The 57,671-nt window shown below is 68.0% G+C and carries 49 protein-coding genes and 2 tRNA genes (2 of these 51 cut by a window edge); 22 read left to right on the top strand and 29 right to left on the bottom strand.

Annotated features, from left to right (window positions below; genetic code table 11):
- A protein-coding gene (gene crgA, locus ACZ7M3_RS24210) for a cell division protein CrgA (RefSeq protein ID WP_054236413.1) crosses the window boundary here: on the top strand, nt 1–71 show its 3' end. Its footprint begins 184 nt before the window's first position; the window shows 71 of its 255 coding nt (coding positions 185–255); its start codon lies beyond the left edge, outside the window; the stop codon is at nt 69–71.
- A gap of 264 nt (nt 72–335) precedes the next feature.
- On the opposite strand, the gene ACZ7M3_RS24205 is transcribed toward crgA, so the two are convergent.
- Nucleotides 336–1,247 (bottom strand): rhomboid family intramembrane serine protease, encoded by a 912-nt coding sequence (locus tag ACZ7M3_RS24205; RefSeq protein ID WP_472065656.1) that lies wholly within the window; start codon nt 1,245–1,247, stop codon nt 336–338.
- A gap of 175 nt (nt 1,248–1,422) precedes the next feature.
- Nucleotides 1,423–1,956, bottom strand: a complete 534-nt coding sequence (locus ACZ7M3_RS24200) for a peptidylprolyl isomerase (RefSeq protein WP_472065655.1) — start codon at nt 1,954–1,956, stop codon at nt 1,423–1,425.
- Nucleotides 1,957–2,268: 312 nt separating this feature from the next.
- On the opposite strand from ACZ7M3_RS24200, the gene ACZ7M3_RS24195 reads away from it, so the two are divergent.
- Entirely contained in the window at nt 2,269–2,964 is a 696-nt protein-coding gene (locus ACZ7M3_RS24195) for a DUF5324 family protein (protein WP_472065654.1), read from the top strand.
- Between the two features lie 469 nt (nt 2,965–3,433).
- Here the strand turns inward: ACZ7M3_RS24195 and ACZ7M3_RS24190 are convergent.
- Nucleotides 3,434–3,506, bottom strand: a tRNA-Ala gene (locus ACZ7M3_RS24190).
- 182 nt (nt 3,507–3,688) lie between these two features.
- Between ACZ7M3_RS24190 and ACZ7M3_RS24185 the strand changes: the two genes are divergently transcribed.
- Together ACZ7M3_RS24185 and ACZ7M3_RS24180 are read left to right on the top strand one after the other, a co-directional pair.
- Nucleotides 3,689–4,237, top strand: a complete 549-nt coding sequence (locus ACZ7M3_RS24185; protein ID WP_095853678.1) for a DNA-binding protein — start codon at nt 3,689–3,691, stop codon at nt 4,235–4,237.
- 132 nt (nt 4,238–4,369) lie between these two features.
- A complete protein-coding gene (locus ACZ7M3_RS24180; protein WP_472065653.1) occupies nt 4,370–5,902 on the top strand; it encodes a serine/threonine-protein kinase in 1,533 nt (510 codons plus the stop codon).
- A gap of 38 nt (nt 5,903–5,940) precedes the next feature.
- Here the strand turns inward: ACZ7M3_RS24180 and ACZ7M3_RS24175 are convergent, their stop codons facing one another.
- Nucleotides 5,941–7,284 (bottom strand): hypothetical protein, encoded by a 1,344-nt coding sequence (locus ACZ7M3_RS24175; RefSeq protein ID WP_472065908.1) that lies wholly within the window; start codon nt 7,282–7,284, stop codon nt 5,941–5,943.
- 226 nt (nt 7,285–7,510) lie between these two features.
- Nucleotides 7,511–7,639, bottom strand: a complete 129-nt coding sequence (locus tag ACZ7M3_RS24170) for a DLW-39 family protein (RefSeq protein WP_003999697.1) — start codon at nt 7,637–7,639, stop codon at nt 7,511–7,513.
- Between the two features lie 348 nt (nt 7,640–7,987).
- On the opposite strand from ACZ7M3_RS24170, the gene ACZ7M3_RS24165 reads away from it, so the two are divergent.
- Nucleotides 7,988–8,341 carry a DUF6344 domain-containing protein gene (locus tag ACZ7M3_RS24165; protein WP_472065652.1) on the top strand — a complete coding sequence of 118 codons (354 nt, stop codon included), beginning with the start codon at nt 7,988–7,990 and terminating at the stop codon, nt 8,339–8,341.
- A 380-nt stretch (nt 8,342–8,721) separates the two neighbouring features.
- Here the strand turns inward: ACZ7M3_RS24165 and ACZ7M3_RS24160 are convergent.
- The 9 genes from ACZ7M3_RS24160 to dnaA form a co-directional block, all read right to left on the bottom strand.
- A tRNA-Ile gene (locus ACZ7M3_RS24160) sits at nt 8,722–8,798 on the bottom strand.
- Nucleotides 8,799–8,910: 112 nt separating this feature from the next.
- On the bottom strand, nt 8,911–9,714 hold the full coding sequence (locus tag ACZ7M3_RS24155) for a DUF3566 domain-containing protein (protein ID WP_472065651.1): 804 nt from the start codon (nt 9,712–9,714) through the stop codon (nt 8,911–8,913).
- Nucleotides 9,715–9,732: 18 nt separating this feature from the next.
- Nucleotides 9,733–12,327: a DNA gyrase subunit A gene (gene gyrA, locus ACZ7M3_RS24150; RefSeq protein ID WP_472065650.1), complete on the bottom strand. Its 2,595-nt coding sequence runs from the start codon at nt 12,325–12,327 to the stop codon at nt 9,733–9,735.
- A gap of 42 nt (nt 12,328–12,369) precedes the next feature.
- Nucleotides 12,370–14,430, bottom strand: a complete 2,061-nt coding sequence (gene gyrB / locus ACZ7M3_RS24145) for a DNA topoisomerase (ATP-hydrolyzing) subunit B (RefSeq protein ID WP_177324351.1) — start codon at nt 14,428–14,430, stop codon at nt 12,370–12,372.
- A gap of 365 nt (nt 14,431–14,795) precedes the next feature.
- Complete coding sequence (locus ACZ7M3_RS24140; RefSeq protein WP_351309209.1) at nt 14,796–15,383, bottom strand: DciA family protein; 588 nt, start codon at nt 15,381–15,383, stop codon at nt 14,796–14,798.
- Nucleotides 15,380–16,501 carry a DNA replication/repair protein RecF gene (gene recF / locus ACZ7M3_RS24135; RefSeq protein ID WP_355310789.1) on the bottom strand — a complete coding sequence of 374 codons (1,122 nt, stop codon included), beginning with the start codon at nt 16,499–16,501 and terminating at the stop codon, nt 15,380–15,382. The genes ACZ7M3_RS24140 and recF overlap by 4 nt, the downstream gene beginning before the upstream one ends.
- A 63-nt stretch (nt 16,502–16,564) precedes the next feature.
- Complete coding sequence (gene gnd, locus ACZ7M3_RS24130; RefSeq protein WP_067376663.1) at nt 16,565–17,440, bottom strand: phosphogluconate dehydrogenase (NAD(+)-dependent, decarboxylating); 876 nt, start codon at nt 17,438–17,440, stop codon at nt 16,565–16,567.
- A gap of 179 nt (nt 17,441–17,619) precedes the next feature.
- Complete coding sequence (dnaN, locus tag ACZ7M3_RS24125) at nt 17,620–18,750, bottom strand: DNA polymerase III subunit beta (protein WP_472065649.1); 1,131 nt, start codon at nt 18,748–18,750, stop codon at nt 17,620–17,622.
- Nucleotides 18,751–19,834: 1,084 nt separating this feature from the next.
- Entirely contained in the window at nt 19,835–21,916 is a 2,082-nt protein-coding gene (gene dnaA / locus ACZ7M3_RS24120; RefSeq protein WP_355310790.1) for a chromosomal replication initiator protein DnaA, read from the bottom strand.
- A 399-nt stretch (nt 21,917–22,315) separates the two neighbouring features.
- Between dnaA and rpmH the strand changes: the two genes are divergently transcribed.
- From rpmH to ACZ7M3_RS24075, 9 genes are all read left to right on the top strand, one after another.
- The gene (gene rpmH / locus ACZ7M3_RS24115) at nt 22,316–22,453 is read left to right on the top strand and encodes a 50S ribosomal protein L34 (protein ID WP_006381191.1); all 138 of its coding nucleotides are present in this window, start codon (nt 22,316–22,318) and stop codon (nt 22,451–22,453) included.
- 20 nt (nt 22,454–22,473) lie between these two features.
- On the top strand, nt 22,474–22,845 hold the full coding sequence (gene rnpA / locus ACZ7M3_RS24110) for a ribonuclease P protein component (RefSeq protein WP_075031495.1): 372 nt from the start codon (nt 22,474–22,476) through the stop codon (nt 22,843–22,845).
- Nucleotides 22,842–23,207, top strand: coding sequence for a membrane protein insertion efficiency factor YidD (gene yidD, locus ACZ7M3_RS24105; protein WP_054236429.1), 366 nt, complete (start codon nt 22,842–22,844; stop codon nt 23,205–23,207). Before rnpA ends, yidD begins: the two co-directional genes overlap by 4 nt.
- Before the next feature lie 3 nt (nt 23,208–23,210).
- The gene (yidC, locus tag ACZ7M3_RS24100; RefSeq protein ID WP_472065648.1) at nt 23,211–24,503 is read left to right on the top strand and encodes a membrane protein insertase YidC; all 1,293 of its coding nucleotides are present in this window, start codon (nt 23,211–23,213) and stop codon (nt 24,501–24,503) included.
- Nucleotides 24,504–24,518: 15 nt separating this feature from the next.
- Nucleotides 24,519–25,028: a Jag family protein gene (locus tag ACZ7M3_RS24095; RefSeq protein WP_060901646.1), complete on the top strand. Its 510-nt coding sequence runs from the start codon at nt 24,519–24,521 to the stop codon at nt 25,026–25,028.
- A 147-nt stretch (nt 25,029–25,175) separates the two neighbouring features.
- The gene (gene rsmG / locus ACZ7M3_RS24090; protein WP_472065647.1) at nt 25,176–25,892 is read left to right on the top strand and encodes a 16S rRNA (guanine(527)-N(7))-methyltransferase RsmG; all 717 of its coding nucleotides are present in this window, start codon (nt 25,176–25,178) and stop codon (nt 25,890–25,892) included.
- A 339-nt stretch (nt 25,893–26,231) separates the two neighbouring features.
- Nucleotides 26,232–27,305 carry a ParA family protein gene (locus ACZ7M3_RS24085; RefSeq protein ID WP_075031515.1) on the top strand — a complete coding sequence of 358 codons (1,074 nt, stop codon included), beginning with the start codon at nt 26,232–26,234 and terminating at the stop codon, nt 27,303–27,305.
- Nucleotides 27,302–28,396, top strand: a complete 1,095-nt coding sequence (locus ACZ7M3_RS24080) for a ParB/RepB/Spo0J family partition protein (RefSeq protein ID WP_355310792.1) — start codon at nt 27,302–27,304, stop codon at nt 28,394–28,396. Before ACZ7M3_RS24085 ends, ACZ7M3_RS24080 begins: the two co-directional genes overlap by 4 nt.
- 319 nt (nt 28,397–28,715) lie before the next feature.
- Nucleotides 28,716–29,333, top strand: coding sequence for a GNAT family N-acetyltransferase (locus ACZ7M3_RS24075; RefSeq protein ID WP_054236435.1), 618 nt, complete (start codon nt 28,716–28,718; stop codon nt 29,331–29,333).
- A gap of 116 nt (nt 29,334–29,449) precedes the next feature.
- Here the strand turns inward: ACZ7M3_RS24075 and trxA are convergent, their stop codons facing one another.
- The 7 genes from trxA to ACZ7M3_RS24040 all read right to left on the bottom strand — a co-directional run bounded on the left by trxA (nt 29,450) and on the right by ACZ7M3_RS24040 (nt 39,307).
- Complete coding sequence (gene trxA, locus ACZ7M3_RS24070; protein WP_472065646.1) at nt 29,450–29,800, bottom strand: thioredoxin; 351 nt, start codon at nt 29,798–29,800, stop codon at nt 29,450–29,452.
- 42 nt (nt 29,801–29,842) lie between these two features.
- Nucleotides 29,843–30,805 carry a thioredoxin-disulfide reductase gene (gene trxB, locus ACZ7M3_RS24065; protein WP_355310793.1) on the bottom strand — a complete coding sequence of 321 codons (963 nt, stop codon included), beginning with the start codon at nt 30,803–30,805 and terminating at the stop codon, nt 29,843–29,845.
- 184 nt (nt 30,806–30,989) lie between these two features.
- Nucleotides 30,990–31,934 carry an anti-sigma factor family protein gene (locus ACZ7M3_RS24060; RefSeq protein ID WP_472065645.1) on the bottom strand — a complete coding sequence of 315 codons (945 nt, stop codon included), beginning with the start codon at nt 31,932–31,934 and terminating at the stop codon, nt 30,990–30,992.
- Nucleotides 31,931–32,662 (bottom strand): RNA polymerase sigma factor SigM, encoded by a 732-nt coding sequence (sigM, locus tag ACZ7M3_RS24055; protein WP_261689403.1) that lies wholly within the window; start codon nt 32,660–32,662, stop codon nt 31,931–31,933. The genes ACZ7M3_RS24060 and sigM overlap by 4 nt, the downstream gene beginning before the upstream one ends.
- A gap of 28 nt (nt 32,663–32,690) precedes the next feature.
- Complete coding sequence (locus tag ACZ7M3_RS24050) at nt 32,691–34,406, bottom strand: protein kinase family protein (protein ID WP_472065644.1); 1,716 nt, start codon at nt 34,404–34,406, stop codon at nt 32,691–32,693.
- Nucleotides 34,407–34,524: 118 nt separating this feature from the next.
- Nucleotides 34,525–36,816, bottom strand: a complete 2,292-nt coding sequence (gene murJ / locus ACZ7M3_RS24045) for a murein biosynthesis integral membrane protein MurJ (RefSeq protein ID WP_472065643.1) — start codon at nt 36,814–36,816, stop codon at nt 34,525–34,527.
- Between the two features lie 46 nt (nt 36,817–36,862).
- Nucleotides 36,863–39,307 carry a DUF6049 family protein gene (locus ACZ7M3_RS24040; RefSeq protein WP_472065642.1) on the bottom strand — a complete coding sequence of 815 codons (2,445 nt, stop codon included), beginning with the start codon at nt 39,305–39,307 and terminating at the stop codon, nt 36,863–36,865.
- A 221-nt stretch (nt 39,308–39,528) separates the two neighbouring features.
- Here ACZ7M3_RS24040 and ACZ7M3_RS24035 point away from each other — a divergent pair, with 221 nt between their 5' ends.
- Nucleotides 39,529–40,995: a CCA tRNA nucleotidyltransferase gene (locus ACZ7M3_RS24035; RefSeq protein ID WP_472065641.1), complete on the top strand. Its 1,467-nt coding sequence runs from the start codon at nt 39,529–39,531 to the stop codon at nt 40,993–40,995.
- A gap of 129 nt (nt 40,996–41,124) precedes the next feature.
- Here ACZ7M3_RS24035 and ACZ7M3_RS24030 read toward each other — a convergent pair whose 3' ends face one another.
- From ACZ7M3_RS24030 to ACZ7M3_RS24015, 4 genes are all read right to left on the bottom strand, one after another.
- A complete protein-coding gene (locus ACZ7M3_RS24030) occupies nt 41,125–41,619 on the bottom strand; it encodes an LppU/SCO3897 family protein (RefSeq protein ID WP_472065640.1) in 495 nt (164 codons plus the stop codon).
- A 112-nt stretch (nt 41,620–41,731) separates the two neighbouring features.
- Nucleotides 41,732–42,994, bottom strand: coding sequence for an MFS transporter (locus ACZ7M3_RS24025; RefSeq protein WP_472065639.1), 1,263 nt, complete (start codon nt 42,992–42,994; stop codon nt 41,732–41,734).
- A gap of 124 nt (nt 42,995–43,118) precedes the next feature.
- Entirely contained in the window at nt 43,119–44,201 is a 1,083-nt protein-coding gene (locus ACZ7M3_RS24020; protein WP_067376714.1) for an inositol-3-phosphate synthase, read from the bottom strand.
- A 44-nt stretch (nt 44,202–44,245) separates the two neighbouring features.
- A complete protein-coding gene (locus ACZ7M3_RS24015; protein WP_095853701.1) occupies nt 44,246–44,977 on the bottom strand; it encodes a PadR family transcriptional regulator in 732 nt (243 codons plus the stop codon).
- A gap of 374 nt (nt 44,978–45,351) precedes the next feature.
- Here ACZ7M3_RS24015 and ACZ7M3_RS24010 point away from each other — a divergent pair, with 374 nt between their 5' ends.
- Complete coding sequence (locus ACZ7M3_RS24010) at nt 45,352–47,967, top strand: transglycosylase domain-containing protein (protein WP_472065638.1); 2,616 nt, start codon at nt 45,352–45,354, stop codon at nt 47,965–47,967.
- A gap of 106 nt (nt 47,968–48,073) precedes the next feature.
- Entirely contained in the window at nt 48,074–49,585 is a 1,512-nt protein-coding gene (locus ACZ7M3_RS24005; protein ID WP_472065637.1) for a glycosyltransferase family 87 protein, read from the top strand.
- Nucleotides 49,586–49,699: 114 nt separating this feature from the next.
- Here ACZ7M3_RS24005 and ACZ7M3_RS24000 read toward each other — a convergent pair whose 3' ends face one another.
- From ACZ7M3_RS24000 to ACZ7M3_RS23990, 3 genes are all read right to left on the bottom strand, one after another.
- A complete protein-coding gene (locus ACZ7M3_RS24000; protein ID WP_054236450.1) occupies nt 49,700–50,731 on the bottom strand; it encodes an alanine racemase in 1,032 nt (343 codons plus the stop codon).
- Between the two features lie 147 nt (nt 50,732–50,878).
- A complete protein-coding gene (gene femX / locus ACZ7M3_RS23995) occupies nt 50,879–52,000 on the bottom strand; it encodes a peptidoglycan bridge formation glycyltransferase FemX (protein WP_060901662.1) in 1,122 nt (373 codons plus the stop codon).
- Between the two features lie 212 nt (nt 52,001–52,212).
- Nucleotides 52,213–52,524: a hypothetical protein gene (locus ACZ7M3_RS23990; RefSeq protein ID WP_472065636.1), complete on the bottom strand. Its 312-nt coding sequence runs from the start codon at nt 52,522–52,524 to the stop codon at nt 52,213–52,215.
- 312 nt (nt 52,525–52,836) lie between these two features.
- On the opposite strand from ACZ7M3_RS23990, the gene rpsF reads away from it, so the two are divergent.
- The 4 genes from rpsF (at nt 52,837) to rplI (ending at nt 54,563) form a co-directional block, all read left to right on the top strand.
- Nucleotides 52,837–53,127: a 30S ribosomal protein S6 gene (gene rpsF / locus ACZ7M3_RS23985; protein WP_005482942.1), complete on the top strand. Its 291-nt coding sequence runs from the start codon at nt 52,837–52,839 to the stop codon at nt 53,125–53,127.
- 77 nt (nt 53,128–53,204) lie between these two features.
- Nucleotides 53,205–53,804, top strand: a complete 600-nt coding sequence (locus tag ACZ7M3_RS23980) for a single-stranded DNA-binding protein (protein ID WP_097225374.1) — start codon at nt 53,205–53,207, stop codon at nt 53,802–53,804.
- Nucleotides 53,805–53,861: 57 nt separating this feature from the next.
- Nucleotides 53,862–54,098 (top strand): 30S ribosomal protein S18, encoded by a 237-nt coding sequence (rpsR, locus tag ACZ7M3_RS23975; protein ID WP_003949403.1) that lies wholly within the window; start codon nt 53,862–53,864, stop codon nt 54,096–54,098.
- Nucleotides 54,099–54,116: 18 nt separating this feature from the next.
- Entirely contained in the window at nt 54,117–54,563 is a 447-nt protein-coding gene (gene rplI / locus ACZ7M3_RS23970; RefSeq protein ID WP_054236454.1) for a 50S ribosomal protein L9, read from the top strand.
- A gap of 245 nt (nt 54,564–54,808) precedes the next feature.
- Here rplI and ACZ7M3_RS23965 read toward each other — a convergent pair whose 3' ends face one another.
- Nucleotides 54,809–56,146, bottom strand: coding sequence for an MATE family efflux transporter (locus tag ACZ7M3_RS23965; RefSeq protein ID WP_472065635.1), 1,338 nt, complete (start codon nt 56,144–56,146; stop codon nt 54,809–54,811).
- 459 nt (nt 56,147–56,605) lie between these two features.
- Between ACZ7M3_RS23965 and dnaB the strand changes: the two genes are divergently transcribed.
- Nucleotides 56,606–57,671, top strand: the 5' portion of a protein-coding gene (dnaB, locus tag ACZ7M3_RS23960; RefSeq protein ID WP_054236456.1) for a replicative DNA helicase. The gene runs 410 nt beyond the window's last position; 1,066 of the gene's 1,476 nt are visible here — the first part of the coding sequence; it begins with the start codon at nt 56,606–56,608; its stop codon lies off the right edge, out of view.

Here is a 57,671-nt window from a genome sequence, read left to right as displayed (position 1 = left end):
GCAACTGGAACATCGTGGTCGGCTTCGGCTTCATCGCGGCGGGATTCGGCGTCTCCACGCAGTGGAAGTAGCTCTGCCCAGGGTTATCCACTGAGTTATCCACAAGAGTTTTCCACAGGTGGAAAACTAAGACGATCTGTGGATAACTCATCCGGGGTTGACGCCGGTGTGACTGACCTACCGGGATCCGCAAACCTGTTCGCCCCCTGTCCGACCTGCGAAAACTCGGGTCAGTGACAGGGGGCACAGCTGTTCCCACACAGCGTGCACAAGATCCGCCACGGTCTGTGGACAACACCGCTCTCCCAGGCTTCTCAGGTGAGCCGAGCGGTACCTCAGGTGAGCTGAGCCGTCCTGACCAGCGTCGCGACGACCACCGCGGCCAGAACCACGGCACACACCCCGTACTGGATCAGGGCCCGTCGCTCGCGCGGGGCGTGGACCATGGCGTAACCGACGACGACACCGCCGACGAGTCCGCCGATGTGGGCCTGCCAGGCGATGTTGCTCCACCCGAAGGTGAAGATCAGGTTGATCACCAGCAGGGCGATCACGGGTCGCATGTCGTAGTTGAGCCGGCGCATCAGGACGGCGGTCGCGCCGAAGAGGCCGAAGATCGCGCCGGAGGCGCCGAGCGAGGCCTCATCAGGGCCGGCGAGGAGGTAGCTGAGTGCGCTGCCCGCGAGGCCCGAGACGAAGTAGAGGGTGAGATAGCGGGCACGGCCGAGGGCCGCTTCCAGGGGGCCGCCGATCCACCACAGGCTGAGCATGTTGAACAGAATGTGGATATAGCTGCCGTGCAGGAACATCGCCGTCAGCATGCGGTACCACTGGCCCTCCGCGACGCCCTCGACCGAGCCGAGCAGCGGGACGTACGCGCGGCCGATGAGGTCGAAGCTGTCGGTGAAGCGGTCGCCCACCGACAGCTGGACCAGGAAGACGGCGAGGTTGAGCCCGATCAGGATCTTGGTGACGAGCCGGGGGTCCGCGGTGACGGTGCCGCCCGCGAGGGTGCGGGGCTGCGAGGCCGACGACGCGTGGCCCGTACCGGAGCCGGCGCGGACGCACTCGGGGCACTGGAAGCCCACGGAGGCGCTGATCATGCACTCGGGGCAGATGGGGCGTTCGCAGCGGGTGCAGCGCACGCCGGTTTCGCGATCCGGATGCCGGTAGCAGGTGGGCAGGGCCTGGGCGTCCTGATGTCCCTGGTCCTGCGGGCCCTGCGGGTTGCCTGGCGCCTGGTCCATGGGGTCCCCTCAATCCGGTCGTACGCAATGCACCGCCCCGCCCATCCTTACGGATGAGCGGGGCGTTTGGTTCCCTGCGCGAGCCCTCGGGACCTTCGGGTCCTCGGGCCTCAGCCTTCGTCTCAGCCTTCGCGGGGTTCGGCCCTCGCGGGTCTCAGTCCTCGCGGGGCGGGTCTCAGCTCTTGCGGGTCTCGACGACGACCGACTCGATGACGACGTCGTTGACCGGGCGGTCGGTGCGCGGGTTGGTCTGGGCGCTCGCGATGGCGTCCACGACCTTCTGGCTGGCCGCGTTGGTGACCTCGCCGAAGATGGTGTGCTTGCGGGTCAGCCAGGCCGTCGGGGAGACGGTGATGAAGAACTGCGAGCCGTTGGTACCGGGGCCGGCGTTGGCCATGGCCAGCAGGTACGGCTTGTCGAAGGCGAGCTCCGGGTGGAATTCGTCCTCGAACTGGTAACCGGGGCCGCCGGTGCCGTTGCCCAGCGGGTCACCGCCCTGGATCATGAATCCGCTGATCACCCGGTGGAAGACCGTGCCGTCGTAGAGCTTGTCGGTGGACTTCTCACCCGTCTCCGGGTTGATCCACTCACGCTCGCCCGTGGCAAGCTCGACAAAGTTCCGGACCGTCTTGGGCGCGTGGTTCGGCAGCAGCCGGACTTCGATGTCGCCTTGGTTGGTCTTCAGGGTGGCGTAAAGCTGCTCAGCCACGATCTGCCTTCCGTTGCCTTCTTTTGACCCCCCGATCCTCGCACGGACCGGGCCGCTCGTCGCTCGACCACCACCTCCGAGCGAATATCCGGGGTCGCCCTTGCGGAAATACCGTCGAGTCCTTGCGTGCACGGGACGCGAAGCGACGATCCGTGGCATTGTCGGCGACAAGCACCTGTTGCCCCGTATGCCCTATCTCGCATGCCTCGCGGCCCCTCGGGGGGCATGATCTCGAACAGGGCGGAAAGGTGAACCGTGCCCCCTTTGGGGTACTCGAACGCCCACGTACGCCACCGAGGAGGAGGAAAACCCGTGACCCGCATTGACAGCGTGCGCGCCGCGACCGGCTCGGCGAAGGACAGCGTGCTGCACGCCGCGGAAGTGGTGGCGCCTTACGCCGACACGGCCAAGGACCGGGCCTCGTACTACGCGAACGAGGCACTCGTACGGCTCGCGCCCAAGGTGTCGCTGGCCGCAGAACAGGCCCGCGTCCAGTACGGCGCCCATCTCGCGCCGCGCCTTGAACAGGCCCGTACGCATGTGCCGCCGAAGGTCGACCAGGCCGCCGTCCGTACCCGGCAGGCGGCCGTGCAGGCCGCCGAGTACACCAGGCCGAGGATCGAGCAGGCGGTGGCCGCGGCCCAGCCTGTACGTGAGGAGGCCGCATCACGCGGTGTGGCGGCGATCGCCGCGCTGCGCGGCCAGGTCTCGCCCCAGGAGATCCAGAAACTGGTCCGCAAGCACGAGCGGCGTGCGAAAGCCGGCCGCGTCGCCAAGGGGCTGCTCGTTCTGGGGATTCTCGCGGGCGGTGCCTTCGCCGCCTGGAAGTGGTGGGACAAGCAGGCCAACCCCGACTGGCTGGTCGAGCCGCCCGCCGCGACGGAGGTGCCCGAGACGGGCCGTCTGTCCTCGGTCGACGGCACCGGCCTGTCCGACCTGGACCCCGAGGTCCAGGCCAAGCAGGCCAAGCAGGCCGAGGAGGAGGCGGACCGCGACGACCGCCGCTGACCCCGGACCAGGGAAACGAGCCCTGAGCAAGGGCAACAACATCGCCGTGGGGCAGGAGACTTGAGAGTCTCCTGCCCCACGGCGATGTTTCACGTGGAACCAGCGGAACCGGCGGAGTGGGACCGAACGACGGACCCGTGGGCGCGGCACGCAAACAAGCCGCTTTACGTCTTCCGCCACGATGCCGTTTGCAACGACCGATGCTCACAACATCCACACAGACCCTCTTCACCCTGTGCATTGCCATGATTACGCATATCTGCTTGTAGCAGCTCACGGGATGCTTCGACGGCGGCGCAGATCGCCCCCGTGCCGCGTCGGCCACCGGCGGGGCACCATCGACGCCCGCACGCAAGCCGATCGTTTGCGCAAACAACTGCAACGACTGCGAAGCCTGCCGCGTGACTCAGGTCACCGAAAAACAAGAACCGGCCAGCCGCCTCGAAGGGCGTCTGACCGGTCCGGTATGTGGAGCCTAGGGGAGTCGAACCCCTGACATCTGCCATGCAAAGACAGCGCTCTACCAACTGAGCTAAGGCCCCGGAAGACAGGCGTCCGGCCGGTGGAATCGGATACCGGAGGGCGCCGGAGACCAGAGTACCGGGTCACCCCCGGGATCTCGCAAAAAGATTGGGGGTCCCCGTGGGCGACCACTCTCCGTAAGATGCTCGACGTGGTTCGCGACAGCGAACCGCCGTATTTGGGGAAGCGATGGGGAGACGCAATGGACGCTGCACAGCAGGAAGCAACCGCAAGAGCCCAAGAGCTCCAGCGGAACTGGTACGGAGAGCCACTGGGGGCGCTCTTCCGTAGGCTCATAGAGGATCTGGGCCTCAACCAGGCGCGTCTTGCCGGGGTGCTGGGACTTTCCGCGCCCATGCTGTCGCAGCTGATGAGCGGTCAGCGTGCCAAGATCGGCAATCCGGCGGTGGTCCAGCGCGTGCAGCTGTTGCAGGACCTGGCGGGGCAGGTCGCGGACGGCAGCGTCAGCGCCGCCGAGGCGACCGAGCGCATGGACGAGATCAAGAAGTCGCAAGGGGGCTCGGTGCTCAGCAACACCACACAGTCGACGAGCAGTTCAGGCGCGCCCACGGTGAAGCGGGTGGTCCGCGAGATCCAGTCGCTGCTGCGCTCCGTGGCAGCCGCGGGGGACATCATCGACGCGGCCGACACCCTCGCCCCGACCCACCCGGAACTGGCAGAGTTCCTCCGGGTGTACGGCGCCGGCCGCACCTCCGACGCGGTCGCGCACTACCAGTCGCACCAGAACTGAGCCGACGGCCCGGCCGCCGCACACCCGGCGCCGGGGGCTCAGGACGCCGTCCGGCTCCGCACCTCGGGCCGCCGGGCGTCTCAACGGGGGGCCTGCGCCGGACCGACCGCCGAAGGGGAGCGACGCACGACCATGGGTGAGGTCTTCGCCGGACGCTACGAACTGGTCGACCCGATCGGCCACGGGGGAGTCGGTGCGGTCTGGCGCGCCTGGGACCAGCGGCGGCGCCGTTATGTGGCCGCCAAGGTGCTCCAGCAGAGCGACGCGCACGCGCTGCTGCGCTTCGTGCGGGAGCAGGCGCTGCGGATCGACCATCCACATGTGCTCGCGCCGGCCAGCTGGGCCGCCGACGACGACAAGGTCCTGTTCACCATGGACCTGGTGGCCGGGGGCTCCCTGGTCCACCTGGTCAACGACTACGGCCCGCTGCCGCTCCCGTTCGTCTGCACCCTGCTCGACCAGCTCCTCTCGGGAGTCGCCGCGGTACACGCGGAGGGCGTCGTGCACCGTGACATCAAGCCCGCCAACATCCTGCTCGAAGCGACCGGTACGGCCCGTCCACGACTGCGGCTGTCCGACTTCGGCATCGCGATGCGACTGGGCGAGCCGCGGCTGACCGAGACCAACTACGTGGTCGGAACGCCCGGTTACTTCGCTCCCGAGCAGATGATGGGCGCCGAGCCGGACTTCCCCGCCGATCTGTTCGCCGTCGGGCTGGTCGCCCTCTACCTGCTCGAAGGGGCCAGACCCGATGCCAAGGCCCTGATCGAGTACTTCGCGGAGAACGGCACGCCGGCCGCTCCCCAGAGCATCCCCGAACCGCTGTGGCAGGTCGTGGCCACGCTGTTGCAGCCGGACCCGCGGGCGCGGTTCCGCACCGCGACCGGGGCACGCAAGGCGCTGGCCTCCGCCACCGAGCTGCTGCCCGAGCCCGGCCCCGACGACGAGCTGGTCGAGGTCTTCGACCAACTCGGTCCGCTTCCCACGGGGTTCGGCCCGCAAGGGCCGCTCAGGGCGACCACGCCACGCGCCGCGGAGAACGCGGCTTCGTGGTCCGGCTCTGCCTCCGCCACCGGCTCCGGCACCACTTCTGGCACGGCGTCCGGCGCTGCCTCCGGCGCCGCCACCGGTTCCGGCCCCCACGACTCGAGGCCGTGGCGTCACGATTCCGGGGCGCTGTCCGAGGAGCCCGTCTCCGGTGCCGCGTGGGCGGATCGTTCCTCCGGGGGCGTATGGCCTGCGTCCGACTCGGGTGGCGTACGACACGAGGCCGCCCCCGCCGCCGTACGACACGAGCCCACTCCCGGCGCCGCACCATCGCAGCCCGCGCCCGACGCCACACCCCCGCAGCCGTCCACCATGTCGGACACCGGCAGCTTCCACCTGCCGCCACCACAGCCACGGCCCCAGTCCTTGTGGCAGCACGATCAGCCGCCCACTCCCCCCACCTCGGTCGTGCTGCCGGTGCCGGCCCCCACCCACGCCCCGCCGTTCGACCACACGCCCGTGCAGCCGCCCTCCCTCGTACGGCCCGCGGATCCGACCACCGCGACGCGTCAGCACGCGCAGCCCCGCCCCGGACCGCCCGCGAAGGTGGCCGTCCCGGTGCTGCTCCTCGCGCTGGCCTGTTTCGCGGTGGGCTTCTGGGCGCTGACCCAGATCTGAGCTCCGGTGCCCGTAGGCCCTGTCCCCCCTTGACGGGCCTACCAGCCGCGCGGCGTCGCCCGCCGTCGTGCGGCCACCGTCCACACCCCGAGCGCCAGTACCAGGACGGTCCCGGTGCCGATACCGCCCACGGCGACCAGCTTCATGGTGGTGGCGTCGTCACTCCCGCCGCTTCCGGCAGGCGCCATCCCACCCGTGGCCGGCACGGAGTCACCGGTCCCGGAGTCGAACACGTCCTGCGGTACGGCCCGCCCCGCGTACGCCGGGCCGGTCTGCGCGGCACCGTCCACCCGTACACGCAGGGTCAGTCCGAACGGCCCGTCGCCGAACTTGTCGGCGACCTGCGCCGCGAGGTGTACGACAAGGTAGTACGAACCGGCGAACCGCATGCCGCTGGTCCGGTCGTTGAAGGCGTAGCGGTTGTCGTACTCGACGGGCGGCAGCGGATCCAGGGCGGCCGACCGCTGGCTGCCGTCGTATCCCGCGCCCACGTCGGTGACGAGTCCGCGCACGGGGTTGTAGAGGGACATGACGAGAGCCGTGCCCATGAATCCCTCACCGCCGCTCGAACTGCCGAGTTCGGCGGTGGCGTGGAACTGCTGTCCCCAGTCGACCGGCACCTTGTAGAAGAGCGTCTGCCCGGGGCTGATCCCGTCCTTCCAGACTCCCTGTTCGAGGGCGCCGGCCGTGGTGAACCCCGCGCCGCCCCGGCGTGGCCGTGCGTCCCCCTGGAGGGCTTCGGGCGAGGCGGAGTTCCAGGTCTCGGGGGCACTGGTCGAACCCGCCCTCTTCAAGCGGGGCTCCGACACATAGCTCAGTTCGAGGTCCCAGGCGTCGGGGGAGGAGGGCGGGGAGGCCGGAGAGACGGGTGCCGCGGTGCGCTCGACGACCACGTAGTACGTTCCGGCCCCCTGGCAGGCGTACTTGCCGGGGCCGATCTCGCGCGACGCCCAGGCGGCGATGGGGTGGGGGCTCTGGGAGGCGCCGAAGTGGGCGGTCGTGGAGGAGGAACAGCTGCCGCTGTTGCCGTCCTGCACGGAGACCTTGACGCCGTCGGAGTAGGCGACCTCGGCGCCGGGCCTGGGGACGGCGGTGGCGGCGATGTACGCGTTGGAGGTGGCGTCGAGCTCCAGGCGGTAGTAGAGCTTGCCGTCCTTGCCGAGGGAACTGCGGTACGTCCCGCCGGGCTCCAGCCGTACGGCGTCCGTGGTGCCCGTGGCGCCCTGGACCGTCGTGGCGTCCTGGGCGAAGGCGTACGGCTTCGGTGTGCCGGTCTCGGCTGCCGCGGCGGGCCGCCCGGGCAGGGCCGCCGTCGCGCACAAGACCGTTGCCACGATCGCGAGCGGCCGACCGCCGTGCCACCATGCCGTGCGCCGCCCCATCACGCGCCACCCCTCGTCGTCGCCCCGGACCGTGGCCCATCCTGCCCCGCCGGTCACGGAGCCACCCCCGCTATCCGTACAAGCGGCCGAAACGACGCACCCAAAGGCCGATACCTTCGCTTACGCAATCAATTCGTTCACTGAAGCGAATTCAGGATGAATCGGGGCAATACAAAACCCCGACCGCAAGGGCGGCCGGGGTCTGATCTGAGACTGGTGTCGATTCTCACGAACCCGTGGGCACGGAGTCAGTCGCCTCCGTCCACAGATCCTGCTCGGCGCGATCCGCCTGGATCTGGCGGTACACGAGGAGCCCGCCGATGGCGGCCAGTGCGACCAGGAGAAGCTTCTTCACCGCGCGACCTCGTCTTTCGTTGACGTAGGGGACCTCTGGCGCCCGACTATACACACCGACCGATATCGATCGGTGACCTGCATCGGCCCCCAACTGCCGCCCGGCGGAGAGCAGTAGGAGCGGATCCGGCCGCTCCGACCACGGTCGTATCGCAGGGTGATCACACCTCACGTACAGCGACTTCCAGCACCCTCTCGTACCTTCCAGGCACTTTTCTGCCCTCTTGCGTCCATCCGAGTGGTGTTGATCTGAACATCGACGCGCCACGGGCGTCGGTCCACCACTTCGCAGCCCGCATACACATCATGAGGAAAGTACGCAAATCGCCTGACCCGAAAGTGAGGGGCCATGACCCAGAACAAGGTCATGAAGCTGTGGACCGCCATCGTCACCGCCTTCGTCGCGCTGTGCACGGCGCTCGGTTTCATCACGACCACCGCGGCCGCGGCCGTACCGCAGGCCGAAGCGACGCGCAACAGCACGGTCTCCACGACAGTGCCGACGATCTCTCCCTGGGTCGGTCCACACAGCCGGGCCCTGCCCCCCACGATGAAGCAACGCATCCGCGCCGAGGCCCACGGCTCCTCACCGAGCTGCCGGCACCGCCCGCCGACCGAGGCCACCGAGGCCGCTCTGGCCGATCTCGCGTCGCTCTACGCCCCTGAGCCCCACACCGAGCCCGAGACCCGCCTGCAGCGCTGACAGACGCGGCTCCGCCTCATCCCCCAGCCCCTCTCCCCCGACGTAGCGGCGAACTTGCGTACACCGCACTCACGGATCCGAAGGCCCGGCACCTCGAAAGAGCTGCCGGGACTTCGCCATGTCCGGCACCTCGCCCTGTCCGGCACACCAGCCACGCCGTGGGCCTGCTGGGCGAGCCCGGCCCGCACCGAGAAGTACGCGGCGTCGACGCTGATCGGCATGGCGCTGTTCGTCTTTGCGGGGGCCGGATTCGCCTCCCGGGCGAACTCCACCGGCCGACCCGGTGCGGCGCTCTGCGCAATCATCGCTTTCCCGAGCCCACACTGATGTCAGCCGTGGATGCCAAAACCCCCGGGTGTGATCACCCGGGGGTTTTTGGTTGGTGGGGCTAACAGGATTTGAACCTGTGGCCTCATCCTTATCAGGGATGCGCTCTAACCAACTGAGCTATAGCCCCGCCGCGCTCTGCGGTGTGTGTCCCGCGCGCTGACCTCTGAAGATTAGCGCACGACGCGGCCAGTCCCAAAATCGGTATCCCAGGCCTCCTGGCCGGGCCCGACGAGCTGCTGTTACTCGTCCTCGGCGAGGGTCAGTTCAATACCGCCGACGAAGCCCGCGGAGAGGTTGTAGATGAACGAGCCGAGCGTCGCGAGCGCCGTGGCGAGCACGACGTCGATGACCGCGATGATCGACGTGAACATCAGGACGTGCGGCAGGGAGAGGAACGACTGCAGGTCGAAGCCGTTCGACTCGTTCGAACCCGTCGCCTCGGAGATCGTGCCGCCGACCGTCGAGAAGACGCCCATCGCGTCCAGGACCATCCACAGCACTGCCGCCGCCACGATCGTGCAGATGCCGAGCGCGATGGAGAGCAGGAAACTGACCTTCATCACCGACCAGGGGTCGGTCTTGGCCACCCGCAGCCGCGCCTTGCGGGTGCGGGGCGCGGTGCGCGCTCCGGTCCGCGGCCGGCGTACGGCGCCGGACGGCGTCTGAGCCGGGTACGCCTGCGGCGGGTGGTACGGCTGCGCGGGCTGCTGCGGCTGCCGTTCCCCCGGCAGCGCGGAGCCGGCCTCGGGTGCTGCCCCGGCAGGGGCCGCCGAAGCGGTCGAACCGGCCGAAGGAGCCCCCGGTGGGGCCGCCGAAGCGGGCGCCGCACCAGGCGCCGCACCGGGCGCGGCCTTGGTCCTTGCCGGACCGGCCGCCGCCGGGCCCGCTCCGGCCGCGTACTGCTGGGCCTGCGGGCCTCGGGTGTCCGTCACAGTTCCCCCCTGGGATCCATGAGAGTCATGGGAGTCAGCCGCCTCCGCGGCGGAGCCACGGCCGCCGTCCGTATCCGTACCGGTCGATCCGGCGCCCGTGGCTCCGCTCACGATGACTCACTCCTCGCGCTACTCGGGCGAGGACTGCTCGCCCTCGTCCGTACCGACGGCCTCGACGCCCTCGGCGGTCTCGTCCTCGGCGATCTCGCCGTCGACTTCCTCCGCCTCGCGACCGGCCTCGGCGTTACGAGCGATGCCGACCACGGCATCGCGCTTGCCCAGGTTGATCAGTTGGACACCCATGGTGTCACGGCCCGTCTCCCTGACCTCGTTGACTCGCGTGCGAATCACACCGCCGGACAGGGTGATGGCGAGGATCTCGTCCGTCTCCTCGACCACCAGCGCGCCGACGAGGGACCCGCGGTCCTCGACGATCTTGGCGGCCTTGATACCGAGGCCACCACGACCCTGAACGCGGTACTCGTCGACGGCGGTCCGCTTCGCGTACCCGCCGTCCGTAGCAGTGAACACGAACGTACCGGGTCGAACAACATTCATCGAGAGCAGCTCGTCGCCCCCGCGGAAACTCATCCCCTTGACGCCCGAGGTCGCACGACCCATGGGCCGCAGGGCGTCGTCCGTCGCCGTGAACCTGATCGACTGCGCCTTCTTGCTGATCAGCAGCAGATCGTCCTCGGCCGATACGAGTTCGGCTCCGATCAGTTCGTCGTCGGAACCGTCCTCCGTCTCGCGCAGATTGATCGCAATGACACCGCCGGCGCGCGGGGAATCGTAATCCTTCAGAGGCGTCTTCTTCACGAGGCCGCCCTTGGTGGCCAGCACCAGATAGGGCACCGCCTCGTAGTCACGGATCGCGAGGATCTCGGCGATCGCCTCGTCCGGCTGGAAGGCCAGCAGGTTCGCGACGTGCTGTCCACGCGCGTCACGCCCGGCGTCCGGGAGCTCGTACGCCTTCGCGCGGTAGACGCGGCCCTTGTTGGTGAAGAACAGCAGCCAGTGGTGCGTGGTCGACACGAAGAAGTGGTCGACGATGTCGTCCTGCTTCAGCTTCGCGCCGCGTACGCCCTTGCCGCCCCGCTTCTGCGAGCGGTAGTCCTCGGTCTTGGTCCGCTTGATGTAGCCGCCACGCGTGATGGTGACGACGATGTCCTCTTCGGCGATCAGGTCCTCGATGGACATGTCACCGTCGAAGGGCACCAGCTTGGAGCGACGGTCCTCGCCGAACTTGTCGACGATCGCCGCGAGTTCCTCGCTGATGATGGCGCGCTGGCGCTCCGGCGAGGCGAGGATCGCGTTGTACTCGGTGATCTTCGCCTGGAGCTCGTCGTGCTCCTGGATGATCTTCTGGCGCTCCAGGGCGGCCAGTCGGCGCAGCTGCATCTCGAGGATGGCGTTGGCCTGGATCTCGTCGATCTCCAGGAGGCCCATCAGGCCCTCACGCGCGATCTCGACGGTGTCACTGCGCCGGATCAGCGCGATGACCTCGTCGATGGCGTCCAGGGCCTTCAGGAGACCGCGCAGGATGTGCGCGCGCTCCTCGGCCTTGCGCAGCCTGAAGCGCGTACGACGGACGATGACCTCGACCTGGTGCGTCACCCAGTGGCGGATGAACGCGTCGAGCGAGAGCGTGCGCGGAACGCCGTCCACCAGCGCCAGCATGTTGGCGCCGAAGTTCGACTGCAGATCCGTGTGCTTGTAGAGGTTGTTCAGGACGACCTTGGCGACCGCGTCGCGCTTCAGGACGATGACCAGCCGCTGGCCCGTACGGGAGGAGGTCTCGTCGCGGACGTCCGCGATGCCGCCGACCTTGCCGTCCTTCACCAGGTCGGCGATCTTCTGCGCGAGGTTGTCGGGGTTGGTCTGGTAGGGGAGCTCCGTGACCACCAGGCACTGGCGGTTCTGGATCTCCTCGACCTCGACGACCGCGCGCATCGTGATGGAGCCACGGCCCGTGCGGTACGCCTCCTCGATGCCCTTTCGGCCCACTACAAGGGCGCCGGTCGGGAAATCGGGGCCCTTGATGCGCTCGATCAGGGCGTCGAGCAGCTCCTCGTGGCTGGCCTCGGGGTTCTCGAGGTACCACTGGGCGCCGGCCGCGACCTCACGGAGGTTGTGCGGCGGGATGTTGGTGGCCATGCCGACCGCGATGCCCGCCGAACCGTTGATCAGCAGGTTCGGGAAGCGGGCCGGCAGAACCGTCGGCTCCTGGTTGCGGCCGTCGTAGTTGTCCGTGAAGTCGACGGTCTCCTCGTCGATGTCACGGACCATCTCCATGGACAGCGGCGCCATCTTGCACTCGGTGTAGCGCATGGCGGCCGCGGGGTCGTTGCCCGGAGAGCCGAAGTTGCCGTTGGAGTCCACCAGCGGCATCCGCATCGACCACGGCTGCGCCAGGCGGACCAGCGCGTCGTAGATCGAGGAGTCACCGTGCGGGTGGTAGGTGCCCATGACGTCGCCGACGACGCGGGCGCACTTGTAGAAGCCCTTCTCGGGCCGGTAGCCGCCGTCGTACATGGCGTACAGGACGCGGCGGTGGACGGGCTTGAGGCCGTCCCGGACATCGGGCAGCGCGCGCGACACGATGACGGACATCGCGTAGTCGAGATACGAGCGCTGCATCTCCGTCTCGAGCCCGACGGGCTCGACGCGCAGGGTGATCTCGCCGCCTTCTTCAGGCGTGCTGGGAGTGTTCTCGTCGGCCATTGCTGGTGAGGATCCTTTCTGCTGCGGTCAGCTGAGACCGACTCAGATGTCGAGGAAGCGGACGTCCTTGGCATTGCGCTGGATGAACGCGCGCCGGGCCTCGACGTCCTCGCCCATGAGGACCGAGAACAGGTCGTCGGCCTGGGCGGCGTCGTCGAGTGTGACCTGGCCGAGGACCCGGTGCTCCTGGTCCATGGTCGTGATCCGCAGCTCCTCGGCGTTCATCTCGCCGAGGCCCTTGAAGCGCTGGACCGAGTCGTCGCGGATGCGCTTGCCGGCCTGCTTGCCCAGCTCGATCAGCGCGTCGCGCTCACGGTCCGAGTACGCGTACTCGAAGTCGTCCCGACCCCACTTGATCTTGTACAGCGGGGGGCGCGACAGGAACACGTGCCCGGCCTCGACCAGCGGCCGCATGAAGCGGAACAGGAAGGTCAGCAGCAGGGTGTTGATGTGCTGGCCGTCGACGTCGGCGTCCGCCATCAGGATGATCTTGTGATAGCGGAGCTTCTCGATGTCGAAGTCCTCGTGGACCCCGGTGCCGAAGGCCGAGATCAGCGCCTGGATCTCCTGGTTCTGCAGGATCTTGTCGATCCGCGCCTTCTCGACGTTGAGGATCTTGCCTCGGATCGGGAGGATCGCCTGGTACTGCGGGTTGCGTCCGGACTTGGCCGAGCCGCCGGCGGAGTCACCCTCGACGATGAAGATCTCGCACTTGGTGGGGTCGTTCGACTGGCAGTCGGACAGCTTGCCCGGCAGGGACGCCGTCTCCAGGAGACCCTTGCGGCGGGTGAGGTCGCGGGCCTTGCGGGCCGCCACGCGCGCGGTGGCCGCCTGGATGGACTTGCGGACGATGTCCGCGGCCTCGTTCGGGTTGCGGTCCAGCCAGTCGTTGAGGTGCTCGTAGACGGCCTTCTGGACGAAGGTCTTCGCCTCCGTGTTGCCCAGCTTGGTCTTCGTCTGGCCCTCGAACTGCGGCTCGCTCAGCTTGACCGAGATGATCGCGGTCAGACCCTCACGGATGTCGTCACCCGTGAGGTTGTCGTCCTTCTCACGCAGCAGCTTCTTGTCGCGCGCGTACTTGTTGATCAGCGAGGTCAGCGCCGCACGGAAGCCCTCCTCGTGCGTACCGCCCTCGTGGGTGTGGATGATGTTGGCGAAGGAGTACACGCCCTCGCTGTAGCCGCTGTTCCACTGCATCGCGACCTCGAGGGACAAGCTCTTGTCCTTGTCCTCGGCCTCGAGATCGATGACGGTGGGGTGCACCACGTCTCCCTTGCGGGAGTTGAGGTACTTCACGAAGTCGACGATGCCGCCCTCGTAGTGGTACGTGACGGTCTTGACCTCGGCCTTCTCGTCCGCACCCGCCTCGTCCGCACCGGCCGTGGCCTTCGCCGACTCGCGCTCATCAGTGAGTTTGATCGTCAAACCCTTGTTGAGGAACGCCATCTCCTGGAAGCGCCGCGAGAGCGTCTCGAAGGAGTACTCGGTCGTCTCGAAGATGTCGCCGTCGGCCCAGAAGGTGACCGAGGTGCCGGTCTCGTCGGTGGCCTCGTGCTCGACGAGAGGGGCGGTCGGGACGCCCATCTTGTAGTCCTGCGTCCAGCGCCGTCCGTCGGTCTTGACCTCGACGGAGACCTTGCTCGACAGGGCGTTCACGACGGAGACGCCGACGCCGTGCAGACCACCGGAGACCGCGTAACCGCCGCCGCCGAACTTACCGCCCGCGTGCAGGACCGTCAGCACGACCTCGAGGGCCGGCTTCCCTTCGGAGGGAACGATGCCCACGGGGATGCCGCGGCCGTTGTCCACGACGCGCACGCCACCGTCGGCGAGGATCGTGATGTCGATCGTGTCCGCGTGGCCGGCCAGCGCCTCGTCGACGGAGTTGTCGACGACCTCGTACACGAGGTGGTGCAGTCCGCGCTCGCCGGTCGAGCCGATGTACATACCGGGTCGCTTGCGAACCGCGTCCAGACCCTCGAGGACGGTGATGGCGCTGGCGTCGTACGAGGCTGTGACCTCGCCGTTCGAGGTCGTGGCCTCGGCGTTGTCGCCGGCGTCGGTGGACGGGGTGTTCTCGTTGGGGTTGCCGGAATCGGCCACGAAGCGCCCTTTCTGGCACAGCACAAGCCAAGCTCGTCGGCGGGTTGCCGGAGCGGCTGCGGCACGTTGCGTTGGTAAGCCTTGATCAGCGTTGCTCAGCTTTTCCCGGACGGTCCCCGCAAGCGGGGCGGGATTAGCTTCCAGTCTACCGGTAGCGCCGACAGTGATGGGGGTTTGCCGGTACCTGAGTCCGCATGTGCCGCCCTGAACCGGTCTCTCCCGACTCCCCATATGTGGACCCGGGCTCAAAGAGGCTTACAGCGGCACTCAGCGCTTCCGGGTGTCAACCCTTGGCTACCGCGGAGTCAGGTCGGTGTTCGCAACCGCGTGCACTCCCGCGCAGGGGCCGGTCGATGTGGCCTCTGTCACCCGTAGGTGTCGCCGGGACCCGTGCTTCCAGGGGCGCGCAAGGGGCCGAAACGGCGCGCGGGACCGTTGGGGCCCTGCACCTTGATCAGTCGCACCGTGCCGTGCCCGAGGTCCTGGTTCAGCCGCGCGACCACCTGCGGGGCGAGCAGCCGCAACTGGGTGGCCCAGGCGGTCGAGTCGCACTGCACGCTCAGCACCCGCTCGTCAGGGTCGTCGTCGTACTTCAGCGGGACGCAGTGCTTGGCCAGGTCCTCGCCGACGATCTGCGGCCAGCGGCCCATCACACCGCCCACCGCGGCCGGGGTCTCCCAGCCGCGCTCGGTGAGCAGCCGGTTGATCGCGGCGCCGAGCGCCATCGGATCACGCCCGTCGGCGCGCGCGCCGGAGCGCAGGCCGCCGCGCCGCGCCTGCTTCTTCTGCTGCGCCGCGTCCCCCCGCGCGCGTGCCTGCTCCTTCGCGGCGCGCAACGCCACGCGCGCGAGGTCGACGCCGGAGTGCTCGGGGGTCTTCTTGGAGGCCGTTTCCGGGCCCTTTTCCGGGGCTCCCTCGGAGGCGGCTGATCCGCCGGGTGTGTTCTCCGTCATACCCGCTCCACCATGCCCTCGGAGACGGCGTACCGCGTCCCCGTCAGTACGTCCGGTACGTCGTCGTCGACCGCGGCCGTCACCAGGACCTGCTCGCCGGGAGCGACGAGTTCGGCGAGGCGTTCTCTTCTGCGGCTGTCCAGCTCGGCGAAGACGTCGTCGAGGACCAGCACCGGTTCATTGCCCTCGGCCCTCAGGAGGTCGTACGAGGCCAGGCGCAGCGCCAACGCGTACGACCAGGACTCGCCGTGCGAGGCGTATCCCTTGGCGGGCAGCTGACCGAGTTTGAGGACCACATCGTCCCGATGGGGTCCTACGAGGGTCACGCCCCGCTCGATCTCCTGCTTGCGGACCTCGGCGAGCGCCGCCATCACCTGCTCGTACAGGTCCTCGCGGGTGTGCGCCTCACCGGGCGCGGACGGCTTGTACTCCAGGGCGACGGGTCCGCCACCGGGGGCCAGCTGCTCGTACGCCTTGTCGGCGAGCGGCTGGATCGCGGCGACCAGGTCGAGCCGCTGGGCCAGCAGCTCGGCGCCCACGCGCGCGAGGTGCTGGTCCCACACGTCGAGCGTGGAGAGGTCCATGGTGCGGCCGCCGTGACGGCGGGCCAGCGCGGCCGACTTCAGGAGGGTGTTGCGCTGCTTGAGGACCCGCTCGTAGTCGGAGCGGACGCCCGCCATCCGCGGGGAGCGGGCGGTGATCAGCTCGTCCAGGAAGCGGCGCCGCTCACCGGGGTCGCCCTTGATCAGCGCGAGATCCTCGGGCGCGAACAGCACGGTGCGCACGATGCCAAGCACATCACGGGGTCTGACCTGCGAGGACCTGTTGATGCGGGCACGGTTGGCCCTGCCGGGGTTGAGCTCGAGCTCGACGAGTTGCTGGCGCTCGCCCTGGCGGACATTGGCCCGGATGATCGCCCGGTCGGCGCCCATGCGCACCAGCGGCGCGTCGGAGGAGACGCGGTGGCTGCCGAGGGTCGCGAGATAGCCGACCGCCTCGACCAGATTCGTCTTGCCCTGTCCGTTGGGGCCCACGAACGCGGTGACGCCCGGGTCGAGCGGGACCTCGACCCGGGCGTACGAGCGGAAGTCGGCCAGCGACAGATGCGTGACGTGCATGGTCGTTCGCCGACCTCCCCCAGGGTTGTGGATCCACCGCCGCACGGCCTGTGGATCTGTGGATTACTTCGTCTCGACCGCGTGGCCGCCGAACTGGTTGCGCAGCGCCGCGACCATCTTCATCTGCGGCGAGTCCTCCTGCCGCGAGGCGAACCGCGCGAACAGCGACGCGGTGATCGCGGGCAGCGGCACCGCGTGGTCGATGGCGGCTTCCACCGTCCAGCGGCCCTCGCCGGAGTCCTGTGCGTAGCCGCGCAGCTTCTCCAGGTGCTCGTCCTCGTCCAGGGCGTTCACCGCCAGGTCCAGCAGCCAGGAACGGATGACCGTGCCCTCCTGCCAGGAGCGGAAGACCTCGCGCACGTCGGTGACGGAGTGGACCTTCTCCAGGAGCTCCCAGCCCTCGGCGTAGGCCTGCATCATGGCGTACTCGATGCCGTTGTGGACCATCTTGGAGAAGTGGCCCGCGCCGACCTTGCCGGCGTGCACCGCGCCGAAGTCGCCCTCCGGCTTGAGTGCCTCGAAGATCGGCTGCACCTTGGCGATGTTCTCGGCGTCGCCGCCGTACATCAGCGCATAGCCGTTCTCCAGGCCCCAGACGCCGCCGGAGACGCCGCAGTCGACGAAACCGATGCCCTTGGCCGCCAGCTCCTCCGCGTGCTTCTCGTCGTCCGTCCACCGGGAGTTGCCGCCGTCCACGACGACGTCCCCGGGCTCCAGGAGCTCGCCGAGCTGATCGACGGTGGACTGCGTGGCGGCACCGGCCGGGACCATCACCCACACCACGCGCGGACCCTTGAGCTTGCCCACAAGCTCTTCCAGGCTGTGGACATCGGCGAGGTCCGGGTTGCGGTCGTATCCGATGACGGTGTGGCCTGCGCGGCGGATCCGCTCGCGCATGTTGCCGCCCATCTTGCCGAGGCCGACGAGACCGAGCTCCATCAGTTGTTCCTTAGGTTTTCGACGTGGCGTGAGGGCACTTTCGTACCTGTGTCTGAGCCTAAACCCGGACGCTCACGCACACCTGTGGGCATAGCCGCTCAGGCGTTCGGCCCACCTGTGGATGCTCCCGCCGGACCGATCAGAACGACCGTCCGGCGGGCTCACCTCACTCAGCTCACTCAGCCGCTCAGACGCACCGGCATGATCAGGTACTTGTAGGCCTCGTCCGCCTCGGCGTCCACCGCGGGCTTGCCGCTCAGCAGCGCGGGCTTCGTGGACGTCGTGAAGGAGAGCTGCGCCACCGGCGAGTCGATGGCGCTGAGGCCGTCGAGCAGGAACGTCGGGTTGAAGGCGATCGAGACGTCGTCGCCCTCCAACTGCGCGTCGACCCTTTCCACAGCCTGTGCGTCGTCGCTGGAGCCCGCCTCCAGGATCAGCACGCCCTGTTCGAAGCTCAGACGCACCGGGGTGTTGCGCTCGGCGACCAGGGCGACACGCTTGACGGCCTCCACGAAGGGGGCGGTCTCGATCACCGCGATGGAGTTGAACTCCGTCGGGAACAGCGAGCGGTACTTCGGCAGGTCGCCCTCCAGCAGGCGGGTGGTCGTACGCCGGCCTGCCCCCTCGAAGCCGATGAGGCCCTCGCCGGCGCCCGAGCCGGACAGCGCCAGGATCACGCTGTCGCCGCTCGTGAGGGCCTTGGCGGTGTCCAGGAGCGTCTTGGCGGGCACCAGGGCCACCGCGGACGCCTCGGGGTTCTCCGGCTTCCACAGGAACTCGCGGACCGCGAAGCGGTAGCGGTCGGTGGAGGCCAGCGTGACCGTGTCGCCCTCGATCTCGATGCGCACACCGGTGAGCACGGGCAGCGTGTCGTCACGGCCCGCCGCGATGGCCACCTGGGCGGCCGCGGAGGCGAAGACCTCACCGGGGACGGTGCCGGTCGCCGACGGCATCTGCGGCAGCGCGGGGTACTCCTCCACAGGCAGGGTGTGGAGTGTGAATCGCGAGGAGCCGCAGACCACGGTCGCTCGTACACCGTCTGTGGAAATCTCCACCGGCCGGTTGGGGAGGGCGCGGCAGATGTCCGCGAGCAGGCGGCCGGAGACGAGGACCGTGCCCTCCTCGTCGATCTCCGCGTCCACGGAGACGCGTGCCGAGACCTCGTAGTCGAAGCTGGAGAGGCTCAGGGCGCCCTCCTCGGCCCTCAGAAGGAGGCCGGCGAGCACAGGCGCCGGCGGACGGGCCGGGAGGCTGCGTGCCGCCCAGGCCACTGCCTCCGCGAGTACGTCGCGTTCCACCCGGATCTTCACCGTTGCCGCCTCCGTCTGTTGCCGGCGCTCTCGCCCTGCTGGCCTTCGTCGTCTGACTCGGTGTCGTTCAGCCCTGTGGCGGGAAGGACACCGGGGACCAGTCTGACGCACCGCACTGACAGTCGGTGCCCCTCGGGGTCAAGTCGTGCCGAGCGGCACCAGAGCCTCCGAGAGCGAGTTGTGCACAGCCCCGTCTTCGAAACGATTCCCAGCCTCTATCTAGTTGGTCTTAGTAGTAGGGCCTGTGGAAACCGTGGATAACCCCGTTTTCGCAGGTCAGCCGGGATTTTTTGTCCACTGCCCCTGTGGGCGGAGGCGGTGGACAACCGGGGGTCTCTGTGGACGACGAAAAGTTCTGCACACTCGATGCACAGCCTCGGGCCACTTCTCCCCAGATCCGTCCCCAGCTTTACCCACGTTCCCCACAGGCCAATCCGGCACCTTGATGTGACGCCTTTCACTCGACACGGTGATCGGGCGCGTCACGTTGCCGAACAGTGGACAGGGGTGTGGAGAAGCGGGGGATGGCTGGGGACAACCAGCTCCAGCCTGTGGGTCGGCGGTGGACAACTTCGTGCACACCCTGTGGATCTTTTCTTCGTCCACAGTCTGTGGAGAGTCTTCGTCCACGAATCCACAGGGGGCTGACCTGGGCTGATGGTCTTTCGACAGTGACCCCTGTGGACACGATCGGGACAACTTCGCGGTCCCCAGGATGTGGACGCCAGAAAGTCACCGAATCTGTGGAGAGTGGCCGTAACCCGGCTCGTATTCGAACAGTTGATGTCGTTCCGGTAGCGGTGAAACGAGAGCCGACGGCCCCGGAACAGGCCCCGGAAGCCCTCGGAGCCCCTTTGGGACCGTGTCCCAGGAGCTCGCGTGGCCCCTCGGAGCGAGGCCCAGAGCCTTCCGTGGTCCTCTCGGAGCGGGTGCCGGAGGCTCTGCGACAGCTGCCGGAATCCCTCGCGGCGCGCATGCGAGAGCCGGGGGTCGGAGCCGCGGGCCAGAACAGCGCGCCAGAACAGCGAAAGGCGCCCTCGGGACCGTGTCCCGGGGCGCCCTCGGCGGCGTACCGCCGCGCCTGTCAGCCGTTCTTGATGCGGTTGGTGAGCTCGGTGACCTGGTTGTAGATGGAGCGGCGCTCGGCCATCAGCGCGCGGATCTTGCGGTCGGCGTGCATGACGGTCGTGTGGTCGCGGCCGCCGAACTGCGCGCCGATCTTCGGCAGCGAGAGATCGGTGAGCTCGCGGCACAGATACATGGCGATCTGCCGCGCGGTCACCAGCACGCGACTGCGTGAGGACCCGCACAGGTCGTCCACCGTGAGGCCGAAGTAGTCCGCGGTGGCCGCCATGATCGCCGTGGCCGTGATCTCCGGAGCCGAGTCCTCGCCGCCGGGGATCAGGTCCTTCAGGACGATCTCGGTCAGGCCGAGGTCGACCGGCTGCCGGTTGAGCGACGCGAACGCCGTCACCCGGATCAGCGCGCCCTCCAGCTCACGGATGTTGCGCGAGATCCGGGACGCGATGAACTCGAGCACCTCCGGCGGGGCGTTGAGCTGTTCCTGGACCGCCTTCTTACGAAGGATGGCGATACGGGTCTCCAGCTCGGGCGGCTGGACGTCCGTGATCAGACCCCACTCGAAACGGTTCCGCAGCCGGTCCTCCAGGGTCACCAGCTGCTTGGGCGGCCGGTCGCTGGAGAGCACGATCTGCTTGTTCGCGTTGTGGAGCGTGTTGAAGGTGTGGAAGAACTCCTCCTGCGTCGACTCCTTGTCCGCCAGGAACTGGATGTCGTCGACCAACAGGATGTCCATCTCGCGGTACCGCTTGCGGAAGCTGTCGCCCTTGCCGTCGCGGATGGAGTTGATGAACTCGTTGGTGAACTCCTCGGAGCTCACGTACCGCACCCGCGTGCCCGGGTAGAGGCTGCGCGCGTAGTGCCCGATCGCGTGCAACAGGTGCGTCTTGCCGAGACCCGACTCCCCATAGATGAAGAGGGGGTTGTACGCCTTCGCAGGCGCCTCGGCGACGGCGACCGCGGCCGCGTGCGCGAAGCGGTTCGAGGCGCCGATGACGAACGTGTCGAAGAGGTATTTCGGGTTGAGGCGCGCGGTGGGCTCGCCCGGACCGGACGCCGGCGCGGGCTTCGCGCCCAGCGGGCCGGGAGCGCCGCCGGAGGACTGCAGCGAGGGGCCGCCGCGGTGTGGCGGTGCACCGCCCGAGGACGGCTCCTGGAGGTCGCGGCGGTCGGGGCGCTCGTACTCGGAGCGCGGCTGGTCGTAGTCCTGGCGCTGCTGCTCGTAGGGCGGGCGCTCCATCGACTGCGGCCGGTAGTCCTGCGAGGGCGAGGCGTACGGGTCGCGGTCGGGGAAGCCGAGGCGCTGCTGCTGCCAGCCGTAGTCGTCCTGGGTGTGCCGCGGCCAGGCGCCGGGCTCGGGGCGCTGGTAGTCCGGGTAGGCGGGGCGGGCGGTCGGCAGGTGGTCCGCGCGGGACTGGTCGGAGCGGCCGGGCGGCAGCTGGTCGCCGGGGGCGCCCGGGAGCTGGTCGGAGCGACCGCCTCGGTGGTCACCCCGGTGGTCGTCGGCGCGGTGGCGGCCGTACCCCTCGTACCCGTCGCGGCGCTGAGCGTCATAGGGGTTGCGCTCGTCACGGCCCGGGGAGTCGTAGCCGCCCCGGTCTTCGCGGCCCTGGGAGTCGTAGGCGTGGCGCTCGTCACGGCCCTGGCCGCCGTAGCTGTTACGGTCCTCGCCGCCCTGGCCGCCGTAGGGGTTCCGCTCGTCGCCACCCTGACTGTCGTACGCGTCACGGCCCTGGCCCGCGCCGGAGGGGAGCTCGGACTCCTCGTACCGGGCCTGGGGGGCGGGCGGCGTCGGAGGCTGGGGTTCCCCGGCCGAGTCGTCGACGGTGATCGCGATGCGGATCGGGCGGCCGCACTCGCGGCTCAGCGTGTCACTGACGATCGGCGCGAGACGTCCTTCGAGGACGCCCTTCGCGAATTCGTTCGGAACCGCGAGCAGAGCGGTGTCCGCGACCAGTGCCAGCGGCTGGCAGCGCTTGATCCAGTGCTCGTCCTTCGCCTCCACACCCTGACCGCGGCCCTCACCGAGGAGCTGTTCCAGTACTCGTGGCCACACTGCGGCAAGATCGGCAGGTACGTCAGCCACAGGGCACGCTCTCTCACGGGTCCCACGAACGTGTGGTTCTGGGAACAGGTTGGGAAGTCAGTCGGGTGGGGCAGTGGGAACGAATCCGCTGGGGCGGTGGGAAGGGAACGAATCGGAGTTCAGCCACGGTAGTCAGGGCGACCGCTGCGGTTCAAGTTGTTGTCCCCAGCCTGTGGATAGTGTCTCCCGCCAGGAGCCGGTTTGACCGGATGGCGTAGCCGCGCGTACCGTGACCAGGTCGAGTTGTCGATGGCTGCTGCCGCCTGCCTCCGATGGGCACAGGTCACGTCGAGTGATCGGGAAGCGGTGCACTCGGGCGTAATTACGAGCTACCTCGTGGGCGCACGGTGACAGCCAAGGCGGCACCCCGCCACCACCGATTCTTTCTGGAGCCCCCGAGTGAGCAAGCGCACCTTCCAGCCGAACAACCGTCGTCGCGCCAAGACCCACGGCTTCCGCCTGCGGATGCGCACCCGTGCCGGCCGCGCGATTCTCGCGAACCGCCGTGGCAAGGGTCGCGCCAGCCTGTCCGCCTGATAACAACAGGTCATGATGTCGTGCTGCCTACCGAGCATCGGCTGAGGCGGCGCGAGGACTTCGCGACCGCGGTACGCCGAGGACGCCGGGCCGGACGCCCGCTCCTCGTCGTCCATCTACGTAGCGGTGCAACGGACCCGCACGCGCCTGGGGAGAGCGCTCCCCCGACGCGTGCGGGTTTCGTCGTGAGCAAGGCCGTGGGCGGAGCGGTCGTCCGCAACAAGGTGAAGCGCAGACTTCGCCATTTGATGCGTGACCGAGTCGCCCAGTTGCCCCCCGGTAGCCTGGTAGTCGTACGAGCGCTGCCCGGTGCGGGCGACGCCGACCATGAACAGCTGGCCCGAGACCTGGATGCCGCCCTTCAGCGGCTGCTGGGAGGGGGCGCGCGATGAAGTACCCGCTGCTGGCTCTTATCAAGCTGTACCAGTGGACGATCAGCCCGCTGCTCGGGCCGGTGTGCAAGTACTACCCGTCGTGCTCCCACTACGGCTACCAAGCCATCGACCGGCACGGTGCGATCAAGGGAACGGCACTCACCGCCTGGCGCATCCTCCGGTGCAATCCGTGGTCGCTGGGCGGCGTGGACCATGTTCCGCCGCGCAAGCGTCCGCGGTGGCACGAAATGCTGCGTAACGCCTGGCGCGCACGCAAGGGCGGGAACTCCGCCGCCGAACCGGCCATTGAGGGTCATGGAATGTCCGACCATCCCTCGAGCCCGGCCGCCGAGACCCCGTCCCATGCTCAAGGAGCCTGATTAGTGGACACGATTGCCAGTCTTTTCAGCTTCATCACGACACCCGTTTCCTGGGTCATCGTCCAGTTCCACTCTGTGTACGGGAAGATCTTCGGTCCCGATACGGGCTGGGCCTGGGGCCTGTCCATCGTGTCCCTGGTGATCCTGATCCGTATCTGCCTCATTCCGCTCTTCGTGAAGCAGATCAAGTCGACTCGGGCGATGCAGACGCTGCAGCCCGAGATGAAGAAGATCCAGGAGCGCTACAAGAACGACAAGCAGCGCCAGTCCGAAGAGATGATGAAGCTGTACAAGGAGACGGGTACCAACCCGCTCTCCTCGTGTCTTCCCATCCTGGCGCAGTCGCCGTTCTTCTTCGCCCTGTACCACGTGCTCAACGGCATCGCCACGGGCAAGACGATCGGTGTGATCAACCAGAGCCTGCTGGAGAGTGCGCAGAAGGCGCACATCTTCGGCGCACCGCTCGCGGCGAAGTTCACCGACGGCGCCGACAAGGTCGCCCAGCTCGGTGCCACGCTGACCGATGTCCGGGTCGTCACCGCGGTCATGATCGTGCTGATGTCGAGCTCGCAGTTCTACACGCAGCGCCAGCTGATGACGAAGAACGTCGACACCACGGTGAAGACGCCCTTCATGCAGCAGCAGAAGATGCTGATGTACGTCTTCCCGGTCATGTTCGCCGTCTTCGGCATCAACTTCCCGGTCGGTGTCCTCGTCTACTGGCTGACCACCAACGTGTGGACCATGGGCCAGCAGATGTATGTCATCCGCAACAACCCGACCCCGGGTTCCAAGGCTCAGGCCGCGTACCTCGAGCGCCTGCAGAAGCACGTCACGCACCACGAGAAGACGCGCAGCCGTGGCGAGAAAGCCATCGTCAAGGCGATCGTCGCCAAGGGCCGCGACCGTAACGAGTTCGAGCGCAAGTTCATCAACAGCCTGACCAAGGTGGGCCTGGTGGCCCAGGCTGACGGCACTGTGGTGAAAGGTCAGGCCGAGGCGACTGTCGAGGCCGAGGACGGCACCACGACCACCACGGGTGGCGCTCCCAAGCGTCAGCAGCCCAAGCGCCAGTCCAAGTCCCAGCGTCAGTCGGGCACGGCGGCCGGTGGGGCGAAGGCGGCGGGTGAGGCCGAGCCGAAGACCTCGCTGACCAAGTCCGACGAGCCGCAGGACGCCGAGCCCGCCACCAAGCCGGCAGGCGGCGGCAACAAGCCGGGCACCGGTACCCGCAGCAAAGCCCAGTCCGGACAGCGCAAGGGTCCGCAGCGGCCCAAGTCCCCGTCCAAGAAGTAAGAAGGAGTCCATCCCGTGACGGAAGGCACCACCTCCGCCGCCGCTGAGGGCGACACCCTGACCCGCCTTGAGCAGGAAGGCGAGATCGCGGCGGACTACCTCGAGGGTCTGCTGGACATCGCCGATCTCGACGGCGACATCGACATGGACGTCGAGGCCGATCGCGCCGCTGTCTCGATCATCAGCGACGCGAGCAGCCGTGACCTGCAGAAGCTGGTCGGTCGCGACGGCGAGGTGCTCGAGGCCCTTCAGGAGCTCACGCGCCTGGCCGTTCACCGGGAGACCGGGGACCGCAGTCGGCTGATGCTGGACATCGCGGGCTACCGCGCCAAGAAGCGCGAGGAGCTCTCCGAGCTGGGCGCCAAGGCCGCGGCCGAGGTGAAGAGCTCCGGCGAGCCGGTGAAGATGAAGCCGATGACGCCCTTCGAGCGCAAGGTCGTCCATGACGCGGTCAAGGCCGCGGGTCTGCGCAGTGAGTCCGAGGGCGAGGAGCCGCAGCGCTTCGTCGTCGTGCTTCCCGCCTGATCGGTACGAAGGTTCCTCCGGCCCCGTCTGTTCAGCAGGCGGGGCCGAACTTTGTCAGCCTGGTAGTCCCTGGTAGTCCCTGGTAGTCCCTGGTAGTTCTGGTGGTCAGCGCTCAGCGCGCTTATGCAGTACGGAAGGACGGTCCCCGTGACGGAGGCAGCGGAGCTTCCCCCTGCGCCCGAGCAGGCGCGCGAGGTATTCGGCGATCGCTTCGAGGACGCGGTCCGGTACGCGGAGCTGTTGGCCGAGGCAGGAGTGCAGCGAGGGCTGATCGGCCCCCGTGAAGTGCCCCGGCTGTGGGAGCGGCACCTGCTGAACTGTGCGGTGCTCTCCGAGGTCGTGCCCGAGGGCGTGACCGTGTGCGACGTCGGCTCCGGCGCGGGCCTGCCCGGCATTCCGCTGGCCCTGGTCCGTGACGACATCAAGATCACTCTGCTGGAACCGCTGCTGCGGCGGACCAACTTCCTCACCGAGGTCGTCGAGCTCCTCGGCCTCGACCATGTGACCGTCGTGCGCGGCCGTGCCGAGGAGGTCATGGGGACGCTGCCGGCGGTCCACGTGGTGACCGCGCGGGCCGTCGCTCCACTGGACCGGCTGGCGACATGGGGCATCCCGCTTCTCCGCCCGTACGGCGAGATGCTGGCCCTCAAGGGCGACACCGCGGAGGAAGAGCTGAAGAGCGCCGCGACGGCCCTCAGCAAGCTCGGCGCCGTGGAGACGTCGATCCTGCACGTCGGTGAGGGCATTGTGGACCCGCTGTCGACCGTGGTGCGGGTCGAGGTCGGGGAGAGCCCGGGTGGCGTGCGCTTCGCCGCGAAGAGGGCGAAGGCGGCCCGGACGGGTCGAACACGCCGACGGCGCTGATCCTGACCGCGAAATGGATCGTGGACTCCCGGTTCCGCAGGGCGGAGCCGGGAGTTCTTTATCACTCCGGCTGATCCTTCCTGACGACGAGCCGTACTCCACACAAGCTGCCAAACCTACGCATCTCGGAGTGTCGCGCCGCCATGGCCCTGGCCGCTAGGCATCGTGTTTCACGTGAAACGTCGCTCACTGCTGCACGGCATCATCAGTCGCGGCCGCGCCGCGGCCGAACCCCGCGACCGGAAGCCTCTCGGTTCACTCGCGGAGGGTGCGGAGTTGTCCACAGAGGTGGATTTCTCCACAGAAGAACGGGCCTCGCTGGTTCATGACCCCGAAGACATGGGAGGCTCTGTTCATTGCGAGCCTGAAGTCGAGGAGAGTGAATCCTTGCGGTCCGACGCCAACATCGCGGGACCGATGACCGATCCGGTCCCCGGTCCCCGTACCGAGTCGATGGGGGAGGATGTTTCACGTGAAACACCGCCCCCAATGGACGACACTCCTATTGGTCGTGCTGCCCAACTGGCGGTGGAGGCGCTGGGTCGCGCCGGTGAGGGTCTGCCACGGCCCGAACAGACCCGCGTCATGGTCGTCGCCAACCAGAAGGGTGGGGTGGGCAAGACCACGACCACGGTCAACCTTGCTGCCTCGCTTGCCCTGCATGGCGGCCGTGTCCTGGTGATCGACCTCGACCCTCAGGGCAACGCCTCCACCGCGCTCGGCATCGATCATCACGCCGAGGTGCCTTCCATCTACGACGTGCTGATTGACAGCAAGCCGCTCTCCGAAGTTGTCCAGCCGGTCCCCGATGTCGAGGGCCTCTTCTGTGCGCCTGCCACGATCGATCTCGCCGGTGCGGAGATCGAGCTGGTGTCCCTGGTGGCACGGGAGAGCCGGCTGGAGCGAGCGATCCAGGCGTATGAGCAGCCGCTGGACTACATCCTCATCGACTGCCCGCCGTCGCTCGGCCTTCTGACGGTCAACGCGCTGGTCGCCGGTGCGGAGGTCCTCATTCCTATCCAGTGCGAGTACTACGCGCTGGAAGGCCTGGGCCAGCTCCTGCGTAACGTCGACCTGGTGCGGGGGCATCTCAACCCCAACCTCCATGTCTCGACGATCCTGCTCACCATGTACGACGGCCGGACGCGCCTTGCGTCCCAGGTCGCGGACGAGGTGCGCAGCCACTTCGGTGACGAGGTGCTGCGGACGAGTATTCCTCGCTCGGTCCGTATCTCCGAGGCCCCGAGTTACGGCCAGACGGTGCTGACCTACGATCCAGGGTCGAGTGGTGCCCTCTCGTATCTTGAGGCCGCACGAGAAATCGCCCTCCGCGGAGTCGGAGTGGCGTACGACGCGCAGAACGCCCATGTGGGCGTACAGAACAGTCAGAACATGGTGGAGGGGATCCAGTGAGTGAGCGACGACGAGGGCTGGGGCGGGGCCTCGGCGCACTGATCCCCGCGGCTCCGACAGAGAAGACGGTTCCCTCGCCGGCAGGCGGAGCCTCCGCCTCGTCGGCGGCTGGACCCGTGCTCACGGCAGAGCGGGGGGTCGCCGCGGCGAAGGTGACCACACTGCCGCCTGTTTCACATGAAACAGAGGAGCCGGCGACGATCGGGACCCCGGAGGCGCTCTCCTCGCCTGTCGGCGCTCACTTCGCTGAACTGCCTCTCGACTACATCACCCCCAACCCGCGTCAGCCCCGTGAGGTGTTCGACGAGGACGCTCTTGCCGAGCTGGTTACCTCCATCAAGGAGGTCGGGCTTCTCCAGCCGGTCGTCGTGCGTCAGGTGGGTCCGGCGCGCTACGAGCTCATCATGGGTGAGCGGCGCTTCCGTGCCTGCCGTGAGGCGGGGCTTGAGGCCATTCCCGCGATCGTGCGGGCCACGGAGGACGAGAAGCTTCTCCTGGACGCGCTGCTGGAGAACCTGCACCGTGCTCAGTTGAACCCGCTGGAAGAGGCGGCCGCCTACGACCAGCTACTGCAGGACTTCAACTGCACGCACGACCAGCTGGCGGACCGTATCGGCCGCTCGCGCCCGCAGGTCTCCAACACCCTGCGGCTGCTGAAGCTCTCGCCGGCGGTTCAGCGTCGTGTCGCCGCAGGAGTACTCTCCGCGGGCCACGCCCGCGCCCTGCTCTCCGTCGCGGACTCGGAGGAGCAGGACCGGCTGGCCCACCGCATCGTGGCCGAGGGACTGTCGGTGCGGGCCGTCGAGGAGATCGTCACCCTCATGGGATCGCGCCCCCAGACCGCAGCGCGCTCCAAGGGACCACGGGCCGGCACCCGTCTCTCCCCGGCACTGAGCGACCTTGCCACCCGCCTCTCGGACCGCTTCGAGACCCGGGTGAAGGTCGACCTGGGGCAGAAGAAGGGAAAGATCACGGTCGAGTTCGCCTCGATGGACGACCTCGAGCGGATCCTCAGCTCTCTCGCCCCCGGTGAGGGAGGCGTTCTCCAGAGGAGTCTCCTGGACGACGACTCCGAGGACACGGAGGCCTGAGTCGCGCGGCGACATCCCGTTGGTCGACCACAAGAGCGGGCCGTGTCCGGTGTGTACCGGAACACGGCCTGCTCTTTGCTTTCAGGCAGTATCGATGCAATCGCATCGTGGATACGATGCGATCGGGTATGGCGCATCCACCTGGCGGCACCTTCATTGGGGAGGCGGGGGCCATGCAAACCGTGAGCCGTACCGGACTGGTGACCGCGGGCCTGGGACTGGGGGCGGTCGGTGGGTTCATCGGCAGCCTGCTCAGGGAGCGAAGCGCTCTGTCAGCCGCTCGCGATGCTGCGGGCGAAGGAAGCGAGGAACATCCTTCATGGGGCGCAGGCTCGTACCGCTCACGCTGGACAACCTTCCGGACCTTCCCAAGCGCTGTCGCGCGTGTGTCTTCTGGGAACTGGATCCCGTCAGTGGGGAAGCCGCGGTAAAGGCGGGAAGGCCCGAACTCGAGAAGGAGGCGTGGATCTCCGCCGTCCTGCTGGAGTGGGGATCCTGCGGCCGCGTCGTCTACGTGGACGACGTACCGGTGGGCTTCGTGCTGTACGCACCCCCGGCCTATGTACCCCGCTCTACGGCGTTCCCCACGAGCCCGGTCTCACCGGACGCCGTCCAGCTGATGACCGCCTTCATCATGCCGGGCTACCAGGGCCAAGGTCTCGGCCGGGTGATGGTGCAGACAGTTGCCAAGGATCTACTGCGTCGAGGCTTCAAGGCGATCGAGGCTTTCGGGGACGCGCGGTGGAAGGAACCGGCCTGCGTGCTCCCCGCCGACCATCTCCTCGCGGTCGGCTTCAAGACGGTACGCCCCCACCCCAGGTACCCCCGCCTGAGGCTGGAGCTGCGGACGACGCTCTCCTGGAAGGAAGATGTGGAGTTGGCTCTGGACCGTCTTCTGGGAGCGGTACAGAAGGAACCAGCGCTTCGTCCTCTGTAGCCGTGATGCCGCCGGCCGACGCAACCCCTCTGTCATGCGAATGGGCCAGCCCTTCCGGGCTGGCCCATTCGTGTTTCACGTGAAACATCGCCGCCGTTGCAGGACGGCGCTTTCGATCAGACGGTCTTCTCGGCGCCCTCGGTGATGAAGTCCTCCAGGTCGCGGACGATCGCGGCCTTCGGCTTCGCACCCACGATGGTCTTGGCGACCTCGCCACTCTGGTAGACGTTCAGGGTCGGGATGGACATGACGCCGTACTTGGCGGCCGTACCCGGGTTCTCATCGATGTTGAGCTTGACGACCTCGATCTGGTCGCCGTACTCCGCGGCGATCGCCTCGAGGGACGGCGCGATCTGGCGGCACGGACCGCACCAGGCGGCCCAGAAGTCCACCAGGACGGGCTTGTCGCTCTTGAGGACGTCCTGCTCGAAGGAATCGTCGGTCACATTCTTCAGGGTGCCGGCCACGGCGGGCTCCTTAACTGGTTGGTGCGGTGGGGCGGACGGGGGTCAGACGGTGGCAGCCGCGGCGCTCTCGCTGTCCGCGAGGGCAGCGAGGTAGCGCTCGGCGTCGAGGGCGGCGGAGCAGCCGGTGCCGGCCGCGGTGATCGCCTGGCGGTACGTGTGGTCGACGACGTCACCGGCGCCGAAGACTCCGGTCAGGTTCGTCCGGGTCGAAGGCGCCTCGACCTCGAGGTAGCCCTCCTCGTCCAGGTCGAGCTGGCCCTTGAAGAGCTCGGTGCGCGGGTCGTGGCCGATCGCGATGAACAGGCCGGTCACCGCCAGGTCGGAGATCTCACCGGTCTTGAGGTTGCGCAGCTTCAGGCCGGCAAGCTTGGGCTCGCCCTCGATCGTGGCGATCTCGCTGTCCCAGACGAATTTGATCTTCGGGTCGGCGAAGGCACGCTCCTGCATCGCCTTGGAGGCGCGCAGGGTGTCACGGCGGTGCACGATCGTCACGGACTTGGCGAAGCGGGAGAGGAAGGTGGCCTCCTCCATCGCGGTGTCGCCACCGCCGATCACGGCGATGTCCTGGTCCTTGAAGAAGAAGCCGTCACAGGTCGCGCACCACGAGACGCCACGTCCGGAGAGCGCGTCCTCGTTGGGCAGACCGAGCTTGCGGTGCTGCGAGCCCGTCGTGACGATGACGGCCTTGGCGCGGTGCACGGTGCCCGCGGTGTCCGTGACGGTCTTGATCTCGCCCGCCAGGTCGACGGCGACGACGTCGTCCGGGATCAGCTCGGCACCGAAGCGCTCGGCCTGGGCGCGCATGTTGTCCATGAGCTCGGGGCCCATGATGCCGTCCTGGAAACCGGGGAAGTTCTCCACCTCGGTGGTGTTCATCAGCGCACCACCGGCGGTGACGGCGCCTTCGAAGACCAGCGGCTTCAGCGACGCGCGCGCGGTGTAGAGCGCTGCCGTGTAGCCGGCAGGCCCGGATCCGATGATGATCACGTTACGGACGTCGCTCACGGCTTGATTCCTCGTCTCTGGAGACTGCTGCGTACTACTGGTGGGAGCCTCTCTCAGAACTCTCACCCCACCCAACGGATCCTAAGGGGCGTGCATTCCCTCTGTGTCCGGGCACACGGAGACCAGACACCGTACAGAGATCCCATGGGGATATTGGGGAGACGGCCGGTCGAGGCGGAGGCGCTCAGGAGCGGGCGTACGAGTGCGTCAGCAGGAGCTTGCCAGGGGTCGCCGAAGCCTGCTTTACGCACGCGGCTTCGACGATGTACGCCGTGACCTTCGTGCTGTCGGAGGCGTCGGGTACTACGACGAGATACACCGCCGTCCCCTTGTAGGTGCCCTGCTGCGCCGCGAGGATCGTCGCCGTGCTTCCGGTCCCCTTCTGAATGCAGTCAGGGACCTGCACCGTGGGCGTGATCAAGGTGTCGACCCCGGCGGACCCGTTGCCCGCTTCGTTGGACTGGACTCCCCAAGGACGCTTCGGGCTGGCGGAGGGGGTGCGCGCGCTCTTGTTCTTCGCGAGGAGATCCGCGACCTGAGTCTTCAGCTTCCCCTCGGAAAAAGTGTCCTTCGCTCCCTGCTGCGTCACGGTCTGCGGGCTCTTGCCGGAGCCGTCGCCCAGCGACTGTACGAGGATCGTGCCCAGCCCGAGAGCGGCGGCCGTGAACACCGTGCCGAGAACGACCACCCTGCGTCGCCCACGGCGGCCCCGACGTGAGCGACCGGGGCCGGTGGCAGCGTGGGGACGTCCCGAGGGACGGTCAGTGAGGGAAGCGGGGCTCGGTTCGCCGGACGCGTGGGAAACCCCGGCGAGCGATGTTTCACGTGAAACGCTCGCGCTGTCGCCCTCGACCGTTTCGCGGTCGGGCGCCGTGGCACTCAGCAGAGCCTCCGCGGCAAGGGCGGCATCGATACGGCCGGCCACATCATCGGGCATGCGCGTGGGGCCCGGCAGAGTGCCGAGCAGTCCCCGGATCTCCTCCAGGGAGTCGTACACGTCGGCGCAGAGCACGCACTCGTCGAGGTGTCGCCGTACGTCCGCGGTGCGGGAAGGCGGGAGCAGCCCCTCGGAGAGGTCGGAGATCTCCGCGACATCCGGGTGCCCGGCCGTATCCGTCGTGGATGTCACGCTCGCCCACCTCCGCCCTTCACAGCAGCTGAATCGCTTGGTCCTGCCTCGCGTGGACCTGCATCGTGCGGTCCCGCTGCCGGTGGGACGGATGTCCCCTGCGTCCGGTTCCTTCCGCCGCCCGACTTGTTGCCGCCCCCGCCGCTTCCGTTCTCCGTACGGAGATGGGTGAGCAGTGGCAGCAGTCTGGCTCTGCCCCGTGCGCAACGGCTCTTCACCGTGCCCACGGGCACATCGAGGACGCGAGCCGCCTCCGCCACGGGGTAGCCCTGCATGTCCACGAGGACGAGAGCGGCACGCTGGTCGGCCGGGAGCGTACTCAGTGCCGCCAGCAGCTCGCGGTGCAGATCGTTGCGCTCGGCCGGGGCGGAGGCGGACTCGTGCGGTTCGAGGAGCTGTTCCAGGCGTTCGGTGTCATCGACGGGAGACGTCTTCCTGGATGCGGCTTTGCGCGCGCGGTCCAGGCAGGCGTTCACCGTGATGCGGTGCAGCCAGGTCGTGACGGCCGACTGGCCGCGGAAGGTGTGGGCGGCCCGGTAGGCGGAGACCAGCGCGTCCTGGACGGCGTCAGCGGCCTCCTCGCGGTCTCCCAGCGTCCTCAGGGCGACTGCCCAGAGGCGGTCGCGATGGCGCCGCACGATCTCGCCGAAGGCCTCGTGGTCGCCCTCTACGTGACGGGCGAGGAGGTCCTGATCGCTTGCGTTGCCGTATCCGGTTTCATCGGCCATCGGACCCCCTCCCCTTCGTCGACGAACGTCAGCCGTTGAACTTCACGTCCGTGATGGCTTGCTTGTAGCCGGCGCCGCTGTACTGATCACCGGATGCGTAGGGCATCGCCGTGATCCAGAGCAGCACGTACTGAGTCTTCGCCTTCTGGTTGACCGTGATCTTCGCGCTGGTGCCGCTCGTCGTGATGGTCCCGATCTTCGTCATCGAATCCACCGACGTCGAGGAATCCATCGAGTCCGTCCCATAGAGGGTGATCGTCGTGTGATCACCGGGGTACCGGAGCCCTATCGAAGCCGCCGTGACGGTCTGCTGCGAACCGAGGTCGTAGACGATGCCAACGCCGGGCTTGAAGGCCGGCTTCATCTCCGGACCGTCCACGAAGCTCTTGCTCCGCCAGTACGTCGAGCTGTCGCCGTCGTACGTCTTGCCCACGTCCCCGGGCGCCTGGGCGTCACCCTTCGCGACGTACTCCCGCGCATCCTTGATGGCGATCGGCTTGACCGGCTTGGTCTTGTCGGTGCCCTTGCCGTTGCCGTCCGTCGTCTTGGGCTTCTGTGTGTCGTCGGACTTTTTGTGGTCCATCAGGGCATCCGCGAGCTGCCAGCTGCCGAGGCCCAAGGCGGCGATCAGGAGGGCCGACACGGCCCACTTGAGGGCCTTGCCGGTGCGGCTCTGCAGCGGGGGCGGCGGGGCCGCTACGGGCTGCGTGGCGCCCATGTGGGGCGCGGGGCGGCCGTAGCCCTGCTGGTACGAGGTGCGCTGGTACTCCGGCGGGGCCGTGAACGTGGGCTCCGGCGGGCGGATGCGGGGCATCTCGGCGATCGCCTTCACCAGTTCCTCCGGCGTGGTGCACGGAGTCTCGTGGCGGGAGGCGGTCGCGCCGTCGTTGGCGAGCGCACGCATGGCGAGCTCCGACAGGCCGCGGTGGACACCGGCACGTACCTGGTCGGGGGCGATCAGGCCGACCCCCTTGGGCAGCCCGGACAGACCGTAGGCGTCGTTGTCGTAGGGCCAGCGCTGGGTGAGCGCGGCGTACAGGAGCGCCCCGATCGCCTCCGTGTCGGTGCGCTGCGGGGTGTCCGAGCTGATGCCGCGCAGCGCGGCGTTCACGGCGAGCCCACGGATGCGCCACTGGCCGGTCGAGGTGCGCAGCACGGCGCTGGGCGTCAGCCGCAGATGCGCGAGGCCCTCACGGTGCGCGGCGGCCATGGCCTGGGAGACCTGGCTAACCATCTGGTAGGCCTCGTGCACCTCCAGCGGGCCGGAGGCCAGCAGCGCGGTCAGCTCCGTGGCGTCCGGCAGCCACTCGTGCACCACATAGACGAGGTCGTTCTCCTCGACCGCGTCCAGGACCTGGACGAACCGGGGATCGCCCAGCAGGGCCGAGGAACGGGCCGCCGCCAGTACGGAGCGGGCCCGTGAATGGTCGGCGGGCAGGAGATGCACACCGACGGCGCGGCGGAGTTTCTCGTCCACCGCACGCCAACTGCTGAAGCCGTCCACACGGGTGACGCACTCCTCGAGGCGGTAGCGCCTGGCGAGTTTGTGTCCGCTGTGCAGTTCGGGCGGTGAGGCCTTTCCGGGACTCTCGGTCCCGCCGCTCCCCTGTGCCTCTTCGCTGTCCGTCTCCCGCTCCCGGTTCTGGGCCACCCCGTCGGACGTGGACTGGTCCGCCTTGGCGGTCAGCGGCTCGTCGCCGCTGTTGTCTGCCACGTCGACGGCAGCCGTGCTCCGTTCCGCCACCGTCGTTCCCGCCTCCCCATTCGTTGCGCGCTGTCCGACGCAGAAACCAATTGTGCCCACAGTCCGGCGCTATGCACGACACACGGCGACGGACGATGGTTGTGCGCGTACCCCCGCCTCAGCGCCCCAGGCGCCCGCGGACCATTCCGACCATTGAGTTGAGTTCTTCGATGCGCATCTTCCGCGCGGCGACGTAGAAGACGCCGAGCAGGGCGATGCCGCCCGCGAGGAGGGCTGCCAGGGAGCCCCCGACGCCCTGTCCGAGGGTGTGGCCGATGCCGTAGCAGGCCGCGCCGCTCAGCAGGGCCGCGGGCACCGAGGCGATGCCGAGACGGGCGTACGTCCGCAGGACGCGGGTGCCGTCCAGGTCACCGCCGAGCCGCTTGCGCAGCCTGCTCCAGGCCACACCGACGCCGATCGCGTAGGCGACACCGTAGGAGGCGGCCATGCCGACCACCGCCCAGCGGGCCGGAAGCACGAAGTAGCACGCGGCGGAGGCCACGGCGTTGACGGCGGCGACGATGACCGTGTTGTAGAACGGGGTGCGCGTGTCCTCGTACGCGTAGAAGGCACGCAGGACGACGTACTGCACGGAGTACGGGATCAGGCCGAGGCCGAAGGCCATGAGCATGAAGCCCATGTTGGTGGCTTCGCTGGTGCCCGAGGAACCGAAGATCAGGGTGCACATCGGGATGCCGAGGGCGACGAAGCCGAAGGCGATCGGCACGATGGCCACGGCAGTCGTGCGCAGTCCCTGAGAGATGTCGTCCCGGACGGCTCCGCCGTCTCCCTCATGGGCCGAACGGGCGATGCGCGGCAGCAGCGCCGCCATCAACGAGACCGTGATGATGGCCTGCGGCAGGCCCCACACGAGCTGGGCGTTGGCGTAGGCGGAGAAGCCGACACCCTTGACCTTGCTGTCATTGGTGGCGGCGGTGGCCAGCTGGGTGACGACGAGGGCGCCGGCCTGGTTCGCGAGGACGAAGAGCACGGTCCACTTGGCGAGCATCGCGGCCTTGCCGAGGCCGTGGCCCTTCCAGTCGAAGCGCAGCCGCATCCGGAATCCGGTCTCGCGCAGATACGGAATCATCGCGAGGGCCTGCACGACGAGGCCGAGGAGGACGCCGACGCCGAGGAGCCGCTGCCCGTCCGGCGGGATGTTCGTGACCTCCATGCCGGAGTTCGCCGCGGTGCCGTACACCCAGATGAACATGCCGAGCGTCACGATGATGACGATGTTGTTCAGGACCGGGGTCCACATCATCGCGCCGAATTTCCCGCGCGCGTTGAGGATCTGGCCCATCACCACGTGGATGCCCATGAAGAAGATCGTGGGCAGGAAGTAGCGGGTGAAGGTGACGGCGACCTCGTTGGCCGCGGGGTTGTCCGCGACCGACGTCGACAGCATCCGGACGAGCAGCGGGGCGGCGAAGACCGCGAGTGCGGTGAGTAGGCCGAGCGCCACCATGACGAGGGTCAGCAGCCGGTTGGCGAAGGCCTCGCCGCCGTCCTCGTCGTCCTTCATGGCGCGTACCAGCTGTGGCACGAAGACCGAGTTGAGGCCGCCGCCCACGGTGAGGATGTAGATCATCGTCGGCAGCTGGTAGGCGACCTGGAAGGAGTCGCCCAGGAAGCCGATCCCCAGGGCAGAGACGATCAGCGCGGAGCGGATGAAGCCGGTGAGCCGGGACACCAGCGTGCCCGCCGCCATCACCGCGCTCGACTTCAGCAGGCCCGACGCGCGTCCGCCGGGCTTCTTCGCGGTGGGCGCCGGTTCGGGCGCGGGGGTCTGCGGGGCGGCCGGAGTCGGCTCGTGGGCCGGCGACGGTACGCCGGGCGGGGCGACGGACGTACGGGTGCCTGCCTGGCCCTGGTCGCGGAAAAGGTGGGCGAAGGCGTCCGGCTCGTGTTGCTGCTCGCCGGCCTGGGTCACGAGGTCGTCCACGCCGACGAACTGGGTCGTGCGGGCGTCCTCGCCGTAGGGCAGGTGCCGCGTCGGGCCCGCGGGCTCCGGCGGGGGCGTCTGGGCCCACACACGGGGGTCGGGGGTGTACTGCGAGGTGGGCGGCTGGGCGTAGAGCGGCTGCTGCGGGTAGTAGGAGCCCGGGGGCGGTGGGGGGTGCGCCGCACGGTCGTAGAGCGCCTCGGTCACCGGATCCTGGGCGGCGAGGTCCTGCGCCCGGTACGGGTCCTGGGTGTAGGCGTCCTGGAAGTACATGTCCTGGTACTGCCCCTGCGGCTGCTGCGCGGGGTCGGCCGGTGGCCCCTCCGGGTACCCCTCGGGGTAGCCAGTGTTGGCCATGCCCTGGTCCGGGTAGCCCGAGCCGCCCGCGGCCTGGTCCGGGTAGCCCTCGGGGTAGCCCGAGTTGCCCGCGCCCTGGCCGCGGTCACCGTCGTACGGCGCGTTCATGGTTACCCCACCTCATCGTCCCCGGGCCCACCGGCCACGACATCGCTCAACGGTCCACTCTCTCACCCGTGCCGGACGGGTCGGTGCTTTCCGGTGCGGTGTCCGGTGTCGGGTCACTCGGGTGCTCCGGGTCGTCTGCCCCGGACTCCGTCGTGGACTCCCCGTCGGGACCGTCCTTGGAGCGCTCGGTGTCCTCAGTAGTGTCTACGGTGCCCTCGGCGTCCGCGTTCACGCCGTTCAGAGCCTCGGCCCCGCCCTCGGTGTCGGGGGTGTTCTCCTGCTCCTCCTCGGCCTGGCGGGCCGCCGCGCGCTTGCGCTGGGTGTACATCCGGAATCCGGCGAGCACGAGCAGCAGGACGCCACCGCCGATCACCAGCATCACCGTGGGAGTGATCTCGGTGACCTTCACTTCGAACTTGACGGGGGGACCGTACGCCTGGCCGTCGTCCGTGAACAACTGCGCGACGACCGTCACCGGACCGTTGGCCTGGGCGGAGGTGGTGAACTTCACCGACTGGCTGTGCTCGCCCGCGACCTGGATCGGCCGCTCGTCGAAGGCGTCGTTGCCGATCTTGAGTCGGGTCGGCTGCAGTGAGGTGAGACGCAGCACCAGGTGGTGGACGCCCTGCACGAGGTTGTTCTGCACCGTCACGGGGATCGTGGCACTGCGGCCCGAGAGCTTCGCGTCGGACTTGTCGATCAGCCTGACGAGACCGGTGAGGTCGTCGAGGTACGACTCGACGCCGTTGCGGAAGGTCCGGGCCTGGTCGGCACGGGCGCGCCAGGACGTGGACATCCCTCGGTCTATGGCCCGACCGAAGGGAGTGACCACGCGGGACTTGTCGGTGAGGATGACCTTGAAGTTGTCGAGCGTGCTCTGTGTGCGCTGGATCTGCTCGAAGGCCGACCGCGGCAGCTCCTGCTTGCGCAGCGAGGAAGGGTACGAGGACGCCGAGGGCACCTTCGTCGTGGCGCTCGGGTCCGGCTTGGCCTTGGCGGCCGCGGAGAGGCTCTGGGAGTCGGACCAGTTCCCGTCCTGGAGGGCCCTCGCCGCCGTCGCCATGGTCTGGGCCTGGCTCACGGAGGGCATGCGCTGCGGGGCGACGACGATGCTCCGCTGCTTGCTCGGCTCCTGCAGATCGACCATCAGGCTCTGGGCCAGGAATTCCTGCACGGCGAGGGTCGAGTTGTCGGCCTTCGCCATGTCGCCCTCGAACGCGGTCGACAGCCTGGAGTCCGCGACCACCGCCGTCGTGCCGCCCCCGATGGGGCGGGCGGCGGTGGGCGTGTAGGTGAGCCCGCCGGTCTCGCGCAGGCTGTCGCTGCGGGCGATCACCTTGTCGGCGCCGGCGGAGGTGGCGACCTTGACGATCGACGGATCTACCGCGCCCTCGGCGGGCCAGGCGAAGTCCGTGTTCGGCTTCACATGGAGGATCGTCTGCACCGTGCTGGAGGCCACGTCCGTGGCGTCCTTGAGGTGGCTGAGGGAGCCCGTGACGTCCTTGCCGTTGTGCGCCAGCGACGCGAGGTCGGGGTCGGCGAAGGGGAGAGCGACGACTTCCCCTTCCTTGTCCGCGACGGTCTTCTCGAGCTTGTCGAGCCACGCCTTGGCGACAGCTTGGTTCTTGCCCGCCGTCGTGGTGTCGCCGTTCTTGATCTGGTAGTTACGCGTCATGGCGTCGACGGAGGCCAGCAGATCCGGGTCGAGGACCCAGGTGACGTCGAGGTCGCTGCCCAGCGACAGGAGCTGGTCCAGGCGGCCGCCGGGGGAGATCTCCTTGGCCAGGTCGTCGTTCTGGAAGACAGGCGTCTGCTGCGCGTCGGAGCCGGTCTCCGCCCGCAGGTGGACCGTCGAGATCAGCGGCCAGAGATACGTCGTCTTCGTCTTCGTGTCGGCGCCGGTGGGCTGCCAGGGCAGGAACGTCCGCTTGATGCCGAGCACCTGGTCCCACGGCTGCGCGGCGGTCTGGCCGGTGAGGGAGACGCCGAGCTGGTACACCCCGTCGGAGTCGAGGTTCAGGTCCTTGACGGGCACCGAGATGCTGAAGTGCTGCGAGACGCCCGCGGCGAGCTTGGAGAACTTCTCGACGTACTTGCCGCCGACCTCCAGGGGGTCAGGCCCCAGCTGGAACCCGGTGCGCTTCTCCGCGTCGTCAATGGCGACCCGGCCCTGGAGGGTCGGGCCCACCCGCAGGCCCACGTGCGCGCCCGTGACGGTCTGCTTGCCCTTGTTGGTGACCGAGCCGGAGACGGTGATCGTGTCGCCCTCCGTGGGCGCGCTGGGGGTCAGCGAGTCCAGGGAGATGTCCACCGTGCCGGACCCGGTGGCGTCGGCCACAGCGGCCGTCTGAGCGGCGTGTGCGGCCGGGGAGGAGGGCAGCTGGAGCACGCCGGCCAGCAGGGGCGCACCGGCCAGCAGTGTGCCGGTGCGCCGCAGCCACCGGCGGGCAGGTGAGGGACTCATCCCCTGGAAGTCTGCCGCCTCGGCCACGCGCTCGTCCGTCCCTCGTCATCGTCAGTGGTCGTCGGAATGTGCGTCCACGCATGGTAACGATGTGCGCTGAGGGTAAGTGCCGCGGACCGCTTCACAAGATCAGTAGACAGGGTCGAGTGTCCTGTATGCGTAAGTATTGATCCCCGATGAGAAGGGGATGGCTGTGCACGTTTTATGGAGGCGCCCGCGAGTGCCTCGGCCACGTACCCTTTTCTGTTGTGCCGAACGCCAACGAAGACAATCCCAGTGCCCTGAGTCAGGTGCAGCGCCGCGCGGTGAGTGAACTGCTGCGGGTGTCCCCTGTCGCCGACGACCTCGCCCGCCGTTTCCAGGAGGCGGGGTTCTCACTCGCCCTGGTCGGCGGCTCGGTCCGGGACGCGCTCCTTGGCCGGCTCGGCAATGATCTGGACTTCACGACCGACGCCCGCCCCGATGACGTACTGAAGATCGTGCGGCCCTGGGCGGACGCCGTCTGGGAAGTCGGGATCGCTTTCGGCACCGTCGGTGCGCAGAAGGACGCCCGCGTGGACGACGTGCAGCAGTCCTTCCAGATCGAGATCACGACGTACCGCTCCGAGGCGTACGACCGGACCTCGCGCAAGCCCGAGGTGTCCTACGGCGACTCGATCGAGGAAGACCTCGTGCGCCGCGACTTCACTGTGAACGCGATGGCCGTGGCGCTGCCGGAGAAGGAGTTCATCGATCCGTACGGCGGTCGGGACGACCTGTCCGCGCGGGTCCTGCGCACTCCGGGTACGCCCGAGGAGTCCTTCTCCGACGATCCGCTGCGGATGATGCGGGCCGCGCGGTTCGCCGCGCAGCTTGACTTCGAGGTGGCCCCCGACGTCATCGCCGCGATGACGGACATGGCCGGCCGCATCGAGATCGTCTCGGCGGAGCGGGTGCGGGACGAGCTGAACAAGCTGATCCTCTCCGCTCACCCGCGCAAGGGTCTGACGCTGCTCGTGGACTCCGGCCTCGCCGACCATGTGCTGCCGGAGCTTCCCGCGCTGCGACTGGAGCGTGATGAACACCACCGGCACAAGGACGTCTACGACCACACGCTGATCGTCCTGGAACAGGCCATGGCGCTCGAGGAAAATGGTCCGGATCTGACGCTCCGGATCGCCGCGCTGCTGCACGACATCGGCAAGCCGAGGACGCGGCGCTTCGAGAAGGACGGACGGGTCTCCTTCCACCACCACGAGGTGGTGGGCGCGAAGATGACCAAGAAGCGGATGACGGCGCTCAAGTACTCCAACGACCTCGTGAAGGACGTCTCGCGTCTGGTCGAACTTCATCTGCGCTTTCACGGATACGGCACCGGCGAGTGGACGGACTCCGCGGTCCGTCGCTACGTCCGTGACGCGGGTCCGCTCCTCGACCGCCTCCACAAGCTGACCCGCTCCGACTGCACCACGCGCAACAAGCGCAAGGCGACGGCGCTCTCTCAGGCGTATGACGGCCTGGAGAAGCGCATCGCCGAGCTCCAGGAGCGGGAGGAGCTGGACGCGATCCGTCCCGACCTCGACGGCAACCAGATCATGGAGATCCTGGGCATCGGCCCTGGCCCGGCGATCGGCCAGGCGTACAAGTTCATGCTGGAACTGAGGCTGGAGAACGGGCCCATGGGGCACGACGCTGCGGTGACGGCGCTCAAGGAGTGGTGGGCCGAGCAGGGCTGAGGCTCACAGAACGGGCCGCGTGGGGTCATGTTTCACGTGAAACATGACCCCACGCGGCCCGTGCCGGGAACAACAAGGGGCGGTGTTTCACGTGAAACACCGCCCCTTGGCACATTCAGATCCGCTGGGCTACTTGTTGGCCCCGAGGCACAGCGTGAAGGACTCGCCGGTTTCCTTCCACGTCAGCGTCGCCGTCGTGCCCGTGACGTTCTGGCACGTCAGTGAAGGAAGCGAGGCGCCGTCCGCCTTCTTGAGGACCTTGTGCGTGGCCTTGGAGTCGGTGCAGTCGACCTGGATGACGTCCGGGTCGTTGGCGGTCCCCTTGTTGTACAGGCAGTCGCCCACGGCCAGCTTCTTGGCGTCCTCGCTGTCGTTATTGAGCACCAAACCGCCCACGACGACGCTGAGGCCCGCAATGGCAAGGACTATGCGCAGGTACCACTTGACGCCGCGCTTCGGGCGCTGCGGTGCGACCGGAGCGTAGGGAATCGGTCCCTGCTGCGGGAAGCCCGGCTGGGCGGGCTGCTGGGGATACCCCTGCGGCGGCGGCCCGTACGGAGCCTGACCCTGGGGCGGCTGGCCCTGGGCGAACGGGTTCTGGCCCTGGGGCGGCGGAGTGGTCACTTAGGGGTCCCCCTAGAACGTAAGCGCGTGGCGTGAATAAGACGCACGTAAGTTATCGGGACCGACTGACAACGCAGTAGTCCAGAGAGGCTCTGTGGCCCTGATGTGACACTTACTGCATCTCAAAGCGGGCCATAGCAACAGCAATTGCTGCGTAGACCGCGGCCAGCGTGACGACGAGGGAAGCTGAGCGGCCGTCAGGAGGCAGCATCAGGGCGGCTACTGCGGCCGCGCCGACGAAGGCGATGTTGAACAGGACGTCGTAAACGGAGAAGATCCGGCCGCGGTAACCATCGTCGACCGAGGACTGCACGATCGTGTCGGTGGCGATCTTCGCGCCCTGTGTGGTCAGGCCGAGAACGAAGGCGGCGGCCAGCATGGGTGCTGCCTCGAAAGGGAGGCCGAGCGCCGGTTCCAGGACCGCCGCCGCGGCCGCGCACGCGGCGATCCAGCCACCGGGGCCCAGTCGTCCCACGGCCCAGGGCGTCACCACGGCCGCGACGAAGAAGCCCGCCCCGGAGATGCCCACCGCCAGGCCCAGCAGGGCGACCCCGCCGTCGGAGCCGGACGACCAGGCGTACCGGCACAGCATCAGCACCATGACGGTCAGGGCGCCGTAGCAGAAGCGCATCAGGGTCATCGACAGGAGCGCCCAGGCCGCCTCCCGCCGCGCGGGCTCGGCGAGATGGCGCACACCGGCCGCGAGACCGCGCGTGGTGCCGGTGAGCGCCGTACGCAAGCTCGGCTGCACCAACTCCTGATCGGGGCCGAGCAGTTCCGGTGCCATGCGCAGCGAGGCGAGCGCGGCGCACAGATAGAGGGCCGCACCGAGGAGGACGACCGCCGCGTCCGAGTCCGAGGCGACCAGGCGTACGACGAACGCGAGACCGCCGCCCGCGGTCGCGGCGAGTGTTCCGGCGGTGGGCGACAGGGCGTTGGCCATGACCAGCCGGTGGGAGTCGACGACACGGGGCAGGGCGGCCGAGAGGCCCGCGAGGACGAACCGGTTGACCGCGGTGACGCACAGCGCGGAGGCGTAGAAGAGCCAGTCGGGGACATGGCTCAGCATCAGCAAGGCCGTCACACAGGCCAGCGCGGTCCGCAGCAGATTGCCGTACAGGAGGACCTGGCGGCGCCGCCAGCGGTCCAGCAGGACACCCGCGAAGGGGCCGACCAGGGAGTACGGCAGGAGCAGTACCGCCATCGCGGAGGCGATAGAGGCCGCTGAGGTCTGCTTCTCCGGTGAGAAGACGACGTACGTGGCGAGCGCGACCTGGTAGACGCCGTCGGCGCCCTGGGACAGCAACCGGACACCGAGCAGGCGTCTGAAGCCTTGGAAGCGCAGGAGGACGCGCAGATCACGCACGACAGCCATGGGGCACAGCCTCACATACGAGGAGGGTCCCCGGGTCAAAGACCCAGGGACCCTCGACGGGCAGGAGCGAAAAGCCCCTCGGCGCTCCGCGCCGTGTCTCGACGGCGCGCGGAGGCCTGTCTTGCTAGCGCTCGACCTCGCCCTTGATGAACTTCTCGACGTTGGCGAAGGCCTCGTCGTCGAAGTACTGGACCGGCGGGGACTTCATGAAGTACGAGGACGCCGACAGGATCGGGCCGCCGATGCCGCGGTCCTTGGCGATCTTCGCGGCACGCAGGGCGTCGATGATGACACCCGCGGAGTTCGGGGAGTCCCAGACCTCGAGCTTGTACTCCAGGTTCAGCGGGACGTCACCGAAGGCGCGGCCCTCGAGACGGACGTACGCCCACTTGCGGTCGTCGAGCCAGGCCACGTAGTCCGAGGGACCGATGTGGACGTTCTTCTCGCCCATGTCGCGGTCGGGGATCTGCGAGGTGACGGCCTGCGTCTTCGAGATCTTCTTCGACTCGAGGCGGTCGCGCTCCAGCATGTTCTTGAAGTCCATGTTGCCGCCGACGTTGAGCTGCATGGTGCGCTCAAGACGGACACCGCGGTCCTCGAACAGCTTCGCCATCACACGGTGCGTGATCGTGGCGCCGACCTGCGACTTGATGTCGTCGCCGACGATCGGGACGCCCGCCTCGGTGAACTTGTCCGCCCACTCCTTGGTGCCGGCGATGAAGACCGGGAGGGCGTTGACGAAGGCGACCTTGGCGTCGATGGCGCACTGGGCGTAGAACTTCGCCGCGTCCTCGGAACCGACGGGCAGGTAGCAGACGAGGACGTCGACCTGCTTGTCCTTGAGGATCTGGACGATGTCGACCGGCGCCTCGGCGGACTCCTCGATGGTCATGCGGTAGTACTTGCCGAGACCGTCGAGGGTGTGGCCGCGCTGGACCGTGACGCCCTTGTTCGGGACGTCGCAGATCTTGATGGTGTTGTTCTCGCTGGCACCGATGGCGTCGGAGAGGTCGAGGCCGACCTTCTTCGCGTCGACGTCGAAGGCGGCGACGAACTCGACGTCACCGACGTGGTAGTCGCCGAACTGGACGTGCATCAGACCCGGGACCTTGGACGCCGGGTCGGCGTCCTTGTAGTACTCGACGCCCTGCACCAGCGAGGCGGCGCAGTTGCCCACGCCGACGATGGCTACGCGAACCGAACCCATTCCGGTTGCTCCCTGTGTGTACGAGGTGAAGCCCCGACTGGACCTCACGTGGTGGTGTCGTCGGACGGATCCGGCCGGGACTGGTCCCGGTGCCGGGGCAGGCCGCCCGTCTCTCCAGATGTGCTGTTCTGCTGAGCGGAGCCTTCGAAGGCGCCCGGGGAGCTGCCTTCGGGGACACCTCGTGAGGTGCCTTCGGAGGCGGAGTCCTTGACGTCCCGTCCTGCTCGCTCGCTCTCGATGAGCTCGTTCAGCCAGCGCACTTCGCGCTCCACGGACTCCATTCCGTGGCGCTGGAGCTCAAGGGTGTAGTCGTCGAGGCGCTCCCTGGTGCGTGCCAGCGAGGCACGCATCTTCTCCAGTCGCTCCTCGAGCCGACTGCGGCGGCCCTCCAGTACGCGCATGCGCACGTCGCGTGACGTCTGCCCGAAGAACGCGAAACGAGCGGCGAAGTGCTCGTCCTCGTACGCGTCGGGCCCCGTCTGCGCGAGCAGCTCCTCGAAGTGCTCTTTACCTTCAGCCGTCAACCGATAGACGATCTTGGCGCGACGCCCAGCAAGCGGGGCGGCGAGGGCGTCCTCGGTGGTGCTCCCCGATTCCTCGATCAACCAGCCGCTCGTGACCAGCGTCTTGAGGCAGGGGTAGAGCGTCCCGTAGCTGAACGCACGGAACACACCCAGTGACGTGTTGAGTCGTTTGCGCAGCTCATAGCCGTGCATCGGGGACTCGCGAAGCAGGCCGAGGACGGCGAACTCGAGGATCCCGGAACGCCGGCTCATATCGCCTCCTCACTGCCGCGGTGTCCTCGACACGTTCTTTATGCCGAGCTGATGTATCGACTCGATACATCAGCACGATAGATCGGCCGTCCGTCTGCGACAAGGGGGGTCATGGTGAACGGCGTCACATCACCGATTCATACGAAGCAAGTTGCCTGATTTGGGGTGAACTTCAGGATTAGGGGGGTTTTGACGGTGCGTAGTCTGTGCGCCATGCAAAAACACCGGGAACCGAGTGACGCCTGAGGGCGTCCTCGTCCCTGGTGCAGTACGGGTGAATGCGCAAACGACCGCATCCGTACTTCGGGGGGACCGGAAACCAGCTGCCGTTTCCAGGCGCGCACGGGTGCGCCTGCCCGAGGAGTAATCGTTCGATGAGCGAGCACCGTCGCAAACCGTCGCAGCCACAGGGCGGCGGACGTGCCGCGGCCCGACGCGGCCAGACCGGCCCGTCCTCCGGCCGCCGTGCGGCACCGCGAGGCGCCACCGGGTCCCCTGCCGACTCCTATGAGTCGGGAGGTGAGGAGGAGCGCCCCTACACCGGCCGCGCCGAGGCCCGGCGCGCAGCCCAGAGAAGCAGCGGTGGCGGCCGCCGCAGAGGCGCCGACGCCACAGGGCCCGGCGGCCGCCGCGGCGGTCCTGACGGACCCGGGCGCGCGCGGGCCTCTGGCCCTGTAAAGAAGCGTTTCATCGACTACCCGCGCGCGGGTAAGTCCGGAGCCGCGCGCTGGATGCCCTCCTGGAAGCTGGTGACGGGCACGTTCCTCACCTTCTGCGGGGGGTTGCTGGTCGCGGCAGGCATCGGGTACGCCATGGTGGGCGTCCCGAACCCGAACGACACCGCCCTGGCCCAGAACAACGTCTTCTACTGGTCCGACAACACTCAGATGGCAGCCACCGGCGGCCAGACGAACCGGCAGATCGTGGGGCCGGAGGCGATCCCGAAGGCCATGAAGAACGCGGTGGTCTCCGCCGAGAACGCGTCCTTCTACAAGGACCGGGGCGTCGATCCGAAGGGCATCGCGCGTGCCTTCGTCAACATGGCCCGGGGCGGCGAGACGCAGGGTGGCTCGACCATCACTCAGCAGTACGTGAAGAACACGTACCTGAACCAGGACCAGACCATCACGCGCAAGTTCAAAGAGCTCTTCATCTCCATCAAGGTGAACTCGAAGCTGAGCAAGGACCAGATCCTCGCTGGCTACCTGAACACCGCGTACTACGGGCGCAACGCCTACGGGATCCAGGCGGCGGCCCAGGCCTACTTCGGTGTGGACGCCGACAAGCTCAGCACCGAGCAGTGCGTCTTCCTCGCGTCCGTCCTCAAGGGTCCGAACCTGTACAACCCCGACGGGGGTGTGGGGGCGCTGGCCGATCCCGACTCCAACACCAAGCGGGTCAAGGAGCGGTGGACATGGATCCTCGACCGTGAGGTCACGGTCGGGAACATGACCCAGGCCGAGCGGACCAAGATCAAGACATTCCCCACGCTCAAGAAGGCGAATTCGACCCTGTCCGGCCAGACCGGTTACCTCGTCGACATCGCCAAGGAGTACGTGGCGAAGACGGCCGGCATCACGCCGGAGCAGTTGGAGAAGGGCGGCTACCGGATCTACACGACCTTCGACAAGAAGAAGGTCACTGAGCTGGAGAAGGCCGTCAAGGCGACGAAGAAGAGCTTCCTCGACACCAAGGCGCGGCCCAAGACCGACAAGGACGTGCAGTTCGGCGCGGCGTCGGTCGATCCGAAGACCGGCGCCATCGTGGCGCTCTACGGGGGCGACGGCTTCGACAAGGGCCACTACTCCAACAACGCCAACACGACGGGCGTGCCGGTCGGATCGACCTGGAAGCCGATCGTGCTGGCCACCGCGATGCAGTACGGAACCTACAAGACCACCCCACAGGCCCTCTCGCCGATGGCCCGCTACAACGGCGACGACCTCCTGGTGATCAAGGACCAGAACAACGACCCGATCATGGGTAACAACGGAAAGCCGTTCCGGCAGAAGAACGAGGGCACCAAGGCCTGGGGGATGGTGACGCTCAAGAAGGCCATGGAGCAGTCCATCAACTCCCCGTTCGCGCAGCTGGGCGTCGACGTCGGCCTTTCCAAGACCCGGAAGGTCGCGGAGTCCATGGGCATCCTGCCGGACTCCTTCGACCAGGGAAACCTCAACAACGTCTCCTTCTCCCTCGGCACGTCGACCCCGAGCGCCATTCGCATGGCCGACGCGTACGGCACCTTCGCCGCGTCGGGCTCGCACTACGAGCCGTACTCGGTCACCAAGGTGGTCAGGGACAGCAAGCCGCTCCCCCAGTTCAAGCCGCCCGCCGAGAAGACCGCGATGTCCGAGAACGTGGCGAACAACGTCACCGACGTCCTGCAGAACGTGGTCCAGAACGGAACCGGCAAGAAGGTCGCCGACATGGGCTTCCCCGTGGCCGGCAAGACGGGTACGACCGACAAGAACAAGTCGGCGTGGTTCGTCGGCTACACCAGGGAGCTGTCCACGGCCGTCACCCTGTTCAGGTCCGACCCGAAGACGAGCAAGCTGGAATCGATGAACGGCACCGGCGGTGTGGCGTCCGTCCACGGTGGTGACATCCCGGCCCAGGTCTGGAAGGACTACATGGCCGTGGCCCTGAAGAACTCCAAGCACGAGGAGTTCCCGCCGGCCGAACCGCTGGGCGAGATCCTCAACGCCAGCCCCAGCCCGAGCCCGACCCCGTCGACCACGCCGTCACCGACGGCGAGTCCGACGCCGAGTACCTCGCCCAGCCCGTCCCTCAGCAGCTCTCCCACGGCCTCGCCGACCGACACCTGCGGCAACTTCAGCTGGAACTGTGGGAACAACGGTGGGACGGATGCGGGGGGCAGCGGCGGTCCGACCGGAAGCACGTCGCCCACGGCGACGGCGACCAATACCAGCGGGAACACCAGAGGCAATGGCAACGGCGGCATCTTCGCCGGACAGGGCGGCGGATAGATAGACGCGTGACCCGAGGAGCAGGGGCCGTCAGCTGTGGCTGACGGCCCCTGTTCTCTTACCGCCCCTGCGGCCATTCTCAGACGCGTACGGCAGGATGTGCGCCATGCCCAGTGCAGAGACGACGCGAACGAGCGTGCGCGAGCCGGAGCCGGTGCGGCCGACCAAGGACGATGCGGTCGCCGCGGCCGGAAGTGAGCTGATCGGCGGCCCCATCGGACGGAGAGCGCTGCTGGGGGCGTCCTGGTGGACCCCGGTACGGGTGATCGCGCTCGTCGCGATCGGCATGTTCGCCCTCGGTATGGTGCAGAAACTGCCCTGCTACGACAGTGGCTGGTTCTTCGGGGCCAGCACGCAGTACACGCACGCGTGCTACTCGGACATCCCGCACCTCTACCAGGGACGCGGTTTCGCCGACGGGCTCGTGCCGTACTTCGACAAGCTCCCCGGCGACATGGACTACCTCGAGTACCCGGTCCTGACCGGTCTGTTCATGGAGGTCGCGGCCTGGCTCACGCCGGGCGGCGGCAGCATCCAGCACCAGGAGCAGATCTACTGGATGGTCAACGCCGGGATGCTCATGGTGTGCGCGGCGGTCATCGCCGTATGCACCGCGCGCACCCACCGCCTGCGCCCCTGGGACGGCCTCCTGGTCGCCCTCGCGCCCGCCTTCGCGCTCACGGCCACCATCAACTGGGACCTCCTCGCGGTGGCCCTGCTGGCCGCCGCGATGCTCATGTGGTCGCGTGGCCGCTCCCTCGCCTTCGGCGTCCTGCTCGGGCTCGCCACGGCCGCCAAGTTCTACCCGTTCCTGCTCATGGGACCGCTGCTCGTGCTGTGCTGGCGGGCGGGCAAGTGGCGGGAGTTCGGGAACGCGCTCATGGGCGCGGTCGGAGCCTGGCTCGTGGTGAACCTTCCCGTGATGTACCTCGCGCCGGAAGGCTGGGCGAAGTTCTACAGCTTCAGCCAGACCAGGGGGATCGACTTCGGTTCGGTCTTTCTGTTCATCTCCACCTGGTGGAAGATCCCGATCAGCTACCAGACGGCGAACGCGTGGGCGCTGGTCCTGATGGTGCTCGTCTGCGTGGCCATGGCCGCGCTCGCGCTCACCGCCCCGCGCCGCCCCCGCTTCGCCCAGCTGGCCTTCCTGATCGTCGCGGCCTTCATCCTCACCAACAAGGTCTACTCCCCCCAGTACGTGCTGTGGCTGATCCCCCTGGCCGCGCTGGCCCGGCCGAAGTGGCGGGACTTCCTGATCTGGCAGGCGTGCGAGGTCGCGTACTTCCTGGGGATCTGGATGTACCTCGCGTACACGACCAGCGGGGAGGCCCACAAGGGCCTCTCCTCCCACGGGTACCAGTTCGCGATCGCCGCCCACCTCCTGGGCACGCTGTACCTGTGCGCCGTGGTCGTACGCGACATCCTCATGCCGGAGCGGGACGTCGTGCGCAGGGCGGGCGAGGACGATCCCTCAGGAGGCGTCCTGGACGGCGCGGAGGACGTCTTCGTGCTCGGCGCGGCGGCCCATCCACCGCGGCACGCGGCGCACTTCGACGGGCCCCAGGTGGAATGGGGCGGCAACGGCGGGGGGCCGGCCCGGGAGGACAGTTCGCTCTGAGCGAACAGGGCTCGGCCCGGCTCCGACGGGCAACGCGAAAGGCCGTACACGGTATGTGTGTACGGCCTTTCTGCTGCTTCCTCAGGGGCAGAGACAGGTGTCCCTGTCCCGGGATCAGCGCTCCACGATGCGGTCGAACTGCGTGGTGGTGTGCCGCAGATGGGCCACCAGCTCGTCGCCGACCCGCGGCTCCGTGGCGTCCGACGGCACGAAGAGGATCGACACCTGCATGTGCGGCGGCTCGGCGAACCAGCGCTGCTTGCCGGCCCAGACGAACGGAGAAAGGTTCCGGTTGACCGTCGCCAGGCCGGCCCGGGCGACGCCCTTGGCGCGCGGCATGACGCCGTGCAGAGCCTTGGGAGCCTCCAGGCCCACTCCGTGCGACGTACCGCCCGCCACGACGACCAGCCAGCCGTCGGAGGCCGTCTTCTGCTGCCGGTAGCCGAAACGGTCGCCCTTGGAGACACGGGTGACGTCCAGGACGGCTCCGCGGTACTCGGTCGCCTCGTGGTCCCCCAGCCACAGCCGGGTGCCGATACGGGCGCGGAAGCGGGTCTGCGGGAACTGCTGCTGCAGCCGCGCGAGCTCGTCGGCCTTGAGGTGGCTGACGAACATCGTGTGCAGCGGCAGCCGGGCCGCGCGCAGCCGGTCCATCCAGCCGATGACCTCCTCGACGGCGTCCGAGCCGTCGGTGCGGTCCAGCGGCAGGTGGATGGCGAAGCCCTCCAGCCGGACGTTCTCTATGGCGGAGTGCAGATGCGGCAGATCCTGCTCGCTGACACCGTGCCGCTTCATCGAGGACATCACCTCGATGACGACACGGGCGCCCACGAGGCCGTACACGCCGTCGATGGACGACACCGAGCGGATGACGCGGTCGGGCAGCGGTACGGGCTCCTCGCCCCGCCTGAACGGCGTCAGGACCAGCAGATCGCCGCCGAACCAGTCCTTGATCCGGGCGGCCTCGTACGTGGTGCCGACGGCCAGGATGTCCGAGCCGAGGCGGGTGGCCTCGTCGGCGAGCCGCTCGTGGCCGAAGCCGTAGCCGTTGCCCTTGCAGACGGGGACGAGCCCCGGAAACTGCTCGGACACCTGCTTGTGGTGTGCCCGCCAGCGCGCGGTGTCGACGTAGAGCGTGAGCGCCATGGCCGGTCCCGGAACCTTTCTCGTGGCTGCGGTGAATCAGAGGTAGGGAAATTGTGGCGGATCCGCCGGTCCGACGGTGCCACGCCGGGCCGGATGGGCGGCTCGGCATGCGCTCCGGGCCGGCTCAGCGGCGCGACCTGTACGGGCTCAGCGGCGCGACATGTAGATGTCGAGCGCCTTGTGGAGCAGCTTGTTGAGCGGGAAGTCCCACTCGCCGAGGTACTCGGCGGCCTGCCCGCCCGTGCCCACCTTGAACTGGATCAGACCGAAGAGGTGGTCCGTCTCGTCCAGCGAGTCGGAGATGCCGCGCAGGTCGTAGACGGTCGCACCCAGGGCGTACGAGTCGCGCAGCATCCGCCACTGCATCGCGTTCGAGGGCCGGAACTCACGCCCGATGTTGTCCGATGCGCCGTACGAGTACCAGACGTGCCCACCGACGACCAGCATCGTGGCCGCGGACAGGTTCACGCCGCCGCGCCGTGCGAAGTAGAGCCGCATCCGGTTGGGGTCCTCGGTGTTGAGGGCCGACCACATGCGCTGGAAGTACGACAGCGGGCGCGGCCGGAAGTGGTCGCGGATCGCCGTGATCTCGTACAGCCGCTGCCACTCCTCGAGGTCGTGGTAGCCGCCCTGGACGACCTCGACGCCCTCCTTCTCGGCCTTCTTGATGTTGCGCCGCCACAGCTGGTTGAAGTTCTTGTGGACCTCTTCCAGGGAGCGGTTGGCCAGCGGCACCTGGAAGACGTAGCGGGGCTGTACGTCGCCGAAGCCGGCGCCGCCGTCCTCACCCTGCTGCCAGCCCATGCGGCGCAGCTTGTCGGCGACCTCGAAGGCGCGCGGTTCGATGAAGTCCGCCTCGATGTCGCGCAGGCGCTTCACGTCCGGGTTCTGGATGCCGCCCTTGATGGACGTGGCCTCCCAGCGCCGGATGATCACCGGCGGGCCCATCTTCACGGAGAAGGCGCCCTGCTGCTTGAGGTGCGCGAGCATCGGCTGCAGCCACTCGTCGAGGTTCGGCGCGTACCAGTTGATGACCGGGCCCTCGGGGAGGTAGGCGAGGTAGCGCTTGATCTTGGGCAGCTGGCGGTACAGCACCAGCCCGGCGCCCACCATCTCGCCGGTCCGCTCGTCGAACCAGCCCAGGCTCTCGGAGCGCCACTCCGCCTTGACATCGGCCCATGCCGGAACCTGCATGTGGCTGGCCGCGGGCAGGCTCTGGATGTAGGCCAGATGCTGCTCTCGGCTGATGGTCCTCAGGGTCAGGCTCATTCGGGGCGCTCCTCGGGCTGGTGTGTCCCCATGGGTACAGGGGCTCCGGCTCTCGCGCCGAAGCCTACTGCGCCCCGGGAGCGCCCCGACTGGGCCGTACTGAACCTGCGTCCCGACCGAAGCGTGGTCAGGACGTTCTGAGGTGATGTGTCCGGCTGTATCGGCAGGCGGTGGTGTCTCCGGCCGCCCGGACGAGGTTGTGTCCGGCTGCCTCAGCCGATGATGCCGCCGAAGAGGCCGCCGTGCGCCATGCCGAGGAAGAAGCCGACGGCCGAGGCACCGAGACCCAGGATCAGGCCGAAGCGTTCCCGGGTCGTCTCCGAGATGAACTGCCCGGAGGCGCCGGTGATGATCCCGATCAGGCCTGCCCACGAGCTGATGAGGTGCAGGCTGTTGAAGGCTGCCGTGATGAGAGCGGTGACTCCGAGGATCAGAGTCACCGCGAGCAGCGTGTCTTGGAGGGGGTGGGGCTTGTTGTCCGTCGCGAACAGAGAGCCGGCAACGGTGGGTCGCGTCTGTGCCATAGGGCACCTCCTGCGGAAGGCGGCGCATCGTAGCGCCATACACACCCGATGTGTACAGATTGACGGTGACCACGGCCGGATTTCAACCGGAAGCGGGTGTGCAGGTACTCTGTACCCTCTGCACCGGTGTCTGCCCAAGCCATGGCCAGGTCACGACAAGGATTCCCCTTCGGTTCACCGATCACTCGGTACATCGACGGAGTCCTCTTGTCAGTGGCGTTGTCAGTGGCGGCGGATACCGTTGCGAACGCATCACAACCCTCCTGCCACGGAACCGCCGTGGCCGTTGAGTCCAAAGGAGGTGGGTTCCACATGCGTCACTACGAGGTGATGGTCATCCTCGACCCCGATCTGGAGGAGCGCGCTGTCGCCCCCCTGATCGAGAACTTCCTCTCCGTCGTCCGTGAGGGCAACGGAAAGGTCGAGAAGGTCGACACCTGGGGCCGTCGTCGTCTCTCGTACGAGATCAAGAAGAAGCCCGAGGGCATCTACTCGGTCATCGACCTGCAGGCCGAGCCTGCGGTCGTCAAGGAGCTCGACCGCCAGATGAACCTGAACGAGTCGGTCCTCCGGACCAAGGTCCTCCGCCCCGAGACCCACTGAGCTCTGCAGCTCAGCTGATCTCGGGCATCGAGTAGCAGCACTAGCAGCCAGCAGCAAACCCGCCGAGAGGTTCCCCCATGGCAGGCGAGACCGTCATCACGGTCGTCGGCAATCTTGTCGACGACCCCGAGCTGCGCTTCACCCCTTCCGGTGCGGCGGTCGCGAAGTTCCGTGTCGCGTCCACCCCCCGCACCTTCGACCGTCAGACCAATGAGTGGAAGGACGGCGAGAGCCTGTTCCTGACCTGCTCGGTCTGGCGTCAGGCGGCGGAGAACGTCGCCGAGTCGCTCCAGCGAGGCATGCGCGTCATCGTGCAGGGCCGGCTGAAGCAGCGGTCCTACGAGGACCGTGAGGGCGTCAAGCGCACGGTCTACGAGCTGGACGTCGAGGAAGTCGGCGCCAGCCTGAAGAACGCCACGGCCAAGGTCACCAAGACCACCGGTCGAGGTGGCCAGGGCGGCTACGGCGGCGGTGGCGGCGGCGGCCAGCAGGGCGGCGGCTGGGGCGGAGGCTCCGGCGGCGGCCAGCAGGGCGGCGGCGGTGCTCCCGCGGAGGACCCCTGGGCGACCAGCGCTCCTGCCGGTGGCAACCAGGGCGGCGGCGGTGGCGGCTGGGGTGGAAACTCCGGCGGTTCCGGCGGCTCTGGCGGCGGCTACTCGGACGAGCCCCCCTTCTAGGCCCCCGGGCCGAGGGTGGGCTGTATCCCCACTTCTTGATCACACAGGAGAAACACCATGGCGAAGCCGCCTGTGCGCAAGCCTAAGAAGAAGGTCTGCGCATTCTGCAAGGACAAGGTCACGTACGTGGACTACAAGGACACGAACATGCTGCGGAAGTTCATTTCCGACCGCGGCAAGATCCGTGCCCGCCGCGTGACCGGCAACTGCACGCAGCACCAGCGTGACGTCGCCACGGCCGTGAAGAACAGCCGTGAGATGGCGCTGCTGCCCTACACCTCCACCGCGCGATAAGGGAAGGGTGACCGACTAATGAAGATCATCCTCACCCACGAGGTCTCCGGCCTCGGTGCCGCGGGCGACGTCGTCGACGTCAAGGACGGTTACGCTCGCAACTACCTGATCCCGCGGAACTTCGCGATTCGCTGGACCAAGGGTGGCGAGAAGGACGTCGAGCAGATTCGTCGTGCTCGCAAGATCCACGAGATCGCGACCATCGAGCAGGCCAACGAGATCAAGGCCCGCCTCGAAGGCGTGAAGGTCCGTCTGGCCGTCCGCTCCGGCGACGCCGGTCGTCTCTTCGGTTCCGTCACCCCGGCCGACATCGCTTCGGCGATCAAGGCTTCCGGTGGCCCCGAGGTCGACAAGCGCCGCATCGAGCTGGGCTCGCCGATCAAGACCCTGGGCGCCCACGAGACGTCCGTGCGTCTGCACCCCGAGGTTGCCGCCAAGGTCAACATCGAGGTCGTCGCGGCCTGACCGCTGCGCTCGGCATAGCCGAGAGAAGGGCCGTACCCAGCTGGGTACGGCCCTTCTTCGTTCGGCAGGAGCGAGTTTGTGAGAGCGAGTTCGTTCGGCTGCCAGCTGCTCTGTGTTTCACGTGAAACGGGTCTGAGGGCGAGGGTGACAGGGATGGCGTCGGCGACGGCCTGGACGAGGGGCAGGGCCAGGTCGGGTTGGCCGACCGGGCCGGCCGTTTCACGTGAAACGGCCAATGCGCTGGTTCAGCGCGTCGCGCCCGTGACGATCCAGCGTCCCGAGTGGGAGCGCAGCCACAGGGTCAGCATCCTCACCGTCATCATCAGCGTCATCGCTCCCCAGAGGGCGGTGAGCCCGCCCCCGAGCGTGGGCACCAGCAGTGCGACGGGAGTGAAGAGGACCAGGGTGAGCAGCATGGCCCACGCCAGGTAGGACCCGTCTCCCGCGCCCATCAGGACTCCGTCGAGGACGAAGACGAGCCCGCTGATCGGTTGCGAGACGGCCACCAGAACCAGTGCGGGAAACGCTGTGTTCTGGACGGCCGAGTCGCTGGTGAACAGGGGAAGGAAGATCGGGCGGGCGGCGATCACCAGCAGGCCGAGGACGACACCGGAAGCGATGCCCCACTGGACCATGCGGCGGCAGGCCTCGCGAGCACCCTGAGCGTCGTTCGCACCGAGATGGCGTCCGATGATGGCCTGTCCGGCGATGGCGATCGCGTCGAGCGCGAAGGCGAGCAGACTCCACAAGGACAGGATGATCTGGTGTGCGGCCATGTCGGCGTCCCCGAGCCGTGCGGCGACAGCCGTGGCGATCATGAGGATCGTCCTCAGCGAAAGCGTGCGCACGAGCAGGGGCGCACCGGCCTGAGCGCAGGCCCGTATCCCGGCGGCGTCCGGTCGCAGCGAGGCCCCGTGCTTCCGGGCTCCGCGGACGACGACGAACAGATACACCGCGGCCATCCCGAACTGGGCGATGACGGTGCCCCAGGCGGAGCCGGCGATACCCAGTCCGGCGCCGTAGACGAGGCCCGCATTGAGCGCGGCGTTGGCGACGAAGCCCCCGACGGCGACATAGAGGGGGGTCTTCGTGTCCTGCAGTCCGCGCAGGACCCCGGTGGACGCGAGCACGATGAGCATCGCGGGGATACCGAGCGAGGAGATGCGCAGATAGGTCGTCGCGTACGGGGCCGCGGTGTGCGAGGCGCCGAAGAGTTCCACGAGGGCGGGTGCCGTGGGCAGGACGGCGGCTATGACGAGCGCGCCGAGCAGCAGCGCGAGCCAGATGCCGTCCATGCCCTGGCGTATCGCGGCCCGCAGATCACCGGCGCCGACCCGTCGGGCGACGGCGGCGGTGGTGGCGTACGCGAGGAAGACGAAAACACTGACGGCGGTCGTGAGGAGGGCGGAGGCGACACCGAGGCCGGCCAGTTGCGCGGTGCCTAGGTGTCCGACGATGGCGCTGTCGGCCATCACGAACAGAGGCTCGGCGACGAGTGCGCCGAAGGCCGGAACGGCCAGCGCGACGATCTCTCGGTCGTGCCGGCGTCGGGCGGCCTCGGGTGCCGGGGGAGCCTGTGTCATGGGCACCAATCTAATCTTCCACAGGTAAGAGATGCAACGTGATAGTGACCATTACCTGTGCTCCCGTCGGGCGTGTCGCCGTGTACCGTTTGCAGCGATCTTTGTCCGACCGGGAAAGTTTTTCTTCTGCACAGCCGGTGGATGGTTAACGAGCAGGTCAGGGCGGTTTCTTTCGAGTGGTTGAGGGCTTGTTCACAGGCCTGTCCACCGGGTCGTGCACAGGTTTTGTGGAGTTCTCCACAGCATCCGGGCCGTCGTCCACATGGCCTGTGGATAACCAGATTGGCTGTCGGTGCCCGCGGGCCTAACGTGGTGCGGCGCCCGCTCTCTTTTCTGCCCTCGGAAACCTCGCAAAACCGACACGTCAGAACCGGAGTTGGGCCTCTCAGTTGTCAGTGCCGTGCCGTAGAAATGAGAGGCACGGTTAGGTCCGCTCGGCGGACGGGAGGAGGTGGCTCGGTGAGTATCTCCGAGCCTTTGGACGACCCGTGGGCCGACAGCGGTCCCAGTGATCGTCTGCCCGCTTCCCGCCGAGGCCGCGAGGGTGGCCGGGGCCGTGACGAACAGCACGACCGCGACCGGGACAACGGGCCGTGGGAAGGCGGAGGTTCGTCCTTCGAGCGCGTACCTCCCCAGGACCTCGATGCCGAGCAGTCCGTTCTCGGTGGCATGCTCCTGTCCAAGGACGCCATCGCCGACGTCGTCGAGGTCATCAAGGGCCACGACTTCTACCGGCCCGCCCACGAGACCATCTACACCGCGATCCTCGATCTGTACGCGAAGGGCGAGCCGGCCGACCCGATCACGGTCGCGGCCGAGCTCACCAAGCGGGGTGAGATCACCAAGGTCGGTGGTGCCTCGTATCTGCACACCCTCGTCCAGACGGTCCCCACGGCGGCGAACGCCGAGTACTACGCGGAGATCGTCCATGAGCGCGCGGTCCTGCGCCGCCTGGTCGAGGCCGGCACGCGCATCACACAGATGGGATACGCGGCCGACGGCGACGTGGACGAGATCGTCAACACCGCCCAGGCCGAGATCTACGCGGTCACCGAGCAGCGCACCACCGAGGACTACCTGCCGCTGGGCGACATCATGGAGGGCGCGCTCGACGAGATCGAGGCGATCGGTTCACGGTCGGGGGAGATGACCGGTGTGCCGACCGGCTTCACCGACCTCGACTCGCTCACGAACGGTCTGCACCCGGGCCAGATGATCATCATCGCGGCTCGTCCCGCGATGGGTAAGTCGACGCTGGCGCTGGACTTCGCGCGGGCCTGTTCGATCAAGCACAACATGCCCAGCGTGATCTTCTCGCTCGAAATGGGGCGCAACGAGATCGCGATGCGCCTGCTGTCGGCCGAAGCCCGCGTGGCCCTGCACCACATGCGATCCGGCACGATGACCGACGAGGACTGGACGCGACTCGCGCGCCGGATGCCCGACGTCTCGGCCGCACCGCTCTACATCGACGACTCCCCGAACCTGTCCATGATGGAGATCCGCGCCAAGTGCCGGCGCCTCA

Source organism: Streptomyces sp. NPDC111656 (assembly GCF_055656965.1).
The sequence above is the reverse complement of the archived record's forward strand: the minus strand, read 5'-3'. Positions and strand labels throughout refer to the sequence as shown.

Bases quoted from the DNA above. Each gene is read 5' to 3' on its own strand.
- ACZ7M3_RS23965 (WP_472065635.1), bottom strand. From the start codon at position 56,146: ATGACACAGGCTCCCCCGGCACCCGAGGCCGCCCGACGCCGGCACGAC.
- ACZ7M3_RS24140 (WP_351309209.1), bottom strand. From the start codon at position 15,383: ATGACGGAGAACACACCCGGCGGATCAGCCGCCTCCGAGGGAGCCCCG.
- ACZ7M3_RS24180 (WP_472065653.1), top strand. From the start codon at position 4,370: ATGGGTGAGGTCTTCGCCGGACGCTACGAACTGGTCGACCCGATCGGC.
- ACZ7M3_RS24185 (WP_095853678.1), top strand. From the start codon at position 3,689: ATGGACGCTGCACAGCAGGAAGCAACCGCAAGAGCCCAAGAGCTCCAG.
- murJ (WP_472065643.1), bottom strand. From the start codon at position 36,816: ATGAACGCGCCGTACGACGGTGACCGCGGCCAGGGCGCGGGCAACTCG.
- rplI (WP_054236454.1), top strand. From the start codon at position 54,117: ATGAAGATCATCCTCACCCACGAGGTCTCCGGCCTCGGTGCCGCGGGC.
- ACZ7M3_RS24085 (WP_075031515.1), top strand. From the start codon at position 26,232: ATGGGAGGCTCTGTTCATTGCGAGCCTGAAGTCGAGGAGAGTGAATCC.
- ACZ7M3_RS23980 (WP_097225374.1), top strand. From the start codon at position 53,205: ATGGCAGGCGAGACCGTCATCACGGTCGTCGGCAATCTTGTCGACGAC.
- yidD (WP_054236429.1), top strand. From the start codon at position 22,842: ATGAAGTACCCGCTGCTGGCTCTTATCAAGCTGTACCAGTGGACGATC.
- ACZ7M3_RS24015 (WP_095853701.1), bottom strand. From the start codon at position 44,977: ATGAGCCGGCGTTCCGGGATCCTCGAGTTCGCCGTCCTCGGCCTGCTT.
- ACZ7M3_RS24020 (WP_067376714.1), bottom strand. From the start codon at position 44,201: ATGGGTTCGGTTCGCGTAGCCATCGTCGGCGTGGGCAACTGCGCCGCC.
- ACZ7M3_RS24025 (WP_472065639.1), bottom strand. From the start codon at position 42,994: ATGGCTGTCGTGCGTGATCTGCGCGTCCTCCTGCGCTTCCAAGGCTTC.
- ACZ7M3_RS24005 (WP_472065637.1), top strand. From the start codon at position 48,074: ATGCCCAGTGCAGAGACGACGCGAACGAGCGTGCGCGAGCCGGAGCCG.
- rpsR (WP_003949403.1), top strand. From the start codon at position 53,862: ATGGCGAAGCCGCCTGTGCGCAAGCCTAAGAAGAAGGTCTGCGCATTC.
- ACZ7M3_RS24205 (WP_472065656.1), bottom strand. From the start codon at position 1,247: ATGGACCAGGCGCCAGGCAACCCGCAGGGCCCGCAGGACCAGGGACAT.
- ACZ7M3_RS24000 (WP_054236450.1), bottom strand. From the start codon at position 50,731: ATGGCGCTCACGCTCTACGTCGACACCGCGCGCTGGCGGGCACACCAC.
- rpsF (WP_005482942.1), top strand. From the start codon at position 52,837: ATGCGTCACTACGAGGTGATGGTCATCCTCGACCCCGATCTGGAGGAG.
- gyrA (WP_472065650.1), bottom strand. From the start codon at position 12,327: ATGGCCGACGAGAACACTCCCAGCACGCCTGAAGAAGGCGGCGAGATC.
- recF (WP_355310789.1), bottom strand. From the start codon at position 16,501: ATGCACGTCACGCATCTGTCGCTGGCCGACTTCCGCTCGTACGCCCGG.
- femX (WP_060901662.1), bottom strand. From the start codon at position 52,000: ATGAGCCTGACCCTGAGGACCATCAGCCGAGAGCAGCATCTGGCCTAC.
- ACZ7M3_RS24175 (WP_472065908.1), bottom strand. From the start codon at position 7,284: ATGGGGCGGCGCACGGCATGGTGGCACGGCGGTCGGCCGCTCGCGATC.
- ACZ7M3_RS23990 (WP_472065636.1), bottom strand. From the start codon at position 52,524: ATGGCACAGACGCGACCCACCGTTGCCGGCTCTCTGTTCGCGACGGAC.
- ACZ7M3_RS24075 (WP_054236435.1), top strand. From the start codon at position 28,716: ATGGGGCGCAGGCTCGTACCGCTCACGCTGGACAACCTTCCGGACCTT.
- ACZ7M3_RS24165 (WP_472065652.1), top strand. From the start codon at position 7,988: ATGACCCAGAACAAGGTCATGAAGCTGTGGACCGCCATCGTCACCGCC.
- ACZ7M3_RS24010 (WP_472065638.1), top strand. From the start codon at position 45,352: ATGAGCGAGCACCGTCGCAAACCGTCGCAGCCACAGGGCGGCGGACGT.
- sigM (WP_261689403.1), bottom strand. From the start codon at position 32,662: ATGGCCGATGAAACCGGATACGGCAACGCAAGCGATCAGGACCTCCTC.
- gnd (WP_067376663.1), bottom strand. From the start codon at position 17,440: ATGGAGCTCGGTCTCGTCGGCCTCGGCAAGATGGGCGGCAACATGCGC.